Origin of the sequence: Enterobacter sp. TMH.L2 (assembly GCF_050847315.1) — a bacterium.
In the GTDB taxonomy this organism is placed as follows: domain Bacteria; phylum Pseudomonadota; class Gammaproteobacteria; order Enterobacterales; family Enterobacteriaceae; genus Cedecea.
Map to the genome: position 1 here is coordinate 2,964,477 of NZ_CP193791.1, position 56,530 is coordinate 3,021,006.

Annotated in this window: 63 protein-coding genes (2 of these 63 only partly in view); 23 read left to right on the top strand and 40 right to left on the bottom strand. The window is 55.2% G+C overall.

The window, feature by feature from the left end:
- From iucC to ACREYP_RS14310, 4 genes are all read left to right on the top strand, one after another.
- Positions 1-696 carry the 3' portion of an aerobactin synthase IucC gene (iucC, locus tag ACREYP_RS14295; protein ID WP_008453432.1) on the top strand. Its footprint begins 1,038 nt before the window's first position, so 696 of the gene's 1,734 nt are visible here — the last part of the coding sequence; the start codon falls outside the window, past its left edge; its stop codon occupies positions 694-696.
- A 3-nt stretch (positions 697-699) separates the two neighbouring features.
- A complete protein-coding gene (gene iucD, locus ACREYP_RS14300; RefSeq protein ID WP_336817757.1) occupies positions 700-2,055 on the top strand; it encodes an NADPH-dependent L-lysine N(6)-monooxygenase in 1,356 nt (451 codons plus the stop codon).
- Between the two features lie 122 nt (positions 2,056-2,177).
- Positions 2,178-4,379, top strand: a complete 2,202-nt coding sequence (gene iutA / locus ACREYP_RS14305; protein WP_008453436.1) for a ferric aerobactin receptor IutA — start codon at positions 2,178-2,180, stop codon at positions 4,377-4,379.
- Between the two features lie 130 nt (positions 4,380-4,509).
- Entirely contained in the window at positions 4,510-5,529 is a 1,020-nt protein-coding gene (locus tag ACREYP_RS14310; protein WP_336817758.1) for a Gfo/Idh/MocA family oxidoreductase, read from the top strand.
- Between the two features lie 47 nt (positions 5,530-5,576).
- Here the strand turns inward: ACREYP_RS14310 and ACREYP_RS14315 are convergent, their stop codons facing one another.
- The 22 genes from ACREYP_RS14315 to yceD form a co-directional block, all read right to left on the bottom strand.
- Positions 5,577-6,113, bottom strand: coding sequence for a glycine zipper 2TM domain-containing protein (locus ACREYP_RS14315; RefSeq protein ID WP_008453441.1), 537 nt, complete (start codon positions 6,111-6,113; stop codon positions 5,577-5,579).
- A 212-nt stretch (positions 6,114-6,325) separates the two neighbouring features.
- Complete coding sequence (locus ACREYP_RS14320) at positions 6,326-7,630, bottom strand: NAD(P)/FAD-dependent oxidoreductase (RefSeq protein WP_008453443.1); 1,305 nt, start codon at positions 7,628-7,630, stop codon at positions 6,326-6,328.
- 328 nt (positions 7,631-7,958) lie between these two features.
- On the bottom strand, positions 7,959-8,501 hold the full coding sequence (ycfP, locus tag ACREYP_RS14325) for an alpha/beta hydrolase YcfP (RefSeq protein WP_008453447.1): 543 nt from the start codon (positions 8,499-8,501) through the stop codon (positions 7,959-7,961).
- 21 nt (positions 8,502-8,522) lie between these two features.
- Positions 8,523-9,545, bottom strand: a complete 1,023-nt coding sequence (gene nagZ, locus ACREYP_RS14330) for a beta-N-acetylhexosaminidase (protein WP_008453449.1) — start codon at positions 9,543-9,545, stop codon at positions 8,523-8,525.
- Positions 9,533-10,393 carry a protein kinase family protein gene (gene thiK, locus ACREYP_RS14335; protein WP_498880951.1) on the bottom strand — a complete coding sequence of 287 codons (861 nt, stop codon included), beginning with the start codon at positions 10,391-10,393 and terminating at the stop codon, positions 9,533-9,535. Before thiK ends, nagZ begins: the two co-directional genes overlap by 13 nt.
- Entirely contained in the window at positions 10,371-11,012 is a 642-nt protein-coding gene (lpoB, locus tag ACREYP_RS14340; protein WP_008453453.1) for a penicillin-binding protein activator LpoB, read from the bottom strand. The genes thiK and lpoB overlap by 23 nt, the downstream gene beginning before the upstream one ends.
- A complete protein-coding gene (locus ACREYP_RS14345) occupies positions 11,009-11,392 on the bottom strand; it encodes a YcfL family putative periplasmic lipoprotein (protein WP_336817760.1) in 384 nt (127 codons plus the stop codon). Before ACREYP_RS14345 ends, lpoB begins: the two co-directional genes overlap by 4 nt.
- A gap of 4 nt (positions 11,393-11,396) precedes the next feature.
- The gene (gene hinT / locus ACREYP_RS14350; protein ID WP_008453457.1) at positions 11,397-11,753 is read right to left on the bottom strand and encodes a purine nucleoside phosphoramidase; all 357 of its coding nucleotides are present in this window, start codon (positions 11,751-11,753) and stop codon (positions 11,397-11,399) included.
- A 332-nt stretch (positions 11,754-12,085) separates the two neighbouring features.
- On the bottom strand, positions 12,086-13,519 hold the full coding sequence (ptsG, locus tag ACREYP_RS14355) for a PTS glucose transporter subunit IIBC (RefSeq protein ID WP_008453459.1): 1,434 nt from the start codon (positions 13,517-13,519) through the stop codon (positions 12,086-12,088).
- A gap of 301 nt (positions 13,520-13,820) precedes the next feature.
- Entirely contained in the window at positions 13,821-14,615 is a 795-nt protein-coding gene (locus ACREYP_RS14360) for a metal-dependent hydrolase (RefSeq protein WP_008453460.1), read from the bottom strand.
- 10 nt (positions 14,616-14,625) lie between these two features.
- Positions 14,626-15,633: a DNA polymerase III subunit delta' gene (holB, locus tag ACREYP_RS14365; RefSeq protein WP_336817761.1), complete on the bottom strand. Its 1,008-nt coding sequence runs from the start codon at positions 15,631-15,633 to the stop codon at positions 14,626-14,628.
- Positions 15,633-16,271 carry a dTMP kinase gene (gene tmk, locus ACREYP_RS14370; protein WP_008453462.1) on the bottom strand — a complete coding sequence of 213 codons (639 nt, stop codon included), beginning with the start codon at positions 16,269-16,271 and terminating at the stop codon, positions 15,633-15,635. Before tmk ends, holB begins: the two co-directional genes overlap by 1 nt.
- Positions 16,261-17,283, bottom strand: coding sequence for a cell division protein YceG (yceG, locus tag ACREYP_RS14375; RefSeq protein ID WP_166993764.1), 1,023 nt, complete (start codon positions 17,281-17,283; stop codon positions 16,261-16,263). The genes tmk and yceG overlap by 11 nt, the downstream gene beginning before the upstream one ends.
- Positions 17,284-17,293: 10 nt before the next feature.
- Positions 17,294-18,094 carry an aminodeoxychorismate lyase gene (gene pabC, locus ACREYP_RS14380; RefSeq protein ID WP_336817762.1) on the bottom strand — a complete coding sequence of 267 codons (801 nt, stop codon included), beginning with the start codon at positions 18,092-18,094 and terminating at the stop codon, positions 17,294-17,296.
- A gap of 109 nt (positions 18,095-18,203) precedes the next feature.
- A complete protein-coding gene (fabF, locus tag ACREYP_RS14385) occupies positions 18,204-19,445 on the bottom strand; it encodes a beta-ketoacyl-ACP synthase II (protein WP_008453465.1) in 1,242 nt (413 codons plus the stop codon).
- An 85-nt stretch (positions 19,446-19,530) separates the two neighbouring features.
- A complete protein-coding gene (gene acpP / locus ACREYP_RS14390; RefSeq protein ID WP_004157115.1) occupies positions 19,531-19,767 on the bottom strand; it encodes an acyl carrier protein in 237 nt (78 codons plus the stop codon).
- Positions 19,768-19,921: 154 nt separating this feature from the next.
- Positions 19,922-20,656: a 3-oxoacyl-ACP reductase FabG gene (gene fabG, locus ACREYP_RS14395; RefSeq protein ID WP_008453466.1), complete on the bottom strand. Its 735-nt coding sequence runs from the start codon at positions 20,654-20,656 to the stop codon at positions 19,922-19,924.
- Between the two features lie 13 nt (positions 20,657-20,669).
- Positions 20,670-21,599 (bottom strand): ACP S-malonyltransferase, encoded by a 930-nt coding sequence (gene fabD / locus ACREYP_RS14400; RefSeq protein ID WP_166993758.1) that lies wholly within the window; start codon positions 21,597-21,599, stop codon positions 20,670-20,672.
- Positions 21,600-21,616: 17 nt separating this feature from the next.
- Entirely contained in the window at positions 21,617-22,570 is a 954-nt protein-coding gene (locus ACREYP_RS14405) for a beta-ketoacyl-ACP synthase III (RefSeq protein WP_039291889.1), read from the bottom strand.
- 6 nt (positions 22,571-22,576) lie between these two features.
- The gene (plsX, locus tag ACREYP_RS14410; RefSeq protein ID WP_008453469.1) at positions 22,577-23,611 is read right to left on the bottom strand and encodes a phosphate acyltransferase PlsX; all 1,035 of its coding nucleotides are present in this window, start codon (positions 23,609-23,611) and stop codon (positions 22,577-22,579) included.
- A 12-nt stretch (positions 23,612-23,623) separates the two neighbouring features.
- On the bottom strand, positions 23,624-23,794 hold the full coding sequence (gene rpmF, locus ACREYP_RS14415; protein WP_008453470.1) for a 50S ribosomal protein L32: 171 nt from the start codon (positions 23,792-23,794) through the stop codon (positions 23,624-23,626).
- A gap of 16 nt (positions 23,795-23,810) precedes the next feature.
- Positions 23,811-24,332: a 23S rRNA accumulation protein YceD gene (yceD, locus tag ACREYP_RS14420; protein WP_008453471.1), complete on the bottom strand. Its 522-nt coding sequence runs from the start codon at positions 24,330-24,332 to the stop codon at positions 23,811-23,813.
- A 232-nt stretch (positions 24,333-24,564) separates the two neighbouring features.
- On the opposite strand from yceD, the gene ACREYP_RS14425 reads away from it, so the two are divergent.
- Positions 24,565-25,149, top strand: a complete 585-nt coding sequence (locus tag ACREYP_RS14425; RefSeq protein WP_336817764.1) for a Maf family protein — start codon at positions 24,565-24,567, stop codon at positions 25,147-25,149.
- A 34-nt stretch (positions 25,150-25,183) separates the two neighbouring features.
- On the opposite strand, the gene rluC is transcribed toward ACREYP_RS14425, so the two are convergent.
- On the bottom strand, positions 25,184-26,137 hold the full coding sequence (rluC, locus tag ACREYP_RS14430) for a 23S rRNA pseudouridine(955/2504/2580) synthase RluC (protein ID WP_008453474.1): 954 nt from the start codon (positions 26,135-26,137) through the stop codon (positions 25,184-25,186).
- 569 nt (positions 26,138-26,706) lie between these two features.
- Here rluC and rne point away from each other — a divergent pair.
- The 4 genes from rne to ACREYP_RS14450 all read left to right on the top strand — a co-directional run bounded on the left by rne (position 26,707) and on the right by ACREYP_RS14450 (position 31,033).
- Positions 26,707-29,973 (top strand): ribonuclease E, encoded by a 3,267-nt coding sequence (gene rne / locus ACREYP_RS14435; RefSeq protein WP_336817765.1) that lies wholly within the window; start codon positions 26,707-26,709, stop codon positions 29,971-29,973.
- Positions 29,974-30,148: 175 nt separating this feature from the next.
- A complete protein-coding gene (locus ACREYP_RS14440) occupies positions 30,149-30,478 on the top strand; it encodes a TehB family protein (protein WP_008453477.1) in 330 nt (109 codons plus the stop codon).
- A gap of 16 nt (positions 30,479-30,494) precedes the next feature.
- The gene (locus ACREYP_RS14445; RefSeq protein WP_008453478.1) at positions 30,495-30,845 is read left to right on the top strand and encodes a TehB family protein; all 351 of its coding nucleotides are present in this window, start codon (positions 30,495-30,497) and stop codon (positions 30,843-30,845) included.
- Positions 30,846-30,850: 5 nt separating this feature from the next.
- Positions 30,851-31,033 carry a DUF1869 domain-containing protein gene (locus ACREYP_RS14450; protein WP_008453480.1) on the top strand — a complete coding sequence of 61 codons (183 nt, stop codon included), beginning with the start codon at positions 30,851-30,853 and terminating at the stop codon, positions 31,031-31,033.
- Between the two features lie 86 nt (positions 31,034-31,119).
- On the opposite strand, the gene flgL is transcribed toward ACREYP_RS14450, so the two are convergent.
- From flgL to flgB, 11 genes are all read right to left on the bottom strand, one after another.
- Positions 31,120-32,088, bottom strand: a complete 969-nt coding sequence (gene flgL, locus ACREYP_RS14455) for a flagellar hook-associated protein FlgL (RefSeq protein ID WP_166993750.1) — start codon at positions 32,086-32,088, stop codon at positions 31,120-31,122.
- A gap of 14 nt (positions 32,089-32,102) precedes the next feature.
- A complete protein-coding gene (flgK, locus tag ACREYP_RS14460) occupies positions 32,103-33,758 on the bottom strand; it encodes a flagellar hook-associated protein FlgK (protein ID WP_008453485.1) in 1,656 nt (551 codons plus the stop codon).
- A gap of 75 nt (positions 33,759-33,833) precedes the next feature.
- A complete protein-coding gene (gene flgJ, locus ACREYP_RS14465) occupies positions 33,834-34,778 on the bottom strand; it encodes a flagellar assembly peptidoglycan hydrolase FlgJ (RefSeq protein WP_008453487.1) in 945 nt (314 codons plus the stop codon).
- Positions 34,778-35,875 (bottom strand): flagellar basal body P-ring protein FlgI, encoded by a 1,098-nt coding sequence (locus tag ACREYP_RS14470; protein ID WP_008453489.1) that lies wholly within the window; start codon positions 35,873-35,875, stop codon positions 34,778-34,780. The genes flgJ and ACREYP_RS14470 overlap by 1 nt, the downstream gene beginning before the upstream one ends.
- Before the next feature lie 11 nt (positions 35,876-35,886).
- Positions 35,887-36,582, bottom strand: coding sequence for a flagellar basal body L-ring protein FlgH (locus ACREYP_RS14475; protein WP_085938871.1), 696 nt, complete (start codon positions 36,580-36,582; stop codon positions 35,887-35,889).
- Between the two features lie 55 nt (positions 36,583-36,637).
- On the bottom strand, positions 36,638-37,420 hold the full coding sequence (flgG, locus tag ACREYP_RS14480; protein WP_039291854.1) for a flagellar basal-body rod protein FlgG: 783 nt from the start codon (positions 37,418-37,420) through the stop codon (positions 36,638-36,640).
- Between the two features lie 30 nt (positions 37,421-37,450).
- Complete coding sequence (locus ACREYP_RS14485; protein ID WP_008453495.1) at positions 37,451-38,206, bottom strand: flagellar basal body rod protein FlgF; 756 nt, start codon at positions 38,204-38,206, stop codon at positions 37,451-37,453.
- A 20-nt stretch (positions 38,207-38,226) separates the two neighbouring features.
- A complete protein-coding gene (gene flgE, locus ACREYP_RS14490) occupies positions 38,227-39,477 on the bottom strand; it encodes a flagellar hook protein FlgE (protein WP_008453497.1) in 1,251 nt (416 codons plus the stop codon).
- Between the two features lie 26 nt (positions 39,478-39,503).
- Entirely contained in the window at positions 39,504-40,202 is a 699-nt protein-coding gene (gene flgD / locus ACREYP_RS14495; protein WP_008453498.1) for a flagellar hook assembly protein FlgD, read from the bottom strand.
- 11 nt (positions 40,203-40,213) lie between these two features.
- Positions 40,214-40,618: a flagellar basal body rod protein FlgC gene (flgC, locus tag ACREYP_RS14500; protein WP_008453499.1), complete on the bottom strand. Its 405-nt coding sequence runs from the start codon at positions 40,616-40,618 to the stop codon at positions 40,214-40,216.
- Between the two features lie 3 nt (positions 40,619-40,621).
- Positions 40,622-41,032, bottom strand: a complete 411-nt coding sequence (gene flgB, locus ACREYP_RS14505) for a flagellar basal body rod protein FlgB (protein ID WP_008453500.1) — start codon at positions 41,030-41,032, stop codon at positions 40,622-40,624.
- Positions 41,033-41,191: 159 nt separating this feature from the next.
- Here flgB and flgA point away from each other — a divergent pair, with 159 nt between their 5' ends.
- From flgA to flgN, 3 genes are all read left to right on the top strand, one after another.
- Positions 41,192-41,851 carry a flagellar basal body P-ring formation chaperone FlgA gene (flgA, locus tag ACREYP_RS14510; protein ID WP_008453501.1) on the top strand — a complete coding sequence of 220 codons (660 nt, stop codon included), beginning with the start codon at positions 41,192-41,194 and terminating at the stop codon, positions 41,849-41,851.
- 95 nt (positions 41,852-41,946) lie between these two features.
- Positions 41,947-42,240, top strand: a complete 294-nt coding sequence (flgM, locus tag ACREYP_RS14515; protein WP_045782042.1) for a flagellar biosynthesis anti-sigma factor FlgM — start codon at positions 41,947-41,949, stop codon at positions 42,238-42,240.
- Positions 42,241-42,242: 2 nt separating this feature from the next.
- The gene (gene flgN / locus ACREYP_RS14520; protein WP_336817766.1) at positions 42,243-42,668 is read left to right on the top strand and encodes a flagella biosynthesis chaperone FlgN; all 426 of its coding nucleotides are present in this window, start codon (positions 42,243-42,245) and stop codon (positions 42,666-42,668) included.
- 54 nt (positions 42,669-42,722) lie between these two features.
- Here flgN and ACREYP_RS14525 read toward each other — a convergent pair whose 3' ends face one another.
- From ACREYP_RS14525 to rimJ, 5 genes are all read right to left on the bottom strand, one after another.
- Positions 42,723-43,205: a cold shock domain-containing protein gene (locus ACREYP_RS14525; RefSeq protein WP_008453505.1), complete on the bottom strand. Its 483-nt coding sequence runs from the start codon at positions 43,203-43,205 to the stop codon at positions 42,723-42,725.
- A gap of 77 nt (positions 43,206-43,282) precedes the next feature.
- Positions 43,283-44,818: a murein biosynthesis integral membrane protein MurJ gene (murJ, locus tag ACREYP_RS14530; RefSeq protein WP_166875183.1), complete on the bottom strand. Its 1,536-nt coding sequence runs from the start codon at positions 44,816-44,818 to the stop codon at positions 43,283-43,285.
- A gap of 113 nt (positions 44,819-44,931) precedes the next feature.
- Positions 44,932-45,855, bottom strand: coding sequence for a Gfo/Idh/MocA family protein (locus ACREYP_RS14535; protein ID WP_336817767.1), 924 nt, complete (start codon positions 45,853-45,855; stop codon positions 44,932-44,934).
- Positions 45,856-45,857: 2 nt separating this feature from the next.
- Complete coding sequence (locus ACREYP_RS14540) at positions 45,858-46,505, bottom strand: YceH family protein (RefSeq protein WP_008453511.1); 648 nt, start codon at positions 46,503-46,505, stop codon at positions 45,858-45,860.
- Between the two features lie 3 nt (positions 46,506-46,508).
- Entirely contained in the window at positions 46,509-47,099 is a 591-nt protein-coding gene (rimJ, locus tag ACREYP_RS14545; RefSeq protein WP_008453513.1) for a ribosomal protein S5-alanine N-acetyltransferase, read from the bottom strand.
- Positions 47,100-47,328: 229 nt separating this feature from the next.
- Between rimJ and mdtH the strand changes: the two genes are divergently transcribed.
- From mdtH to ACREYP_RS14590, 9 genes are all read left to right on the top strand, one after another.
- Entirely contained in the window at positions 47,329-48,543 is a 1,215-nt protein-coding gene (gene mdtH, locus ACREYP_RS14550) for a multidrug efflux MFS transporter MdtH (RefSeq protein ID WP_166865567.1), read from the top strand.
- Between the two features lie 98 nt (positions 48,544-48,641).
- Positions 48,642-49,202 carry a lipoprotein gene (locus tag ACREYP_RS14555; protein ID WP_008453518.1) on the top strand — a complete coding sequence of 187 codons (561 nt, stop codon included), beginning with the start codon at positions 48,642-48,644 and terminating at the stop codon, positions 49,200-49,202.
- A 153-nt stretch (positions 49,203-49,355) separates the two neighbouring features.
- The gene (gene pyrC / locus ACREYP_RS14560; protein ID WP_166993742.1) at positions 49,356-50,402 is read left to right on the top strand and encodes a dihydroorotase; all 1,047 of its coding nucleotides are present in this window, start codon (positions 49,356-49,358) and stop codon (positions 50,400-50,402) included.
- A 75-nt stretch (positions 50,403-50,477) separates the two neighbouring features.
- Positions 50,478-50,723, top strand: coding sequence for a DNA damage-inducible protein I (gene dinI, locus ACREYP_RS14565; protein ID WP_008453524.1), 246 nt, complete (start codon positions 50,478-50,480; stop codon positions 50,721-50,723).
- Between the two features lie 299 nt (positions 50,724-51,022).
- Entirely contained in the window at positions 51,023-51,277 is a 255-nt protein-coding gene (bssS, locus tag ACREYP_RS14570) for a biofilm formation regulator BssS (RefSeq protein WP_008453527.1), read from the top strand.
- A 129-nt stretch (positions 51,278-51,406) separates the two neighbouring features.
- Positions 51,407-52,528 carry an N-methyl-L-tryptophan oxidase gene (gene solA, locus ACREYP_RS14575; RefSeq protein ID WP_008453528.1) on the top strand — a complete coding sequence of 374 codons (1,122 nt, stop codon included), beginning with the start codon at positions 51,407-51,409 and terminating at the stop codon, positions 52,526-52,528.
- A 46-nt stretch (positions 52,529-52,574) separates the two neighbouring features.
- Entirely contained in the window at positions 52,575-52,688 is a 114-nt protein-coding gene (locus tag ACREYP_RS14580) for a DUF2770 family protein (protein WP_071530454.1), read from the top strand.
- 264 nt (positions 52,689-52,952) lie between these two features.
- Positions 52,953-53,507: a cytochrome b gene (locus ACREYP_RS14585; protein ID WP_008453530.1), complete on the top strand. Its 555-nt coding sequence runs from the start codon at positions 52,953-52,955 to the stop codon at positions 53,505-53,507.
- 17 nt (positions 53,508-53,524) lie between these two features.
- Positions 53,525-54,097, top strand: coding sequence for a YceI family protein (locus tag ACREYP_RS14590; RefSeq protein ID WP_008453531.1), 573 nt, complete (start codon positions 53,525-53,527; stop codon positions 54,095-54,097).
- 32 nt (positions 54,098-54,129) lie between these two features.
- Here ACREYP_RS14590 and trhO read toward each other — a convergent pair whose 3' ends face one another.
- Positions 54,130-55,182, bottom strand: a complete 1,053-nt coding sequence (trhO, locus tag ACREYP_RS14595; protein ID WP_008453532.1) for an oxygen-dependent tRNA uridine(34) hydroxylase TrhO — start codon at positions 55,180-55,182, stop codon at positions 54,130-54,132.
- 224 nt (positions 55,183-55,406) lie between these two features.
- Here trhO and ACREYP_RS14600 point away from each other — a divergent pair, with 224 nt between their 5' ends.
- Positions 55,407-56,330, top strand: a complete 924-nt coding sequence (locus ACREYP_RS14600) for a Kdo(2)-lipid IV(A) acyltransferase (RefSeq protein WP_008453533.1) — start codon at positions 55,407-55,409, stop codon at positions 56,328-56,330.
- 148 nt (positions 56,331-56,478) lie between these two features.
- Positions 56,479-56,530: the start of a multidrug efflux MFS transporter MdtG gene (gene mdtG / locus ACREYP_RS14605; RefSeq protein ID WP_166993734.1), read on the top strand. It continues 1,175 nt past the right edge of the window; 52 of the gene's 1,227 nt are visible here — the first part of the coding sequence; it begins with the start codon at positions 56,479-56,481; its stop codon lies beyond the right edge, outside the window.

Sequence of the window (56,530 nt, forward strand, 5' to 3'; positions counted from 1 at the left end):
CTGGGCGTTATCTGGCGCGAGAACCCGACCCGCTGGCTGAAGCCTGACGAGACGCCGATTCTGATGGCGACCCTGATGGAGTGCGACGAAAACAATCAGCCGCTGATCGGGGCCTATATTGCCCGCTCCGGCATGGATGCAGAAGCCTGGCTGACGCAGATGTTCCGCGTGGTGGTGGTGCCGCTGTATCACCTGCTCTGCCGCTATGGCGTGGCGCTGATCGCCCATGGACAAAATATTACGCTCGCCATGAAAGACGGCGTGCCGCAGCGCGTGCTGCTGAAAGATTTTCAGGGCGATATGCGTCTGGTGAAGGATGAGTTCCCGGAGATGGACTCCCTGCCTCAGGAAGTGCGGGATGTGACCGCCCGTCTGAGCGCCGACTATTTAATTCATGATTTGCAGACCGGCCATTTTGTGACGGTGCTGCGTTTTGTTTCGCCGCTCATGGCCCGCCTTGGCGTGCCGGAGAGACGCTTTTATCAGCTGCTGGCCGCAGTGTTGAGTGATTACATGCAGGAACACCCGCAAATGTCGGCGCGTTTTGCGCTTTTCTCACTCTTTAAGCCACAAATCATCCGCGTTGTGCTGAACCCGGTAAAACTGACCTGGCCTGACCAGGACGGCGGCAGCCGCATGCTGCCGAATTACCTCGAGGATCTGCAAAACCCGCTGTGGCTGGTAACCAGGGATTGAATTATGACAAACACTGTTGATTTTATTGGCGTAGGTATCGGCCCGTTTAACCTGAGCATTGCGGCGCTGTCTCACGAAGCAGAGGGATTTAGCAGCCAGTTCTATGACAGCCGCCCTGACTTTGCGTGGCACCCGGGCATGTTAGTGCCGGACTGCCATATGCAGACCATGTTCCTGAAAGACCTGGTCAGCGCCGTGGCCCCCACCAGCCCGTTCAGCTTTGTGAACTACCTGGTGAAACGTAAAAAATTCTACCGTTTTCTGACCACCGAGCTGCGCACCGTCTCGCGCGATGAGTTTTCGGACTACCTGCGCTGGGCCGCAGAGGGCATGAACAACCTGCAGTTTAACCAGACGGTTGAGCGCGTTGATTTCGACGAGCAGCGCAGGCTGTTTGTGGTGCAGACCGGCCAGGGGGAAACGCTGGCGCGCAACATTTGCCTCGGCATTGGCAAGCAGCCTCACCTGCCGCCGTGCGTAAAAGCCGCCACGCCAACCTGCTTCCACGCCAGCGAAATGAGCTTGCGTCTGCCGAATCTGGCCGGGAAACGCGTCACGGTGGTTGGCGGCGGGCAAAGCGGTGCCGACCTGTTCCTGAATGCGTTCCGTGGCGCCTGGGGCGAAGTTGCCGAAGTGAACTGGGTTTCACGCCGCAATAACTTTAACGCGCTGGATGAAGCCGCGTTTGCCAACGAATACTTCACGCCGGAATACGTCACCGGCTTTGTGGGCCTGAATGAAGGCGCGCGGCAGAAAATGCTCGATGAGCAGAAGATGACCTCCGATGGCATTACCGCCGATTCGCTGCTGACCATCTACCGCGAGCTGTATCACCGCTTTGAAGTGCTCGGGCTGCCGCGCAATGCTCGCCTGCTGCCAAGCCGCTCTGTAACAGGCCTTGAAAGCCGTGGCCAGGGCTGGCAGCTGCTGCTGGAACACCATCTGGACAAGGGCTATGACACGCTGGACAGCGACGTGGTGATTTTCGCCACCGGCTACCGCCCTACGCTGCCGCAAATGCTTTCGCCGTTAATGTCACGCATGACGATGCTGGATGAGTGCAACTTCAAAGTGCGCGACGACTTTACGCTGGAGTGGAATGGCCCGGCCGGAAATAACATCTTCGCGGTCAACGCCAGCATGCAAACCCACGGCATTGCCGAGCCGCAGCTGAGCCTGATGGCGTGGCGCTCCGCCAAAATTCTGAATCGCGCGCTGGGGCGTGATTTGTTCGATCTCAGTACGCCGCCCGCGCTGATCCAATGGCGCAGCGGCAGCCGGGAAAAACCGCAGCACAGCGCTGCGTCCTTAACTCACTACTCCTCAAAATCATTCGAAATGCAGCCCGGCGCTAACTGAGTTTATCCCCCGGAACGCAGGCCACTGCGGGACGGGGGTAACCGTTAACCCCGCGTCAAATTGAAGAATGACGAGGACACAGCATATTTGGGCCGATGTTTGTCAGCCCGTATGAAGGAACAATGATGATAACCAAAAAGCAAACGCTTTGGGCGCTCAATCCGTTACTGCTCGCCATGATGGCGCCGGCAGTGGCACAGCAAACCAGTGACGAGACGATGGTGGTTTCCGCCAACCGCAGCAACCGCACCGTCGCCGAGATGGCCCAAACCACCTGGGTGATCGAGAAAGCCGAACTGGAGCAGCAGATCCAGGGCGGCAAAGAGTTTAAAGATGCGCTGGCCCAGCTGATCCCCGGCCTCGACGTCAGCAGCCAGAGCCGTACCAACTACGGCATGAACGTCCGTGGTCGCCCGCTGGTCGTGCTGGTTGACGGCGTGCGTCTCAACTCTTCCCGTACCGACAGTCGCCAGCTGGACTCTATCGATCCGTTCAACATCGATCATATTGAAGTCATTTCCGGCGCGACCGCCCTGTACGGCGGCGGCAGTACCGGCGGTCTGATTAATATCGTGACCAAAAAAGGCCAGAAGGATACACAGGTAGAGTTTGAGACCGGGATCAAGAGCGGCTTTAACAGCAGTAAAGATCACGATGAGCGCGTCGCCAGTGCCATTTCCGGCGGGAACGACCATATTTCTGGCCGTGCGTCAGTGGCCTATCAGAAATTCGGCGGCTGGTTTGACGGCAACGGTGATGCCACCCTGCTCGACAACACCCAGACCGGGTTACAGTATTCCGACCGCCTGGACGTGATGGGTACCGGCACGCTGAATATCGATGAAAACCAGCAGCTGCAGCTCGTTACCCAGTATTACAAAAGTAAGGGCGACGACGACTACGGCCTGAACCTCGGGAAAAACTTCTCTGCCATCAGCGGGACAAGCAGCCCGTACGTGAGCAAAGGACTGAACTCTGACCGTGTTCCGGGCACAGAGCGCCACCTGATCAGCATGCAGTATTCCAACAGCGACTTCCTCGGTCAGGAGCTGGTGGGCCAGGTTTACTACCGCGATGAATCGCTGCTGTTCTATCCGTTCCCGACGGTAAACGCCAACAAAAAAGCCACGGCGTTCTCCTCTTCCCAGCAGGATACTAATCAGTACGGCGCGAAGCTGACGCTGAACAGCAAGCCGCTCGACGGCTGGCAGCTGACCTACGGCCTGGACGCGGACCACGAACGCTTCACCTCCAACCAGATGTTCTTCGATTTGGCACAGGCCAGCGCCTCCGGTGGCCTGAACAACCAGAAAATCTATACAACCGGACGTTACCCGGCGTATGACATCAGCAACATGGCGGCGTTCCTGCAGTCCAGCTATGACATCAACGAGATCTTTACCCTGAGCGGCGGCGTGCGTTACCAGTACACCGAGAACAAGATTGATGATTTCATCGGCTACGCGCAGCAGCAGCAAATCGCGGCCGGCACGGCAAAATCTGCTGACGCCATTCCTGGCGGCTCCACCGACTACGACAACTTCCTGTTCAACGCCGGCCTGCTGATGCACATCACCGAGCGCCAACAGGCCTGGCTGAATTTCTCCCAGGGCGTAGAGTTGCCGGATCCGGGTAAATACTACGGCCGTGGCACCTATGGCGCGGCGGTTAACGGCCACCTGCCGCTGACCAACAGCGTCAACGTCGGCGCGAGCAAGCTGCAGGGCGTGAAGGTTGATTCCTACGAACTGGGCTGGCGCTACACCGGCGACAGCCTGCGCACGCAGATTGCCGCCTACTACTCGCTGTCCGATAAGAGCGTGCTGGCGAATAAAGACCTGACCATCAGCGTTGTTGACGACAAGCGCCGTATTTACGGCGTGGAAGGCGCGGTGGACTACTTTATTCCGGACACCAACTGGAGCACTGGCGCTAACTTCAACGTCTTAAAAACCGAGTCAAAAGTTAACGGCAGCTGGCAGAAATATGACGTGAAAGTCGCCAGCCCGTCGAAAGCGACCGCCTATATTGGCTGGGCACCAGATCCGTGGAGCCTTCGCGTGCAGAGCACAACGTCGTTTAACGTAAGCGACGCGGCAGGCTACAGCATCGACGGTTACACCACTGTTGATTTACTGGGCAGCTACGAGCTTCCGGTGGGTAAACTCAGCTTTAGCGTCGAAAACGTCTTTGACCGTGATTACACCACCGTTTGGGGCCAGCGTGCGCCACTGTACTACAGCCCGGGCTACGGCCCTGCTTCGCTGTATGACTACAAAGGCCGTGGTCGCACCTTCGGCATGAACTACTCTGTGCTGTTCTAAGCCTCTTCCTTGCCCGGCAGTTGCCGGGCAAGTTCACACGCTTACCCTTCCTAACAGTTTATCCCTCGACCCGCGTAAAATAGTCTTTTAAAAATAAGGGATATTTTCCTCTCTTATGACCGGAGACGATATGCAAGTTGGGTTTATTGGCGTGGGCAGCGTAATAGAAACGGCTTACCTGCCAGCTATTCAGCGACTCGCCCGGCGCGATGTGGTTTGCTATGGGTTTGATCCCGCCCCACGCTACCGCTCTGATGCCATCACGCTTCTCCCCTCCCTAACCCAGCTTCTGGCGCTGCCGCTTGACCTGGTGTTTATCACCACGTCATCGCTCCAGCATTGGCCGATCCTGAAGCTGGTGCTACAGCAAAGTTCGCTCCCCGTCGTAGTGGAAAAACCCGTCGCGGCAACGCTACAGCAGTTGGACGAACTGACATCATTCCTGAGCGATCCGGCCATTGCCGCGCGGGTGCTCGCCCTGGATCACTGGATGGTGAGAACCGATGCGGCACGTTTTATCGACCGCCTCGAAGATATCGACCGTATCGAGGGATTCCTGCTGGAGCCCAGCGGGTTTAATGCCGCCGGAGAGCCGATTGCGCTGAATTTTGCCACCGGCGAGCCTGATACTCGTGCGCTGCACCACCCGGACGGCGTTATCGTGGACATCGGCACGCATGTGCTGGCGATGATGCGCGAAACGCTGATGCAGGCGGGCGCTGACGAAGCGCTGGAGCTGGAGTTGCTGCTTGCCAAAGACCGGCTCGGCAACGGCATTGTGCCCGGCGATGTCACCACGGCAGAGGGCCAGGCGCTGCTGCGCGGGGAAATGGGCGGCATCCCCTGCGTGCTGCAGCTGAACAAATATGCCGGGCCCGCCGGGGGGCAAAAAGGTATTAATATCGTGCTGAAAGATGGCAGAGTGATTGCCGTCGACAGACGCGGGGTAAATGAAACCCTGAGCGTTGACGACGAGGTAAAACTGGATATCAGCGGGCCGCTGTACGACCGCTGCCTCGGAGAGGTCATTTTTGCCGGTAAAACACTGTTTGAGCAGGCTCCTGAGACGATTCCCGCCTTAACCCGCCGCAGAATTCAGGAAGTCAGGGTCTTATTGACGCTGCAGCAAACGCTGCGCGGCGAGCACTAGAAACACAAAACCCGCCGAAAGGCGGGTTTATATTTTAAGACTCGGCATCAGGCTTTGTTCAGCACCAGCTGGCCTTTGCTGTCCAGCGGGATCTGAGTGCCAGGGTCTTTATCCATGCGGATTTTGCCCTGCTGATCGCCGATTTTGTAGGTCACATCATAACCGAGCATTTTTTCTGATTTGTCATACACAGTCTTGCAGCGCTGCTGGGTGGTGGTGTAGGTATCCCCCTCCTGCATCGCGCCCTGCACCTGGTTCCCGGCGTAGCCGCCGCCCAGCGCGCCCACGACCGTGGCAACATCCTTCCCGCGTCCACCGCCAAACTGATGACCAAGGACGCCCCCGGCCACCGCGCCCAGAGCAGAACCTAAAATACGGTTCTCATCCTGAACAGGTTTGCGGTGCGTCACGGCCACATTGCGGCACTCCTGACGCGGTGTTTTAACCGTTTCCTTGATTGGCGTCGCTGACACCACCTGTGCATACTGGGGACCACGGTCAAACACGTTCAAACTGGCTACCGCAGCCACGCCCAGCGCAGCGGCCACGCCAATACCTATACCCGCTAACATTGATTTATTCACAGGACATCCTCCTGACCTTGTTGTTAACCTAATTTTGCACTGCAGTGACAATATTGAGAAATCAGACAACGGATCAAAAGTGCGGGATCGTGCGGTGAAAACGTGTGTTTAAGACAACTCCGAGCAATCCGCCAGGAATATGCCGAATGTTATGCTGCTTCCCGGCAATAAAAAACCCGGCACGGGGGCCGGGTTTCGGAAGGAAATAAAACTTAGTGCAGCTTCAGGCGTGGACGAATCACGCGGTTGATGCTGCCCACCAGCATCATCAGGCCAGTTTTGAAATAACCGTGCAGCGCAATCTGGTGCATACGGTACAGGGAGATGTACACGAAGCGGGCGATGCGGCCTTCCACCATCATCGAGCCGCGCATCAGGTTACCCATCAGGCTGCCCACGGTGGAGAATTTGGACAATGAAACCAGCGAGCCGTGATCTTTATAGCTGTAAGCTTTGAGCGGCTGGCCTTTCATCTGCGCAAGGATGTTCGTCAGCGCGCGGGAAGCCATCTGGTGCGCGGCCTGAGCGCGAGGAGGCACGAAACCACCTTCCGGGCGAGCGCAGGATGCACAGTCGCCGATAGCATAGATATCCGGGTCGCGCGTGGTCTGCAGCGTTGGCTCAACCACCAGCTGGTTAATGCGGTTAGTTTCAAGGCCGCCGATATCTTTCATGAAGTCTGGCGCTTTAATGCCCGCCGCCCAGACCATCAGATCCGCTTCGATGAACTCGCCGTCTTTGGTGTTCAGGCCATGCGCTTCGGCACTGGTCACCATGGTTTGCGTCAGCACGCGAACGCCAAGCTTGGTCAGTTCGCTGTGCGCGGCGGCAGAAATGCGCGGCGGCAGCGCAGGCAGAATGCGCTCCCCGGCTTCCACCAGCGTGACGTTCAGCGCTTCGTTGGTCAGCCCTTTGTAGCCGTAGCTGTGCAGCTGCTTAACGGCGTTATGCAGCTCAGCTGACAGCTCAACGCCCGTCGCGCCACCACCAACGATAGCGATGTTAACCTTGCCGCTTGCGCCGAGGTTGGCGGAGTATTTCAGGAACAGGTTTAGCATCTCGGAATGGAAACGACGCGCCTGATGCGGGTTGTCGAGGAAGATGCAGTTCTCTTTCACGCCAGGGGTGTTGAAGTCGTTGGAGGTGCTCCCCAGCGCCATCACCAGCGTGTCGTATGGCAGCTTGCGCTCAGGCACCAGCAGCTCGCCCTTTTCATCGCGCAGTTCGGCGATGGTCAGCGTTTTGCTTTCGCGGTTGATATCCACCACGGAACCCAGCTGGAACTGGAAATGATGATTGCGCGCGTGGGCCAGGTAGCTCAGCGCATCCACGCCTTCATCCAGCGAACCGGTAGCCACTTCATGCAGCAGCGGTTTCCACAGGTGGCTGTGGTTACGGTCGACGAGCGTAATTTTGGCTTTTTTGCCACGCCCCAGTTTTTTACCCAACTGAGTCGCCAGCTCCAGACCACCAGCGCCGCCGCCAACAATCACTATTTTTTTCAATGGTGTAGTCAACTTGACCCCCTAAAATATTAACCAATTGTTAATTAAAAGTTATCTAAATAACCTTTAATTAACAAAGGGTTACTGCACGTTTAACGCCAAACTTTATCGAGAATAACATGAAGGGTGCATTGGTCATACCAAAATTGATGTACATCAATTTTTATGCCGAAAAGATAAACAAAAAGGCCAGCGCGAGGCTGGCCATGACATTTTCCCTAAATAATTCGAGTTGCAGGACGGCGGCAAAGCTGAGAAACCCCAGGAGCATAGCTAACTATGTGACTGGGGTGAGCAGGTGCAGCCAACACACCTGCGGCTTAAAGTATGACGGGAAAATTTAGCCCAGGGTTTTAAAGGCTTTAATGCGTTGCAAATGCCGGGAGATATTTTTGAATTTGTGGGTTTGCTGCTCGTCCCAGACGATTTCATAGTAGTGATGCAGCGCTTCAGCCGTGCGCCGGTTGTCCAGCGCTTCGTCGTTGCGCGAGAGAATAGCCAGGCAGCGATCGCGGTTCTTCTCACGGAAGTTTGGCACGCACTTGGTGGTGATATCCGCGTACTCTTCCGGCCTGTCGATCTTCCCTTCCATGTTTTCATGGGGGTAAAGGTTCGGGTTAAAAATAACCTGCCGCATATCGCAGAGAAAACCAATGCGCTCCGCCCAGAATCCGCCGAGACCCACGCCGCAAATTAAGGGACGTTCGTCGTCGGTAAGCTGCTGCATCTTGTCGACTTCCTTCAGCAGATGCTGCATGTCGTGCTTCGGATGCAGCGTGCTGTAGCTGATCAGCCGCACGTCGGGATCGATAAACTGAAGCTGCAGCACTTTTTCATGGTTTCCGGGACTGTTTGAGTCAAAACCGTGCAAATAGATTATCATGGCATCCTCATTACCTGAATATTAGCCCGCCTTATGCGCCTGCCACTGCTCGTGCAGCGCTTCCAGCTGCTGGTTCACCTGCTTCCAGCGATCGGATGAACGCAGCTCATCGCGGGTAAATGACCCTTTATGATACAAACCTGTAACACGCTCTGCTTTGACCGGCGACAGGTTATCAAGCACGCTCACCGCCCCTTTACGATTATTGCAGACGAGGATCATATCGCAACCGGCGTCCAGCGATGCCTGACCGCGTTCGGCATAACTGCCCATGATAGCCGCGCCTTCCATCGACAAATCATCGGAGAAAATCACACCATTAAAGCCCAGTTCGCCGCGCAGGACCGTTTTTAGCCAATACTCAGAGCCGCTAGCCGGACGCGGATCGACTTCATCATAGATAACGTGGGCAGGCATGATGGCATCCAGCTTATTCTCGCGAATCAGTGAGGCAAAAATGCGCATGTCATGCTCGCGGATTTCCGCCTTCGGGCGCGGGTCGTGCGGGGTTTCTTTGTGCGAGTCGGCGGTGACCGCCCCGTGGCCAGGGAAGTGTTTACCGGTGGTTTTCATGCCCGCAGCATGCATCCCGTCGATAAAACGCGTGGCCATTGCCAGCGCTTTGGCCGGATCTTCATGGTAAGAACGTTCCCCAATGGCCGCGCTGATGTGCCCGATATCCAGCACCGGCGCAAAGCTGATGTCGATATCCATGGCGATCATTTCGCTCGCCATCAGCCAGCCAGCTTCAGCCGCCAGCTTGCCGCCCTCTTCCAGGCCGCGGAGTGCCGCAAAAGATTGTGCCGCAGGCAGACGGGTAAACCCTTCGCGGAAGCGCTGCACGCGGCCGCCTTCCTGATCGACGGCAACAACCAGACGATGGTGCGAAGCTTCACGGATCTGGCGCACCAGTTCACGTAGCTGCTCCGGGTCGTGGTAGTTGCGGGTAAAAAGAATCAAACCGCCCACCAGCGGGTGCTGCAAAATTTCACGCTCTTCCGCATCCAGCTCAAAGCCGGCCACATCCAACATTACTGGGCCCACAATACTCTCTCCTGATGTTTGCTCGCCCGCAGCGCGCGCCACGCGTCGTCTGCCAGCGTAATAAAATGTTGCTCCCCGGTTTGCCGCCAGCGGCATTCATACCAGGACGCCATAAGTAACGCTATCCACGGCCGCCAGCACGCAACCTGGCGATTGAGGACGTCGAGGCTGAGTGAAGCCTGGGCAGCATACAACTCCAGCAGCGCTTTACTGTCGACGGTGTTTGCCGCCAGCACGGCGGCCAGCTCCAGCGCAATATCGCCATCCCCGGCGTATTCCCAGTCAATAAGCCCCAGGCGATTGCCCGGTTGCCGCACCAGATTTCCCGCGTGAACATCCATATGCAGAGGGGCCAGCCGCAGAGGCCTGGGCTCCCTACGCCGCTTCAGGCGCTTTAATTCACGCAGCCAGGTCAGGGTTCGCCTGTTTGGGTCGCTTTCCTGCCAGTAAAACTCAAGCAGCGGAACCAGGCTTATGCGCCAGCCGAACGGTTTCTGCCGATGAAGATAATACAATAAGCCCGTTAATTCAGTGAGCGGGGCCAGGTTCGGCAAAACCTCGCCGTCAAGCCAGCGGGTGAACAGCCAGCCTTCCGCCAGACACCAGGGCTCGGGCGCGATGCCGACGGGCAACTGCCTGAGCGCGCGATGATGCCGCCGAAGGGAAATCCCCGGCAAGCGCTGTTCGGGCAGCTTTCTTGCCGTAAAGCTGCCGGCTTCTGTCTCTACGCGGTAGCTTGTGCCGCTCAGTCCCTCGAGCGCAGAAACACAACCGGCGGCCTGAGCCGCCGGAAGGTATCGAGTCACTGCCGCATCGAGCGATGCTTTAGTTGGTTTGCTGAACAGCACCGCTACCCGACCAGATGATTTCGCCAGTTTGCACCAGCATCAGCTGCATTTTCAGCGTGGGCGTGTTCACGTTGCCGCTGGCGTTGGTGTAAAGCACGTACTGGGCGCCGGTGTTACGCGCAATGCCAATCGCTTTGCTTCGCGTACCTAAGCTGTCCTGCGGGGAAAGCCCAAGCTGCTGCTTAGCCATCGAGAGCTGCTGCGCAGAAACCAGCGTGAACTTGTTGTTGTTGGCCAGCGCGCCGCGCAAGGCTTCAGTCGCGCTGCTGGTTTGCAGGCTGCCATTGGTGCGGTTGTTGACGCTGTCCACCAGCAACACGCTACCCGGCGTCACGCCATCCGCCTGCAGCATTTTGCTGACCATCGGCTGCATGGCACTGTTCCAGTCATAGGTGCGAACCTTAGGCTGAGGCGGAATAGTAGGCTCTGGTTGTTCCACAGGGCCAGGCTGCGTCGGCACGGTCGGTACCGTTGGCACGGTAGGCTCCGGCTGAGCAGGCTGCTCTGTGCCAGGTTTAACTTCTTCTACCGGGGCAGGCTGTTCGCCGCGATTAATACACCCGGTCAGGATCAGCGCCACCGCAGTGACGGCCAGATAACGATGAAGTCCCCTAATCAAAATTCGCTCCTTACAGAGAGAGAAAGACGTACTTTTTTGGCTCCCGGCCAGGCTGCAGTCGAGTCAATACGCTGCGAAGACTGCCCCGGGAGGGTAACGGTACGCACTTGCTCAAGCGGGTGGATTTCCAGCCCTTTTTTGTCGTACCAGTAGAAACGGTAGTACAGCGTGACCGGCTTATGCTGCTCATTATACAGCGATGATTCGGCCACCGTGGCACCATTCTGTTGAGAGATATCCGGTTTTTCCGCGCTAATCCCGGCCGCCAGCACCGCAGATTCCATGACCAGGGTTTGATCGTTGTTCACCGGAATGGCGGGGCTAGAGCTACAGCCCGCCACCATCAGCAGCGCTAACAGACTCAGGGAAAAGCGCGACATAGGATCAGTCCTTATGCGCCAGCATTGGGCCAAGCGGACGGCCACCCAGCAGGTGCATGTGAATATGGTACACCTCTTGCCCACCGTGTCGGTTGCAGTTCATGATCAGGCGGTAGCCGTCAGCGGCAATCCCTTCCTGTTCTGCAATTTTAGCTGCAACGGTCATCATCCGCCCCAGCGCAAGCTCGTGTTCAGCTTTAACGTCATTGGCCGTTGGGATAAGCACGTTTGGAATGATGAGGATGTGGGTGGGTGCCTGAGGGGAAATATCACGAAACGCGGTGACCAGTTCGTCCTGGTAAACCACATCCGCCGGAATTTCACGACGAATAATTTTACTGAAAATAGTTTCTTCGGCCATGAGCTGTTCCTTGAAGGAGAAAACGGTGTTGGGAGTATGAGCGAGGCGCTCATTTGACTCAACCTTCTGCACGCTTTTCTTTCGTTAAGTGCTGGCCTTTAAAACAAATTCGTCTTTTTTCAGTAACAAAAAAGAGAGGCTTTCGCCTCCCTTTAGACTTCTGATAAACCGCCGTCGAGAGAAGAAATACCAGACGACGCGTCAAAAAACGGGAAAATCAATGCGTTGATTTTCGGCTGATAACCACAAAGCGGGAAAAACCACGCTTTTTCCCTCTTTGTCTGCAACAAAAAAGGGAGGCTTTCGCCTCCCTTATCGCTCCCCGAACAAACTTAGTTGTTACGGATCCACTCATCCATTTCGGTTTTCAGGTTATCGGACTTGGTGCCGAAAATAGCCTGAACGCCGGAACCTGCGACAACCACACCTGCTGCACCCAGTTTTTTCAGGCCAGCCTGGTCAACTTTTGCCACGTCGGCCACGCTAACGCGCAGACGGGTGATACAAGCGTCGAGGTTAGTGATGTTTTCTTTACCGCCGAAAGCGCTAACCAGAGCAGGTGCCATTTCGCTGGTTACGCCAGCGGTGGTTTCTGCGGTGGCGTCTTCACGACCCGGGGTTTTCAGATCCAGTGCCTTAATCAGTACGCGGAAGATGGTGTAGTACACGATCGCGTAGCAGATACCGACAATCGGGAACAGCCACAGTTTGCTGCTGTTACCGCTCAGCACGATGAAGTCAATCAGACCGTGAGAGAAGGACGTCCCGTCACGCATGCCCAGCAGGATACAGATAGGGAATGCCAGACCCGCCAGAATCGCGTGAATGATGTACAGGATCGGGGCCACGAACATGAAGGAGAATTCGATTGGCTCGGTGATACCGGTCAGGAACGAAGTCAGCGCCGCGGAGATCATGATCCCGCCCACTTTTGCACGGTTCTCTGGTTTAGCAGAGTGCCAGATAGCAATGGCCGCAGCCGGCAGGCCGTACATTTTGAACAGGAAGCCGCCGGACAGTTTGCCCGCAGTCGGGTCACCTGCCATGTAGCGAGGGATGTCGCCGTGGAACACCTGGCCCGCAGCGTTGGTGTATTCACCGATCTGCATCTGGAATGGAACGTTCCAGATATGGTGCAGACCAAACGGTACCAGGCAGCGCTCGATGAAGCCATAGATACCGAAGGCAACAACCGGGTTCTGGTATGCAGCCCACTGAGAGAAGGTCTGGATAGCCGTACCGATTGGTGGCCAGATGAAGGACAGCACTACGCCAGTGAAGATAGCCGCCAGACCGGAGATAATCGGTACAAAGCGTTTACCGGCGAAGAAGCCCAGATACTCAGGCAGCTTGATGCGGTAGAAACGGTTGAACATGTATGCCGCAATTGCACCGGAGATAATACCGCCAAGCACGCCGGTATCCGCCAGGTGTTTAGCTGCAATTTCTTCCGCAGGCAGGTGCAGGACCAGAGGCGCGACCACGGCCATGGTTTTCACCATGATGCCATAGGCAACAACCGACGCCAGGGCAGATACGCCATCGTTGTTAGTGAAGCCCAGTGCCACACCGATAGCGAAGATAAGCGGCATGTTGGCGAAGACTGAACCGCCCGCTTCCGCCATAACGTGAGAGACAACGACCGGCAGCCAGCTGAAGTTTGCAGACCCGACGCCCAGCAGGATACCTGCGATAGGCAGTACGGAGACTGGCAGCATCAGCGATTTACCCACCTTTTGCAGGTTAGCAAATGCATTCTTAAACATAATAGAGAGTGCTCCTGAGTATTTGTGCTTTTTTTGTACGCATTTACGCATCGAACCGGGGGGAGAACCGGTTCATAAACAGGACATCTAAGTGTCCTTTTATTTATTACGCAGAGTAAAATAAATAACGAAAACTTTGTTTGACGGCTATCACGTTTCTCAGCCGATCGCGCGAAAAACTTTCATTAATTTACATAACACGCTTACAAATGGTTCAAAACGAGCGTGCACCGCTCATTTTATGGCGGTGCACTTTACTCGCTTAGGCTATTAATTACGAGCTTTAAAATAACTATGAATTTCAGAGAGATTGCAGGCGGGATAAGGGGACGTGGAACAAATCAGCAAAGTTCTGCGTGGTGGCAATAGCCAGTTCTTCCAGCGAAACGCCCTTCAGTACGGCCATATATTCGGCAACATCACGCGTCATAGCAGGCTGGTTTTCTTTCCCGCGATGTGGCACTGGTGCAAGATACGGGGAGTCCGTTTCCACCAGCATTCTGTCCAGCGGGACATAACGCGCGGCGTCACGCAGCTGCTCGGCATTCCGGAAGGTCACTATCCCGGAAAAAGAGATGTAAAACCCCATATCAAGCAGTTTACCCGCCGTTTCTCTGTCTTCCGTGAAACAGTGTAGTACCCCGCCGCACTCTGTCACTTTTTCTTCCTGCAGAATGCTCAGCGTATCGGCGCGGGCATCACGGGTGTGGACGATCACTGGCTTGTTCAGCTCGCGGCCAATACGGATATGGTTCCGGAAAGATTCCTGCTGACGCGGTTTTGTTTCCGGCGTATAGAAGTAATCCAGCCCGGTTTCCCCCATTGCGATAACGCCAGGTTCGGCGGCCAGGCGGCGCAGCTCTTCAACGTCGTACTCTTCATCCTGGTTCAGCGGATGTACGCCACATGAGAAGGCCACGTTGTTACGCTCCCCGACCAGCTCACGCATTCCCCGATAACCGTCAAGGGTAGTCGCCACAGCCAGGCAAAACTTCACGTCCCTGGCGGCCGCTTTTTCCAGAACGTCATCAACGTTTTTGTGCAGGGATTGATAATCCAGGCCATCGAGATGGCAGTGTGAGTCGACCAGAAACATAGTAATACTCTTAGAGATGATGTGAGTGAAGCAGTGCGCCGGGCTGAGCCAGACGCTCCCACGTAAGAAGACTTTCCGTGAGCAGGAGCTCACGGTTAACACCTACCACGTTAAGCAAGGCATCGCGGCAGGTAAACCAGTGGTGAAGCAGGCTTTGCAGCACGGCCGGGGAATAACGCCCGCCGAGGCTTGCCACCAGCGGCTGCATATCCGCGTTGGTGAGCCACGCCCCTGCCCCCTGCTGCCACTTGAGGGCATCAACCAGCAGCGCGCAAAGCCAGTGGACGCGGCGGGCAGCGTCCTCATGGTTTAATGCCGGCAAAAGCGCCAGCAGGTTGTTCGCTTCCCCAGCCTGAGTGAGCTTCTCGCAAAGCTGCTGCCGGGCCTTCCACTGTTCGGGCTGCAAAAGCGCCAGCGCGGCGGCAGGAGCCCCGGAGCTAAGCCGCAGCGAGGCCTGAAGCTCTTCCGCAGAGGCCGTTGTCTCGCGGCCCAGCCATGCCAGAGCAAAACGCTCATCCGGGGGCGCAAGGTGCCAATAAAGGCAACGGCTGCGCAGCGTTGCGGGCAAGTGCGCGGGTTCGCGGCTGCTCAGAAAGAACCAGGTATTTCTTGGCGGCTCTTCCAGCGTTTTCAGCAACGCGTTCGCCGCGGCCTCGGTCAGCAGATCGGCATCTTTCAGCCAGACGACTTTCGCCCCGCCCTGCTGGGCGTGGCCATAAAGCTTCTCGGTGATGTCACGCACGGCATCAATTCCGAGGCTGGATTTGCCTTTTTCTACTTCAAGGGAGTAGCTGTCAGGGTGCGTACCCGCCTGCATCAGCTGGCAGCTATGGCAATGGCCGCAGCTTTTATTGCCTTCCGGGCTTTGGCACATCAGCCAGCGGCACAGGGCGTAGATTAACGCGTCGTCCCCCAGGCCCGGCAGCGCGTGAACCAGCAGCGCATGATGCCCACGCCCGGCCTGATACTGGACGATAAGCTGCTCAAACGCGCCGCGAAGCCACGGATACCATTTCACTATTGCTGCTCCCGGAACCAGCTCAGCACGGCTTCACGCACGGCCAGCGAGACGTCATCCAGCGGCTGCGTTGCGTCGATGGTTTTAATACGGCTGTCGCGGCCTGCCAGTTCCAGATAACGCGCACGTGTGCGGTTAAAGAAGTCGATAGATTCCTGCTCAATGCGGTCAAGTTCACCCCGGGCGCGGGCGCGGGTTAACCCCACTTCAGGCGTCACGTCGAGATAAATCGTCAGGTCAGGATAAAAATCGCCCAGCACGGTGTTGCGCAGCGCCATCAATAACTGCTGGTCAATCTGACGCCCGCCGCCCTGATAGGCCTGGGTAGAGAGATCGTGGCGATCGCCGATGACCCAGCTACCACGCGCCAGGGCCGGTTTGATCACCGTTTCTACCAGTTGAATGCGCGCCGCGTAGAACATCAGCACTTCGGCTTTATCGGTCACCTTCTCATCACCGATCCCGGCATTGTTGAGCGTTAACTCACGCAGGCGCTCGGCTAGCGGAGTGCCACCGGGTTCACGCGTGAAGGTCAGCTCGCTGATACCCAGCTCTTTTAAGGTCGCCACGACCACGTTATGGGCGTTGGTTTTCCCGGCGCCTTCCAGGCCTTCGATGACGATAAATTTACTGTCCATTTTTATCCTTAAGAGCTTTGATATAGACCTGCACCGCCTTGTTATGGCTGGCGAGGTTGGTGCTAAAGGTATGACCACCCTTACCGTCAGCAACAAAATAGAGATACGGCGTTTTTGCCGGGTGCGCCGCCGCTTGCAGAGACGCTTCGCTCGGCACCGCAATCGGGCCCGGCGGCAGGCCGCTAATCACATAGGTGTTATACGGCGTGGGAGTCTCGAGATCTTTGCGCGTTAGCTTACCATTATAGCTGTCGCCCATCCCGTAGATAACGGTGGGGTCGGTTTGCAGGCGCATGCCAATACGCAGGCGGTTAATAAACACCGAGGCGACCTGGTCACGCTCGGCCGCGACCGCTGTTTCTTTTTCGATGATCGAGGCCATGGTCACCAGGTCGTTTTCGGTTTTATAGGGCAAGCCATCAACTTTGCTTTCCCAGGCCTGCGCCACGGCTTTAACCATTTTTTGATGCACGCGCTTAAGCAAAGCAACATCCGTGGTGTGGGCGGTGTACATCCAGGTGTCCGGGTAGAACCAGCCCTCGACCCATTCAGGATGCTCAAATTTCAGCGTCTCCGCCACGGTCGCATAGCTGTCGTCTTTTAGCGTGTGCTGGATGTATGGGGCATCTCGCAGCTGCTCGAGTAAATCGCTCAGGCGCATACCTTCCACAAAACGCAGCGGGAACTGCGCCTCTTTCCCACTGGCCAGCAGTCGGAGCATATCGGTGACCGTCATCCCTGGCGTGAGGCGGTATGTGCCAGCCTTAAATTTGGCCAGATCCGGCTCGACGCGCAGCAGCCACTGGAAAACACGCGGGCGTGTAATCAGTTTCTCTTCATAAAGCTGAGTGCCCAGAGCTAAACGTCCGGTGCCCTGCTTCAGGGTGAAAATGGTTTCCTGTTTGATCGGCAACGGCGCTTTTGCCAGCTGGCGCACCTTCCACATGCCTGCACCGGCGGCGATGCCAAGCACAATCAGCAAAACCAGAAAGAAACGAAACATTTTTTTCATCGGTAATCGGTTACTCACAAAGTGGGGCTAAAAAACAGTAAAGTTCACGCGATGTGTAGTCCCAGTCCTGGGCCTGGTTCACCGGTACAACCGGCATTAGCGCATTGCAAACGATCGCTTCATCCGCATCGGCCAGGGTTTCCAGACCTTCGCTGACCTCATGCAGCCGCCAGGAGGAATCCGTCAGGCACGCAATGATGCGCTGGCGCATCGTGCCATTCACGCCCGCACCGTTAATACAAGGCGTATAAACGTCGTAGCCTTTGCGCCAGAATAAATTAGCCGCACAGCATTCCACCAGGCTCCCCTGACTGTCAAGAACCAGCGCCTCCTGGGCCGCCGTCTGTTCAAGATGCGTACGAATAAGAACCTGTTCAAGCCGGTTAAGATGCTTAAGACCCGCCAGGGAAGGATTAATGCCTATTTTCACAGGACTGAGCGCCAGCCTAATCCCCTGCTCGCGCCAGGCAGGATAAAAGTCAGGGTAAGGCGACAGAGAGAGCATTCGCGTAGGCTGTGTGCAGTTCGATGCGCTGTAACCGCGCCCGCCCGCCCCGCGAGAAATAATCACCTTGAGCACGGCTTTGGTTTCAGAGGTCGCCAGCATGTCCATCTCATCACTGAGCATGGCCCAGTCAACCGGCCCTATCATCAGCGCTTCGCAGGCCTGCTGCAGGCGGCGAAGATGATCTGCCTGAAAGCGAACCCCACCATCAATAACACGGGCGGTAGTAAAGCAGCCGTCGCCAAACTGAATCGCCCGGTCGTTTGCCGGCAGCGTTTTCTGCCACTGACCATTAATAAGATACATAGGGGTTCCTCAGGATACGGAGACACAAGGTTGCCAGAGGGATTTACGGGCGACAAGAGGGGAATTCTGAACAGCAAAAGGGCCCGCAAGCGGGCCCTTTCAGAAACGGTTAGATCTTCTTGAAGATCAACGAACCGTTGGTACCACCGAAACCGAAGGAGTTACACAAAGTATACTCCAGGCCACTTACCTGACGAGCTTCGTGTGGCACGAAGTCCAGGTCACAGCCAACATCCGGGTTATCGAGGTTGATGGTTGGTGGCACGGCCTGATCGCGCAGCGCAAGGATGGAATAGATAGACTCTACCGCACCCGCCGCCCCTAACAGGTGGCCCGTCATCGATTTAGTTGAGCTCACCATCACACGGCTTGCATCGGCACCAAAGATAGACTTAACCGCCTGCGTTTCAGCTTTATCACCTGCCGGTGTAGAGGTACCGTGGGCGTTGACGTAGCCAACCTGCCCTGCAGAAATCCCTGCATCGCGCAGTGCGTTTTCCATCGCCAGCGCAGCACCTGCACCGTTTTCTGGTGGAGAAGTCATGTGGTACGCATCGCTGCTCATACCAAAGCCAACAACTTCTGCATAAATTTTCGCGCCGCGTTTTTTCGCGTGTTCGTACTCTTCCAGTACGATGACCCCTGCGCCGTCGCCCAGTACGAAGCCGTCACGATCTTTATCCCACGGACGGCTTGCCGCTTGCGGATTGTCGTTACGGGTAGACAGTGCGCGCGCCGCGCCAAAACCACCAACGCCCAGCGGGCTACTGGCTTTTTCTGCACCACCTGCCAGCATTGCGTCTGCATCACCATAGGCAATGATACGTGCCGCATGGCCGATGTTGTGTACGCCAGAGGTACAAGCCGTGGCAATGGAAATGCTCGGACCACGCAGACCCAGCATGATGGTCAGGTGACCTGCCACCATATTGACGATGGTTGAAGGCACGAAGAACGGGCTGATTTTACGAGGGCCACCGTTAACTAAAGAAGAGTGGTTCTCTTCAATAAGCGTCAGGCCACCGATACCAGAGCCGATTGCAGCGCCGATGCGGGCCGCGTTTTTTTCCGTTACTTCGAGGCCAGAATCCTGCATGGCCTGAATGCCAGCAACAATTCCATATTGAATGAATTCATCCATCTTGCGCTGATCTTTGCGCGAGATGATGTCTTCACAGTTAAAATCCTTTACTAAGCCAGCAAATTTCGTTGCGTAGGCGCTAGTATCGAAATGGTCGATCAGGCTGATGCCACTCTGACCGGCAAGGAGAGCTTTCCAGGTAGACTCTACGGTATTGCCGACAGGAGACAACATGCCCAGTCCGGTCACAACTACACGACGCTTAGACACGTTTGTCCTCCAGGGAGGGAAAAAATACTAGTGGGACAATTCAGATAAAACTCAGGCGGTCGAATGACCGCCTGGAGATGTTCACTTACGCCTGGTGGCCGTTGATGTAATCAATGGCAGCCTGAACGGTGGTGATTTTCTCAGCTTCTTCGTCCGGAATCTCAGTATCAAACTCTTCTTCCAGAGCCATTACCAGCTCAACGGTGTCAAGAGAATCAGCGCCCAGGTCCTCAACGAAGGAAGCGGTGTTCACTACTTCTTCTTGCTTAACGCCCAGTTGTTCGCCAATGATTTTCTTAACGCGTTCTTCGATAGTGCTCATACTCTTAAATTTCCTATCAAAACTCGCTTTCGCGATGGTTTTCGTAGTGTATAAAATGTTGAAAAAGATGCAACCAAATCCCGGCTGGTCAAACCACGATTTTACGCTATTTTGCGGGCATTCGCCCAAATAACGCAAATATTTTTCACCGTGATTAAACCATATACATTCCGCCGTTGACGTGCAGGGTCTCACCAGAGATGTACCCAGCTTCGTCAGAGGCTAAAAATGCTACTGCACTGGCGATTTCATTTGCGTCGCCTAAGCGACCCGCAGGAACCTGCGCCAGTATACCCGCACGCTGTTCATCAGAGAGCGCACGCGTCATGTCCGTTTCAATAAAGCCCGGAGCAACAACGTTCACAGTAATACCGCGAGACGCGACTTCGCGCGCCAGCGATTTACTGAAGCCAATCAAACCAGCCTTCGCCGCAGCGTAGTTAGCCTGACCAGCATTTCCCATGGTACCAACCACAGAACCGATAGTGATAATACGCCCATGACGCTTTTTCATCATAGCTCGCATTACCGCTTTTGACAGACGGAAAACAGATGACAGGTTAGTTTCGACAATGTCGTTCCACTCGTCTTCTTTCATGCGCATCAGCAGGTTATCGCGAGTGATACCGGCGTTGTTCACCAGAATGTCTACTTCACCAAACTCTTTACGGATGCTGTCCAGCACGGCTTCAATGGAAGCCGGGTCGGTCACGTTCAGCATGAAGCCTTTGCCGTTTTCGCCCAGATAATCGCTGATGGCCTGCGCGCCGCTTTCGCTGGTCGCAGTCCCGATAACTTTTGCCCCGCGAGCCACTAAGGTCTCTGCGATGGCGCGGCCGATACCGCGGCTAGCGCCGGTAACCAGCGCAATTTTTCCTTCAAAACTCATGGTTTTCCTCGTTTTATTGTTCAAGCGCCGCTGACAGCGTTGCAGGCTCATTAATGGCCGTTGCCGTCATGGTGTCAACAATACGTTTGGTCAGCCCGGTCAATACTTTACCCGGACCCACTTCCAGCAGTTGGGAAACGCCCTGTGCCGCCATAAACTCTACGGATTTAGTCCACTGGACCGGGCTATAGAGCTGACGTACCAGCGCGCTACGGATAGCGTCTGCCGCGGTTTCACACTTCACGTCAACGTTGTTCACAACCGGAATTACCGGTGCGTTAAAGGTGATATTTTCCAGCGCTACCGCCAGCTTATCCGCCGCAGGTTTCATTAGTGCGCAGTGGGACGGCACGCTAACCGGCAATGGCAGAGCACGTTTTGCGCCCGCGGCTTTACACGCAGCGCCTGCACGCTCAACGGCTTCTTTGTTACCCGCGATCACAACCTGGCCCGGAGAGTTAAAGTTCACCGGAGAAACAACCTGCCCCTGCGCTGACTCTTCACAGGCTTTGGCAATAGAAGCATCGTCCAGACCGATAATGGCAGACATCGCGCCAGTCCCTTCCGGAACGGCGTCCTGCATCAGCTTGCCGCGCAGCTCAACCAGGCGAACAGCATCGGCGAAATCAATTACGCCAGCACACACCAGCGCGGAATACTCGCCCAGGCTGTGGCCTGCTAACAGCGCAGGTGCTTTACCGCCCTGCTGCTGCCAAACGCGCCACAAAGCGACAGAAGCCGTCAACAGGGCCGGCTGAGTCTGCCAGGTTTTGTTCAGCTCTTCCGCTGGCCCTTGCTGCGTCAGCGTCCACAGGTCATAGCCCAGCGCGTCAGAGGCTTCGCGGAACGTGGCTTCAATCACCGGATAGCTTGCCGCGAGATCGGCCAGCATGCCAACGGACTGGGAACCCTGTCCCGGAAACACCATAGCAAATTGCGTCATGTCGAAAATTCCTTTAATCAAAAACGAACCAGTGCAGAGCCCCAGGTGAAACCGCCCCCGAACGCTTCCAGCAGCACCAGCTGACCGCGTTTAATACGGCCATCGCGTACCGCTTCATCCAGCGCAGCCGGGACGGATGCAGCAGAGGTATTGCCATGGCGATCCAGGGTCACGACGACATTATCCATCGGCATACCGAGCTTCTTCGCGGTCGCGCTGATGATGCGCAGGTTAGCCTGATGCGGTACCAGCCAGTCGAGCGCGGTGCGATCAAGGTTATTCGCAGCCAGGGTTTCGTCGACGATATGAGCCAGTTCGGTCACCGCGACTTTAAACACTTCGTTCCCGGCCATCGTCAGGTGAACTGAATTCTCAGGATTCACGCGATCGACGTTCGGCAGCGTCAGCAGATCGCCATAGCTACCGTCTGCGTGCAGATGGGTAGAAATGATACCAGGCTCTTCAGACGCCCCTAGCACAACGGCGCCCGCGCCGTCGCCAAAAATAATAATGGTACTGCGATCTTCAGGATCGCAGGTACGTGCCAGAACATCGGCCCCGATAACCAGCGCATTCTTCACTGCGCCAGATTTCACGTACTGATCGGCAATGCTTAACGCGTAGGTAAAGCCTGCGCATGCCGCCGCCACATCAAACGCCGGACAGCCTTTAATTCCCAGCATCGCCTGAATCTGACAGGCGGCGCTTGGGAAAGCGTGCGTGGAAGAGGTTGTTGCTACAACAATCAGGCCGATGTCATTTTTATCAATGCCGGCCATGTCCAGTGCATGAAGCGCGGCTTCATAACCCATGGTCGAAACGGTTTCATTCGGGCCCGCAATACGACGCTCGCGAATACCAGTCCGGGTGACAATCCACTCGTCGGTCGTATCAACCATTTTTTCCAGGTCAGCGTTAGTACGCACTTGTTCAGGCAGGAAGCTGCCGGTACCAATAATCTTCGTATGCATTTACGCTCAGTCACTCTTGGGTAATACAGATTCCAGGCGGGCAGCAATTCTGGTGGGAACTTGCCGCCGCACCGCCTGCACTGCCTGTTCAATCGCGACAGCAAACGCTCGCTGATTGGCCGCACCGTGGCTCTTAATCACCGTGCCGCGCAATCCTAACAGACAGGCGCCATTATACTGGTCGGGGTTGAGGTGACCGAATCGCCTTATCAGACGATTTTGTAGCCACTTCTTCAATATTATCAGCCACCACGACCTTTTTTTTCCTTCCCCCTGCGATTTGAGCAGTGAAAGGAACATCCTGACAACACCTTCCATCGTCTTGAGTGTGACGTTGCCGACAAAACCGTCACAGACCAGAACGTCCGTCTTGCCGGTGAGCAATTCGTTGGCCTCAAGGTATCCAATATAGTGCAATGAAGGCATTGTTTTTAATAATGCAGAGGCGTCGCGGATACTGTCCAGCCCCTTCGTCTCTTCTTCGCCGATATTCAGCAGCGCAACGCGCGGGCGAGAAATACCCAATACTTCTTCGGCCATCACGGAACCCATAATGGCAAACTGCACCAGCATCGTGCTGTCGCAGTCAACATTGGCGCCGAGATCAAGCACCACCGTTTTACCTTTTTGCTGATGAGGTAATACCGTCATCAGCGCAGGGCGCTCTATTCCGTCTATCGGCTTGAGCAGTAGCTTCGCAAGCCCCATCAGCGCACCGGTATTCCCGGCACTGACGCAAGCCTCTGCCCGCCCTTCTTTAACCAACTCCAGCGCAACGCGCATTGACGATCCCCGGCTGGCACGGATCGCCTGAGAAGGTCTGGCATCACTGGCAATAACCGACTCCGCAGGAATAATCTGCAGACGTGAGCGTTGCTCGAAATCAGCTTTGGCAAGTAATGGCGTGATTGCGTCGGGATTGCCGACTAAAAGAAGATTAAGCGAAGAGTTAGAGTCCAGTGCCTGCAAAGCTGCAGGCACTGTCACGGAAGGACCGAAGTCCCCACCCATGGCATCTAACGCTAGGGTTAGACGTCTCAAGGTTGCGCCAGATTACTTAGCGATAACCTTGCGGCCGCGGTAGAAACCGTCGGCAGTGATGTGGTGACGCAGATGAGTTTCGCCAGAAACTTTGTCCACGGACAGGGTGGCGGTGGTCAGCGCGTCATGGGAACGACGCATGCCACGTTTGGAACGGGTTGGTTTATTCTGTTGTACGGCCATGGACCTTACTCCTCAATTACTTACGCTTTAAACTGGCTAATACGGCAAATGGGTTTGGTTTTTCCGCCTCTGGAGGCAGTTCGCCAAAGACCATGTCCGCCTCGGACACTTCACAGTGTTCAGAATCATGCACCGGAACTACAGGCAGGGAGAGGATAACTTCATCTTCCACCAGCGCCCGCAGATCGATTTCACCGAATTCGTTAACCTCAATCGGCTCATACGCTTCCGGGAGTGCTTCAGCCTGTTCGTCAGAGCGGACCGGACTGAAACAATACGTTGTGTGAACATGATGCACAAACGGTTTCCCGCAACGCTGGCATTCGAGCGTTACCGTCACCTTTGCATCGCCGGTCAAGACCGCAAGGCGCTGGTTATCGATAGCGAATCTCATGGAGCATTCTACATCAGTATCCACACTGACTACAGACTCGGCGATACGCTCAACCTGATCGGAAGCATACACTCCTTCGTAATCAAGGCGTTTTTGAGCCGTACGAACCGGATCAAGAGTCAGGGGTAATTTTACCTTTTGCATAGGGCGCGCATATTAACTTTGTAACGTCATAGAGTCAAAGAAAAAGGCCTGGAAACAGCGCCTTTTGCCATTTCTACCCTAAATAGTTTAAGTTGCAGGCAGACGCCCAGCTCAGCTAAGTGAGTACAGGTAACGCCCGTGCGGCTTAAAATATGACGGGTATATTCGCACACATTGCGGTGGCACAGTTTAAAATGCCTTCATCCAATTCGCTATCTTTAATGAAAAAAATATGAAACCGATTGTTCTGGCTTCCACCTCCCCGTTTCGCCGCAGCCTGCTTGAAAAGCTCGGCATGTCTTTCATCACTGCGTCACCAGAGGTCGATGAGACGCCATACCCGGGAGAAGATGCACGCCATTTAGTGACCCGTCTCGCCCAGGCCAAAGCGCAGGCATTAAAAGAACGCTTCCCGCACCACCTTATTATCGGTTCCGATCAGGTTTGTGTTCTGAATAACCACATCACGGGAAAACCACACACGGTAGAGAATGCCGTACAGCAGCTGATGCTGGCCCGGGGCACTATCGTGACCTTTTATACCGGGCTGGCTCTGTATAATTCTGCCAACGGGCAGCTACAAACGCTGTGCGAGCCTTTTGATGTTCATTTTCGTCATTTGACGGAGGATGAAATTCGCCGCTACGTGCAAAAAGAGCAGCCACTCAACTGTGCCGGGAGTTTTAAAAGCGAAGGATTGGGCATCACGCTGTTTGAAAGGCTTGAGGGGAAAGATCCCAATACGTTAATCGGGCTGCCGCTCATCAGCCTGTGCGAAATGCTGCGCAACGAAGAGTGTAACCCGCTGCTGGCGTAATAAAAAATGCTCCGTCAAAGCGGAGCATTTTTCTTTATTTAGCGTTGCGTAAAACCTGCAGGCAGCGCTTTAACTGATTGTCCAGCGGCGCTTCAATGCGAATCACCTCCCCGGTATTCGGGTGGGTAAACTTGAGCGCGGCAGCGTGGAGGAACAGACGGTTGAGCCCGGTGCCCGCAAGCTGCTTATCAAACTCGCGGTCACCGTAACGATCGTCAAAGGCGATCGGATGGCCCGCGTGGAGAGTATGCACACGAATTTGGTGCGTGCGCCCGGTAACCGGACTGCAGCGAACCAGCGTCGCAAATTCGTAGCGCTCTTCCACCTTGAAGCGAGTCTCAGAAGGCTTGCCTTCACTATTCACTCTCACGATGCGCTCCCCGCTTTGCAGGATATTTTTCAACAGCGGCGCCTGTACGACTTTTACGTGCGACTGCCATTGCCCGCGCACCAGCGCAAGGTAATCCTTCTGCATGCCTTTATCGCGCAGTTGTTCATGAAGCGAGCGCAGCGCAGAGCGTTTTTTAGCGACCAGCAGAACGCCGGACGTATCGCGGTCAAGGCGATGCACAAGCTCAAGGAAGCGCGCTTCCGGGCGCAGGGCGCGCAGCCCTTCAATCACCCCGAAGCTCAGGCCGCTACCGCCATGTACCGCAGTACCGGAAGGCTTGTTTAGCACCAGAATGTGGTCGTCTTCATAAAGAATGACATCGGTCAGCGCAGCGACTTTTTGCAAATGCGGAGAAACGGCTTCTTCCTCACGCTCGGCAACGCGCACCGGCGGAATGCGCACTTCATCACCTGCTTCAAGTTTGTACTCTGGCTTAATGCGTTTTTTATTCACCCGCACTTCACCTTTGCGCACGATGCGATAAATCATGCTTTTTGGCACGCCTTTCAGGCGGGCGAGCAAAAAGTTGTCGATACGCTGCCCGGCCTCATCGGCGGAAATTGCAACGATTTTTACTGATGGAGTCTCTGTTTTCATGGTCGGCGATTCTAAATAGCCCTGGCGCATAGCGCCACTCATTTTTATGTGCTTAACTGACAATCTGTTCTGTTTTAAACCGTCCAGACCGCCTTTTTTCATCCCCTTTGTGGCGAGGTTAAAATAGCGGTTAAAAAACTGTAAGAAACAGGACGCTAATAGCAAAAGTCATCTTGCTATAACAAGGTTAGCAGTGGAATAATGTTGCGGTTTTCCGTGTTGAATCTTGTTAGAACAAGAAAGTTTGCGGAATACCCATTTTGCCTGAACGTCCATCCACGCAGCAATGGCGTAAGACGTATTGTACTTTCAGGCAGTTAGCGGGCTGCGGGTTGCAGCCTGACCGGTAATATGGAATCAACTCTTAAGAAATATTCTAAGGTTATTCCCACGATAATTGCGCTGTATTTCCGTATGAAATACAGGCAACCGACACTTTGCGCCTCTCAGCAAACGACAACCGTGAGGTTGGCGACACGCGTTTAGTCACGAGGCCATCGGTTCACTCCCGGTTAGCGTCACCATGCCCGCAGCTCTGTCGCCAATGTAAGAATAATGAGTAAGTTACGATGAAAAGAATGTTAATTAACGCAACTCAGCAAGAAGAGTTGCGTGTCGCCCTTGTAGATGGGCAACGTCTGTACGATCTGGATATTGAAAGCCCAGGGCACGAACAGAAAAAAGCAAACATCTATAAAGGCAAAATCACCCGTATTGAACCAAGTCTGGAAGCGGCGTTTGTTGATTATGGCGCAGAAAGACACGGTTTCCTCCCTCTGAAAGAGATCGCTCGCGAATACTTCCCTTCGAACTACGCTTCCCACGGTCGCCCAAACATTAAAGATGTTCTGCGCGAAGGCCAGGAAGTGATCGTCCAGATTGATAAAGAAGAACGCGGTAACAAAGGCGCAGCCTTAACCACCTTTATCAGCCTTGCAGGCAGCTATCTGGTTCTGATGCCAAACAACCCTCGCGCCGGCGGCATTTCTCGTCGTATCGAAGGTGATGACCGTACCGAATTAAAAGAAGCGCTTTCTTCCCTTGAACTGCCGGACGGTATGGGTCTTATCGTACGTACCGCGGGTGTGGGCAAATCTGCAGAAGCGCTGCAGTGGGATCTGAGCTTCCGCCTGAAGCACTGGGAAGCCATTCAGAAAGCCGCTGAAAACCGCCCTGCTCCTTTCCTGATTCACCAGGAGAGCAACGTTATTGTTCGCGCCTTCCGCGACTACCTGCGCCAGGACATCGGCGAAATCCTGATAGACAACCCGAAAGTGCTTGAGCTGGCTCGCCAGCACATCGCTGCTCTGGGTCGCCCGGATTTTAGCAGCAAAATTAAGCTCTACACCGGTGAAATTCCGCTGTTCAGCCACTACCAGATTGAGTCGCAGATTGAGTCCGCCTTCCAGCGCGAAGTCCGTCTGCCGTCCGGCGGCTCTATCGTTATTGATACTACCGAGGCCTTGACCGCCATCGACATCAACTCCGCGCGTGCAACCCGCGGCGGCGATATCGAAGAAACCGCTTTCAACACTAACCTTGAAGCGGCCGATGAAATTGCCCGTCAGCTGCGCCTGCGTGATCTCGGCGGCCTGATCGTTATCGACTTCATCGACATGACGCCGGTTCGCCACCAGCGCGCGGTTGAAAACCGCCTGCGTGAAGCCGTGCGTCAAGACAGAGCCCGCATCCAGATCAGCCATATCTCACGCTTCGGCCTGCTGGAAATGTCGCGTCAGCGTCTGAGCCCTTCTCTTGGCGAGTCCAGCCACCACGTCTGCCCTCGCTGTAGCGGTACCGGCACCATTCGCGATAACGAATCCCTGTCGCTCTCCATTCTGCGTCTGATTGAAGAAGAAGCGCTGAAGGAGAACACCAAAGAAGTTCACGCCATTGTTCCTGTGCCAATCGCCTCTTACCTGCTGAACGAAAAACGTGATGCAGTAAGCGCCATTGAGAAACGCCAGGGCGGCGTGCGCGCGATTATCGTGCCAAACGATCAGATGGAAACCCCGCACTACTCCGTACTCCGCGTGCGTAAAGGCGAAGAAACCCAGACGCTGAGCTACATGCTGCCTAAGCTGCATGAAGAAGAGATGGCGGTGCCGTCTGACGAAGAGTACACCGAGCGTAAGCGCCCTGAGCAGCCTGCACTGGCCACCTTTGTCATGCCAGAAGTGCCACCTGCGCCACAGGAAACCACGGCGGAGAAACCTGCTGTTGTCGCCGCGAAACCAGCCGCTCAGCCAAAAGCTGATGCCGCTGCACAGCCGGGCCTGGTTAGCCGCTTCTTCTCTGCACTGAAAAAACTCTTCGCCGGCGACACCTCTGCCGCTGAAGTGAAAGAAGTGAAGGAAGAGAAAGCGACCGACGCTGAAAATCCGCGTCAGGATCGTCGTAACAATAACCGCCGTCAGAACAACCGCCGCGATCGTGGCGATCGCAATGACCGTGGGGACCGTAACAACCGCGATCGCGACAACCGTGATAATCGCAACAACCGCGATGACCGCAACAATGAAGCCCGTGAAGCTCGCGAACCGCGTGAAGGTCGTGACGACAATCGTCGCAACCGTCGTAACGGTCAACAGCAAAATGCGGAAGTTCGTGAATCACGCCAGAACGTTGTTGCTGCCGTTGACGATGCTGAAAAACAGCAGAAGTCCCGTGACGAGCAACAGCCACGTCGCGAGCGTAACCGCCGTCGCTCTGATGAAAAACGTCAGGCACAGCAGGAAGTCAAAGCACTGCAGCAGGACAATGTTGTCGAGCAGGATGCCGAGCAGGAAGAACGCACTCAGGTTATGCAGCGCCGTAAACCGCGCCAGCTGAGCCAGAAAGTTCGCTTTGAATCTGCCGATGCTCCTGCAGTAGAAGAAACTCAGGTTGTGCAGGCCAGCACCGAGCAGGCACCGATTGCACTGCCTGCGGTTGTAGAAGCGCCGGTAAATGCAGAACAGCAGGATGAAAACGGTGAAAACCGCGATTCTGCCGGTATGCCGCGTCGTTCACGTCGCTCTCCTCGTCACCTGCGTGTCAGCGGCCAGCGCCGTCGTCGCTATCGTGATGAGCGTTACCCGGCGGTATCCCCGATGCCACTGGCAGCAGCATGCGCCTCTCCAGAGCTGGCATCCGGGAAAGTGTTCATCACCTACCCTGTTGCCCGTCCACACGATCAGCTTGCTCAGGAAGAGGCGTTCCAGGCTCACGAAGACGTTCAGCACGTCAACGTCGCTGAGGCTGCAGCAGTAGAAGCCCCTGTTGAAGACGGCCAGGTCATCGAGCCGGTGAAAGCGGTGGAAACCGTTATTGAACCTGCCCTGGTGGAAACAGCTCATCCAGAAGTGATTGAAGCACCGGTGGCTGAACAGTCGGAGCCGGTTGCCGAAGTGGATGAAGCGCCTGTCGCAGAGATCGTGGCACAGGTTTCGCCTGCAGAGGAAGAAACTGCTCAGGCGATCGCAGAAGTCAGCGAACCAGCGCCGGTAGCGGCAGAAGCTCCAGCGATTGAAGAAGCTCCAGCGATTGAAGAGGCTCCAGCGGTTGAAGAAGCGCCGGTTGCAGTAGTTGAAGAGGTAAAACCTGTTGTTGAAGCAGCGCCTGTGGTTGAAGCAACACCTGTGACGCCGGAGGTTAACACCGAATCTTCTGTTGCCGCTAAGCACGCCACGGCGCCAATGACCCGCGCTCCGGCACCGGAATACACGCCTGAGGCGCCTCGCCAAAGCGACTGGGTTCGCCCGGACTTCGGCTTCAGCGGGAAAGGCTCTGCCGGCGGGCACAGCGCCAGCCACCAGGCTACAGCGCCAGCCACTCGCCCACAAAGCGTGGAGTAATCTTCAGCGCTAAGTCAAAAGCCGGTCACCTGACCGGCTTTTTTATTTCCCCAGTCTGATCGATAAGCGAAACAATCGCCAACCATTAAGATGCATTTAAAATGCACTTTATGGTAAACACTGTGGCTAATTGTATGATGTAATGCTTGCAGAACTTATTGAGGAGAAACGCACCATGCTCCCTGTACCGCAGAACTGCATTCACACCCGCTCTTCTCCCTTCTGGGATAAAAACTCCGCCCCCGCGGGCCTGTTTCAGCGACATCTCGATAAAGGCACGCGCCCCGGCGTGTACCCTCGCCTGAGCGTCATGCAAGGAAAGGTTCGCTACCTGGGCTATGCCGATGCCACCTCGCCAGAGCCAGAAACAGAACTGATTGTTGAAGCGGGTCACTTCGGCGTATTCCCGCCAGAGAAATGGCATCACCTCGAGCTGCTCACCGACGATGCCGTCTTTAACATCGACTTTTTTGTCGCCCCGGAAGTGCTCCGCTCCATGTCATGACAGAAGGAATCTAATTATGCTGACTATTCCCAAAAACTATCTACATACCCGCGCCACGCCGTTCTGGACTAAAGAGACCGCCCCTGCCGCTTTATTTACCCACCACAACACCAAAGCGGGCGTCTTTGGCCGCCTCTCAGTGATGCAGGGCGCAGTGAAATATTTTGGTTTTCCCGACGCCGATTCAACAACACCTGACGTGGAAATCGTTATTGAGGCAGGCGCCTTTGCCATTTCTCCGCCGCAGAAGTGGCACCGCATTGAGTTGCTGACCGACGACACTTATTTCAATATCGACTTCTTCGCCTCTCCTGAAGCAAAACTGGAAGGCAACGGCCTGGGTAAAGTGGTCAACAGCCAGAGGTAATCATGATGGGCAAAGCAACTTATACCGTCAGCGTCACCAACAACAGTAACGGCGTCTCGGTCGATTATGAGACCGAAACGCCAATGACGCTGCTGATCCCGGACGTCGCTGCCGAAGTGGTCAAAGAGCTGGTCAACACCGTCCGCGCTTATGACACGGAAGATGAACACGAAGTTTGCGGCTGGTGAAATGCACAAAAAAAAGCCCGCTCCGGGGTGCGGGAGCGGGCATATAAAGCGCGTTCAGTTTCATCACGCGCCCAAAACGTTGAAGGCTATCGGCTGTTAAGCTGGAACAGTGACATGCCTTGCAAATCGGTGAAGACTTTATAAGAAGCCTGTAGCGCAGCCTGCTGCTGAACATAGTTAGAGACGGTTGCCGTCCAGTCGGCGCCGACCAGCTGACTCATCTGGTCAGTTTGCGCCAGCGCTCTTTCATTACCGAGGTCATCCAGCTTGCTCAGCTCATTAAGCTGGGTACCCAACTCAGCGCGCACGGTAGAGACATTGCTCAGGGCATTGCTCAGCCCACGGTTTGTTTTCGCGACGGCGGCATCAAGGGCTTTCTTACCTGCGTCGTCCAACCCGGTCGTTGGCGTTTTCAAGGCCGCGATAGCAGAGTCCAGCATATTAAAGATGTTGGTCTCGCTCGGCGAGCCATCGGGTTCCGGCGTGGCGTTACTGGAGATGCGATTGAAAACATCATTGCCGGTATGCCCAATTGTCATGGTTCGGGAGGTATCAACCTGTTGGGTAATCGGGAGCGTTCCTCCCTGATAGGTGATGCTACCTGCCCCACCGGTGAACGGTGCTGCTTCAGTTTTATAACCGGCAAAAATATAACGACCGTTCCCGTCGGTACTGTTCGCCAGGTTCAGTATTTGGTTGCGAATACCTTCGAGATCGGTTGCCAGCGAGGCACGGTCGTCATCACTCAACGTTCCGCTGCTGGCAGCATAAACAACTTTCTCCTGAGCACTTTGAATTGAAGAGACCGTTTGCTGCAAAACGCTCTCTTCCAGCGAAACCTTCTGCGTCGCAAAGGTACGCGCCAGTTTGTACTGGTCGTTCATCGACTGAGCCTGGGAAAGCACCACCGCCTGAGACGCTGCAACAGGATCGTCTGATGGCCGGTTAACGCGGTTACCGGTGCTCATCTGCTCGCCATAACTCAGCCATAAACTCTGCGCGTCGCTAATGCCGCGCATGTTCTGGTCATATAACATTTGGGTACTGATACGCATGACGCTGGCTCCCGTTAGCGAATGTTCAGCAACGCATCAAACAACGATGATGCAGTCTGAAGGACCTGGGCGTTAGCCATATAGTACTGCTGGTAACGCTGCAGGTTGCCATACTCTTCATCGAGGCTAACCCCCGAGATAGATTGCTGCTGCTTGGTGAGCTGCGTCACCACATTCCCCTGAGTCGTACTAGTCACTTTCAGGCTTGCAGTTTTGTTACCCACGTCGCTGACCAGAGTGGCATACGCATCGTTGAACGACTTGTTGCCTTCGACCTGCTTAGAGTTCTGCAGATCCAACATGGCCTGAGCGTTACGGTTATCGCTCTTGCCGGCGGTAGGATCGCTTGCCAGCGCCAGTTTCGACTCATCTTTCACGGCCAGGCTCATGTTCACTACCGCGTCGGATACCGGTTTAACGGTGAAGCTCTCGTTGTTGGCAGGCGTGCCGCTCACGCCAACTTTCAGCCCGTCAAAGTTAAGGCTGACGTTGCCGCTTGCGTCCGTTGTCGCGCCGGGGTTAATGTTGGCGTTGTCCGACAGACGGGTCACTTTCCAGTTTCCGCCCACAAACTCAACCTTATAATCACTGGCCTGAATCTGCTTGCTGTCGGTGGTGGTCGCGGTGAGCTGCGTGCCGCTGGTATTGCGGCTGTTGCTCAGGACTGTTGGGCCACCGACGGTAAACAGGTTGGTGCCTTTGTCGCCGTTGGCATCATAGCCCTGGGTGTGCTGGCTGTTCATGGCCGTCGCAAAGGCCTGAGCCATCTGGCCCAGACGGTTACGAGCGCTGTCCAAATCCTGAGTACGGAAGGTAAACAGCCCACCCAGAGAACCTGTATTCAGCTGGCTTTCTGGAATTTCCACTTTACCGGCAATCGGATCGACAAAAGCGACTGTCGTACGGGAAGGATCGGCGCTGGAGTTAACCGCCGCCAGTTGGTTAGCCGTGTCGCCCTGCACCAGGCTAATACCATTGCCGATAGATACGTTGTACGTACCACCATCCTGCACGCTGACGTCTACGCCAACAATTTGGTTTAGCTGGCTAACAAGCTGATCGCGCTGATCCAGCAGGTCATTTGGCGCTGAACCCGCGCCCACACCTTTCAGGCGTGAGATCTGGTCGTTCAGATTCGCAATTTGCTTAGCGTAGGTGTTGATTTGGTCCACGCTGCTGCTGATCGACAGGTTAACCTGCTTGTCCTGATCGCGCAGGTACTGGTCGGTGACCTTAAACTGGTTTACCAGACCATCCGCTTTGCCCAGCAGCGCCTGACGAGCCGCAGGATCCTGAGCATTACTGGTCAGCGTCTGCAGGCCGGAGAAGAAATCCTGCATGGTTTTTGACAGCGAGTTGGTCGTCCCGGACAGAATGTTGTCGATTTTTGACATCTGCTGATACTGGGTTGTCAGCCCGCTGCTTTGCGTCTGGGCCGCACGCAGCTGGTTAGTGATAAACGAGTCGTACTCACGCTGCACGCCGTTGACATACACGCCATTGCCAATATAGCCGCCGCCGGTCAGGGTGCTTTTTGACTGGGACAGAATCGTCGTCTGGCGGGTATAACCGCTTACGTTATAGTTCGAAATGTTATTGCCGACGGTGCTTAATGCCGCTTGGGCAGCACTCAGGCCACTCATGGCGCTGTTAATCAGGCTATTGGACATGAAGGTTCCTTGATAGCGTGTGGTCAAAGGTTCTGCTACCTATTATCGGCAGCAGGCCACGGGACTTGAGTCTCTTCAGAACAAATTCGACAAATCAGTGCTGTAGGCTTTGGAAACCTTGTCGCTCATGGCTTTCAGCTGCTGGATCATGCCGGTCAACTTACGTGCGTAGTTTGGATCCGTGGCATAACCGGCGTTTTGCAGCGCCTGAGCACCCTGCTCTGCTGAAGACGCATTCGTCACGGCAGCATAGCGCGGGTTTTTCGTCAGCAAGCCAACGTAGTCAGAAAGCGCTTCCAGGTAAGAGCTGTAAACGCGGAACTTCGCTTTCACCTTCTTCGCCTCACCGTTTTCAAATTCGGTGGTGGTGATTTCCGTCGTCGCTCCTTTCCAGCCCGGCGTTGCCTTAACGCCGAACAGGTTGAAGCTCGGTTCCCCTTTTTCGGTGCGAATCTGACGCTGGCCCCAGCCGGACTCCAGCGCGGCCTGCGCCAGAATCAGGTGGTGCGGAATGCCGCTGGCCTCACTGGCCAGACGCGCCGGCAGCGAAAGCTGCGCCAGGAAGTCTTTGCTGTCTCCGCTCATCGGCTCTTCATTAGAAGGTGCGCGAGGCACGGCCTGACGCACCATTTGCGTTAGCGTCTGGTTCTGGTAGCTGGTGACCGTTTGCGGGTCGAGTTTCATCGGTACCTGACCTGCCGTTTCCGATGGCTCGACCTGCTCGTTACTCATTTGCTTAACCATCGCATCCGCCAGCCCCAGCCCTTTCGCACTCAGCTGTTGAGCTATCTGCTGGTCATACATGCTGGTGTACATCCGCGTGGACTCGCTGCTGAACAGACCGTCTTTCGGCAGCGCCTCACGCATGCTTTTCAGCATCATCTGCACGAACATCCCTTCCACCTGATGAGCCACCTCTTTCAGGTTGCCCTTAGGATCTTGTCCGGCCTTCGCCTTTAAATCGTTTAGCGAGTTGGCGTCAAACGCGGCATTGGCAAGTGAACGGGCGTCAGTCAGCATTAGATGATTTCCAGTTTTGCACGCAGGCAGCCTGCGCTTTGCATGGATTGCAGGATAGACATCAGATCGATAGGCGTGGCCCCCAGCGCATTTAACGCACGGACGACATTATTCAGGTTGGCGCTGGAATTAACGCGCTGTACCGAGCCACCGCTCTGACGTAGGTCGATCTGCGTTTGCGGCGTCACCACGGTCTGGCCGCCGCCAAATGGCGTATTCGGCTGGCTGACCTGATTCTGACGATTTACGGTCACCGACAGGTTCCCCTGCGCAACGGCGCAGTTATCCAGCGTCACTTCGCGGTTCATCACCACGGAACCCGTGCGAGAGTTGATCACCACGCGCGCATCCTGCACCGGCATACTCACTTCAAGGTTTTGGATATCCGCCAGCAGACGAACCTGAGAGCTACCGCCGCTTGGCACGCGGATCTGGATCGTACGGCCATCCAGCGCAGTTGCGCTGCCGAAGCCGCGGGAGCGGTTAATGGTGTCGGTGATCCGCTGGGCCAGGCTGAAGTCATCATCGTTAAGCTGCAGGTTGAGGGTGTTGCCGTTGCCGAAAGTCCCGGCCAGCTCACGCTCTACGACCGCGCCGCCGGTGATACGCCCGCCGTTAAGCTGGTTCACCTGCACGCTGCTCCCACCGGCAGCAGCGCCCGCGCCACCCACCAGCACGTTACCCTGCGCCAGGGCATAAACCTGATTATCCACGCCTTTGAGCGGCGTCATTAAAAGAGTCCCGCCGCGCAGGCTCTTCGCATTACCCATGGACGAAACAACAACATCAATGTTTTGCCCTGCTCGCGCGAACGCCGGGTATTTTGCCGTCACCATCACCGCCGCCACGTTTTTCAGCTGCATATTGGTGCCGGTCGGTACGGTAATACCCAGCTGGGAAAGCATGTTGTTCAGGCTTTGGGTGGTAAACGGCGTTTGCGTCGTCTGGTCACCGGTGCCGTCCAGCCCAACCACCAGGCCATAGCCAATCAGGGAGTTTTCACGCACGCCCTGCACGGTGGTCAGATCGCGAATGCGGTCAGCTGATGCATAAGCCGCTGTCAGCAGCACAACCAACCCGAATAAATATTTCACCATGGTACCCTCGCTTACATCGGCGATACGTTAAGGAAGAAGCGCTGCAGCCAGCCCATATTCTGCGCTTCATTAATGTAGCCGTTACCGACATACTCAATTCGGGCATCCGCCACCTGGGTCGACGCAACGGTGTTGCTGCCGCTGATGGTGCGCGGGTTCACTACGCCAGAGAAGCGGATAAACTCCGTCCCCTGGTTGATGGCAATCTGTTTCTCACCTACGACGTGCAGGTTTCCGTTGGCCAGCACCTGATCGACCGTCACCGTCAGCGTGCCGCTGAAGGTGTTGCTGGCGTTGGCGCCGCCTTTACCGTTAAAGCCATTGCTGCCAGAAGCGCTCAGGTCAGCTTTTCCTCCTCCCAATAGCCCCGAAGCAAAAGTCGGGACCGTGTCGAAGCCGAGGGCCGATTTTCCATCGCGGCTGGCGTTCGCCGAGGAGCTCTTACTGGCGCTGACGTTTTCCTGAAGCTGGATGGTCAGAGTATCGCCGATATTACGTGGACGACGGTCTTCAAACAGCGGCTGATAGCCGTAGTTCATCGGCTGTGCGGTCTGGAATATTGATCCGTTAATCGTTGGCGAAGGACCAGGCACCGGCTGCGCGGTCGTGGCCCCTTCAACCAGCGGTTTACTAGGCACTAAGGCGCAGCCGCTTACGGCAAACACCAGACTCAGGAGAACAGGACGGAGCACCATTGGGTTTTGCATTGCTTTCATCTTCAGGTCACGGCAGCCGACGCGCTTTCACGCGTCGGCAAACGCCTTACATTTGCGTCAGTTTTTGCAGCATCTGGTCGGTGGTGCTGACCGCTTTGCTGTTGATTTCGTAAGCGCGCTGAACCTGGATCATGTTTACCAGCTCTTCAGCAACGTTTACGTTTGAGGTCTCAACATAGCCCTGGTAGAGCAGACCTGCGCCGTTCAATCCCGGTGTGGAATCGTTTGGCGCACCGGATGCCTGCGTTTCGGTGTAAAGGTTTTCACCAATACTTTCCAGGCCGGTATCGTTCATAAAGGTCGTCAGGTTCAGCTGCCCTACCTGCACCGGCGCGGTCTGCCCTTGCAGAGTTGCGCTCACCACACCGTCACGGCCGATAGTCAGGCTCAGCGCGTTTGCCGGCACGGTAATCGCAGGCTGTACCTGGAAACCGCCCGCCGTCACCAGCTGTCCATTTTGGTCAACCTGGAAAGAACCGTCGCGCGTATAGGCGGCGGTACCGTCCGGCAGCAGAACCTGGAAGAAACCTTCGCCTTTGATGGCCACATCTTTGCTGTTGTCCGTTTTAGACAGGTTGCCCTGGCTGTGCAGACGCTCGGTGGCCACCGGACGAACGCCGGTCCCGATCTGTAAACCGGACGGCAGCGTCGTCTGCTCAGAAGACTGAGCCCCCGGCTGGCGAATGGTTTGATAAAGCAAATCTTCAAACACGGCGCGTTGACGCTTGAAACCATTGGTGGAGACGTTTGCCAGGTTGTTGGCAATCACATCCATATTGGTTTGCTGTGCATCAAGGCCCGTTTTGGCGATCCATAAAGAATTGATCATGTTTGAATCCTGTAATAAGTAAGCCGGGCGTTAGGTCATTTGCAGCAGCGTGTTAGCGCGCTGTTCGTTTTCATCAACGTTGGCGATAACTTTCATCTGCATCTCAAAACGACGGGCGTTGGCGATCATATCCGCCATCGCCTCTGCCGGTTTGACGTTGCTGCCTTCCAGTACGCCGGACATCACCTTAATCGTTGGGTCGGCCTGCGCGATGGCACCGCGTGTCGCCTGGGCGGCGGGGTTCAAACGAAACAGCCCGTCATCCCCGCGCACCACCTCCTGCTGCGTGGCTTTCACCAGCTTCAGTCGGCCAATCGGCGCCACGGTATTTGGCGGGTCGCCCGGGTTCAGCGCGGAGATAGTTCCGTCCGCGGCGATGGTAAGCTGCGAACCTTCCGGCACCGCAATCGGGCCACCTTCACCGATAACGGGCCGGCCGCCAATGGTCAACTGACCGGCAGGGCTGACCTGAATGTTACCGTTGCGGGTATAGCCTTCTCCGCCGTCCTGCGTCTGCACCGCCAGCCAGCCATCCTGCTGCAAAGCAACGTCCATCGGGCGCGAGGTGTAGTCCAGCTGACCAGGCGTCATATCAGCCCCTGGCGTTGAGGCAATCACCAGGGTACGAGTTGGCAGAGAAAGCCCTTCCACCGGGACAGCACGCAAAGCATTAAGCTGCGCGCGGAAGCCCGGTGTGGAAGCGTTCGCCATGTTGCTCGCCGTGACTGACTGTTGATTCAGCGTCTGGCTGGCAGCGCCCATGGCGGTGTAGATTGCATGATCCATTAAGCCGTCCCTTCAGGCGCTTAGCGCAGGTTAACCAGGGTGTTGAGGATCTGGTCCTGGGTTTTGATGGTCTGCGCGTTCGACTGATAGTTACGCTGCGCGACGATCATGTTGACCAGTTCTTTACTCAGATCCACGTTCGAAGACTCCAGCGCGCCGCTGGTCAGGGTTCCGAAGTTACCGGTGCCCGCCAGGCCCAGCAACGCAACACCGGAAGAGTTGCTTGCGGTCCAGACGTTATCGCCCTGGGACTGCAAACCTTCAGGGTTCGCAAAGTTGGACAGCACGATTTGCCCCAGAAGCTGGGTCTGCTCGTTGGAGTAGTTCCCGACCACGGTGCCATCGTCGTTAATCTGATAAGACGTCAGGTCACCCGGCTTGTAGCCGTTCTGGTTGGTCGCCACGATGTTGTTAGACCCGGTGTTCTGCTGCATGGAGTTCTGGAAGCTCAGCGCGAAGGTCGCAGGTGTCGCGCCGTTGGTGACGCCGGTGGTCACGTTGATGCTGGTTGGCAGCGTGTTCGGGTTTGGAATCGGATCGGCGGCATTGGCAGTAATCCCCTGCAGGTTGCCGTTGTTGTCGAAACGCATAAACCCGGCGGACGTTGCCGTAGAACCCGCTACGGAAGAGTCTTTGGTGTAAACCTGCCAGGCGTTATCCGCGCTCTTAACGTAGTAAACATCCATACCATGGGCGTTACCCTGGCTGTCATAAACGGTGACCGTGCCCTTCTTGTTGTAGCTGTTCGCATTGGTAGGATCGAACGGCGTTACGGTCGGGATCTTATCGGTAGAGTTCAGGTTGATCTGCTGGGACGCAGTGGTGGTGGTCTTCGCCGGCATCAGCGTGTTCGGGATCGACAAGCCTACCGGGTTGGCGCCCTGTTGAATGGTTGGCGGCGTGCCGGTTGCCGGGTAACCGGTCAGCTGCAGGCCCTGCATGTTCACCAAATTACGGTTTTCATCCAGCTTGAACTGGCCGTTACGGCTATAGAACACCGAGCCGGAGCTGTCTACCAGGCGGAAGAAGCCGTTCTGGCTGATAGCGACGTCCAGGCCACGACCGGTCCCGGTGGTAGTCCCGTCGCCAAAGTTCTGGGTCACGCCCGCGACTTTAACGCCCAGGCCCACTTTAGAGCCTGCGAACATATCGGCAAAAGAGACCGAACCTGATTTAAAACCGTAGGTGGCGGAGTTGGCAATGTTGTTACCAATCACGTCCAGGTTGGTGGCCGCAGCATTTAAGCCGCTGACCGCTTGAGAAAACGCCATGTCTTACTCCTGCTTAGGTTATAGGCTTAAATAATTTGCCTGATTGCATCGAGGGTCGTAGAACCGTAGGTCCCGAGATCCAGTTTGAGGCCATCTTTGCCGTTGATAACACCGCTCACCATAGCGAAGCCCAGCGGCTGAGCCACCAGCTGTGTCCCGCCATTCGTGGCATTGATCGCCACGGTATAAGAGCCGTCCGGCACGTTGGTGCCGTCGTTGGCGCTGCCGTCCCAGGTAAAGGTATGCACCCCGGCACTCAGTCCACCAATCTCGATAGTACGCACCACTTTGCCGTCTTTATCGGAGATGGTGGCCGTGACTTTGTCCGCCGCCTGCTGCAGCTCGACGCCAAACGGCGTGGTGCTGATGGTGTTGGTTTTTGAATCGGTCCCCGCCAGGATTTTATTGCCCGGGATCATAACGCCATGGCCAATCAGGGCGCTGGCCTGCAGAGACTGGTTCTGGTTGATCTGGCCGGAAACGGAACCCAGCGTGGTGTTAAGTTTTTCGATGCCGCTAACGGTACTGATCTGCGCCAGCTGCGTGGTCAGTTCGTTGTTCTGCATCGGGTTGGTCGGATCCTGGTTTTTTAACTGCGCCACCAGCAGGGTCAGAAAACTCCCCTGCAGGTCTGCGGCGCTGTTGCCGGTCAGGCTGTTTTTCGATGCACCAGCCGTAGGATCAACATTGTTAGTCGGATCGTTCACTTTGACTGCAATGGACATATAGGCTCCTGTTACTGACCGAGAGTGAGCGTTTTCATCATCATGCCCTTCACGGTGTTGAGCACTTCGACGTTGGCCTGATAGCTACGGGAAGCGGACATGCTGTTGACCATCTCCCCGACCACATCAACGTTTGGCATACGCACGTAGCCGCGCGCGTCCGCAAGCGGGTTACCCGGCTGGAAAACCAGCTTGTCCGGCGCATCGCTCTCAATCACTTTGGTCACTTTAACGCCACCGGTCGCCGCGCCAGGGGCGGCATCCACCTGGAAAACGACCTGTTTTGCGCGGTAAGGCTGACCGTCTGGTCCGGTGACGCTGTCGGCGTTGGCGAGGTTACTTGCCGCCACGTTCATGCGTTTGGACTGGGCCGTCATAGCCGAACCGGCGATGTCGAAAATATTGAGTAAGGCCATCGATTATCCCTGTAGCACCGACATCATGCTTTTGATTTGCCCGCCAAGCACCGTGAGGTTTGTTTGGTAATTCAGGCTGTTATCGGCAAACTGCGTACGTTCACGGTCCATATCGACGGTGTTACCGTCCATGGCGGGCTGGTCAGGTACGCGGTAAAGGAGATCGAGCGACGGAGTGGAGTGGGTTTCTGCCGGGATATGGCGTGCCGAAGTGAGCGCCAGAGACATGCCGCCTCCTTCAACGCGTCCGCGCTCCATCACTTTTTTCATTTCACTGGCAAAGTCGATATCGCGCGCCTGAAAGCCCGGCGTGTCGGCATTGGCGATATTCGCGGCCAGAATCTCTTGGCGCTGAGCACGCAAATTAAGCGCTTCTTGCTGAAATCGCAGTGCGGCGTCCAGTTTATCGAGCATGCTTCCTCCATGGTCCATAGAATTAGGAATCGTCCGAAAGCTTAAATCCCCTTACGCGTACGCGATGGGTGGAATAAACGCAAAATACGTCGCTATTTATCGCCTTGATCAAAACGACTCGCGGTTAAAATCACCGCAATCTGAATACGGAGAAGCGCGATGAGAAGTCTGAAAATCTTGAGCGGTATAGCCAGTTTGCTGTTCGGCCAGTTGGCTATGGCGAGCGCACTCGATCAGCCGCTGACTGAGTATTTTCAACAGCGACTGGCGGGGATCAGCGATGACGTCAGCGTCAAGGTGAAAACGCCAGAGGCTCAGCTTCCAGCCTGCCCTCAGCCAGAATTCTCAACGCCCGGCAATGCCAAACTATGGGGCAACGTTAGCGTCATGGCCCGCTGCGGCAGCGACAAACGGTTTATCCAGGTTCAGGTGATTGCCACGGGCCAGTATGTGGTTGCCAGCCGCCCTATCTCCCGTGGTGCAAGGATCGATGCCAGTAGCGTGCAGTTAACCCAGGGGCGCCTTGACCAACTGCCGCCACGGACTATGCTGGATCTCGGCCAGGCGACGGACGCCGTTTCACTTCGGGATATTGCCCCCGGGCAGCCGGTGATTCAGACGATGGTACGCCAGGCCTGGCGAGTAAAAGCCGGTCAGCAGGTTCAGGTGATTGCCTCCGGCGAAGGCTTTAGCGTCAACGGAGAAGGCAAAGCGCTTAATAACGCCGCCGTCGCGCAAAATGCCCGCGTTCGCATGTCCTCAGGGCAGGTGGTGAGCGGGACGGTGGATGCTGATGGGAATATTCTGATTAATCTATAATCTTTTTAAAGATTCCGCGGCGACTGCCGATAGTACTATCAACAAATGATACTGACTGGCTCTTACGCCGCGAGCCCCTCGATGAGGAGAGAACAATGAGCATTGATCGCACGTCGCCACTGAAACCGGTAAGCACTGTTCAACCACGTGAAACCAGCGATCCACAGACGCTGAAAAGCCGTCTTGAAAAATCCACTACCGCCAACAGCACCAGCGTAAAGCTGAGTGATGCGCAGGCCAAACTGATGCAGCCCGGCACCGGCGATATCAACATGGAACGCGTTGAAGCGCTGAAGACGGCCATTCGTAACGGCGACCTGAAGATGGATACCGGCAAGATCGCCGACGCGCTGCTCCAGGAAGCCCAAAGCTATTTGTCGAGTAAATAACGGTGAGTCGTCTGTTAGAAGTGCTGGACCAAATGACCGCAGTGCTGAATTCACTTAAAGAGGTGATGGACGCTGAACAGCTGCAGCTTTCCGCAGGCCAGATAAACAGCAATGCGCTGCAACGTATAACTGAAGATAAAAGCTCGCTGCTGGCTACGCTGGATTACCTGGAGCAACAGCGTCGCGCGGAACAAAACGCCGGGGCGGTCACCAGCCTGGACGTTAGCCAGCGCTGGCAGACGATCACGCAAAAAACCCTGCACCTGCGGGACATTAATCAGCATAACGGTTGGTTGCTGGAAGACCAGATGGGCCGCAATGAGCAGGCTATTGCCGTGTTAAAACCGCATCAGGCACCGGACTTCTATGGTGCCGATGGGCAGGCAACGGCGCAGGGCAGCCGCGGCGGCAAAAAAATCACGATCTGATTCTCCTCGCCAATGAAAACAGCTGGTCAACGCTCTCCTTGACCAGCTGCTTGCTTATTTCAGCGATTTCAAGACTTTTACCGTCGCCTCAATATCAATCTCATCCTCTGAGAACAGATGTGTTTCGCCCTGGAAGGTGGTCACGGCCAGTTTTTTCACCGTGCGCATTTCCCCTTCTTTTTTCTCTGCCTTCGGGCGAATGCTGTTCATCAGCAACCCAACCGACAGCACCGCATTTTCTTTATCAATCTTCCCGTCCGCGGGCTCTTCTTCGCTGTACACCACGAAAGATTTGATCGAGGTGATTTTAAGCCGCTCGCCCGCAATAAACAGATGCTTGCTCTCAGGCTCCACTTTCACAGCAAACGCCGACAGCCCTTTATTATTGGTTCCCGGCTCGAAGGTCACCGACGCGTCCTTTTTGATAAGTTCCGGGTTGGCGACTTTAATCACGTGGAAATAACGGTTTTCACCGTTTTCATCTTTGATAAATCCGAAGCCCTTCTCTTCGAACCAGGTTGTGATTATTCCTCTCATCGCTCTGTCACCTAATTAACCTTTCAACATATAAAGAATAGGGCGGCGTGACGAAACCGTCATCCACCCAGAAAAAATCAAATTGTGCGGCGGGCGAAATCTTTCAACCTGAAGCCCAACAGCAACAATGTCGCAAAATAAGCGACGATGCCGGCCACCACCACCGCCATCAGCCGCAGCAGGCGATAAGGCATGTTGCCCAGATCCCACGCAGGCATAACATACATTATCCCAATCAGTACCGCAGACATCACCAACACGGCGGCGACCAGACGCAGCAGAAATGCCGTCCAGCCGGGCTGTGGCTGGAAGATATCCTGCTTACGCAGCTGCCAGTAAAGCAGCGAGGCGTTAATACAGGCCCCCAAACCAATCGACAGGGAAAGTCCGGCGTGTTTTAGCGGGCCGATAAACGCGAGGTTCATTAGCTGCGTCAAAATCAGCGTCACGATAGCGATTTTAACCGGGGTTTTAATGTCCTGCCGGGAATAGAAGCCTGGCGCCAGAACCTTAACCACGATAAGCCCCATCAGGCCGACCGAATACGCCACCAGCGCCCGCTGGGTCATCAGGGCATCGAAAGCTGAGAACTTACCGTACTGGAACAAAGAGACGGTCAGCGGTTTTGCCAGAATTCCCAGCGCCACCGCGCTTGGGAGCGCCAGCAGGAAGCAAAGGCGCAGCCCCCAGTCCATCAGGCGGGAGTATTCATCGTGGTTGCCGGTGGCAAAACTCTTCGCCAGCGACGGCAGCAGAATAGTGCCTAACGCCACGCCTAAAACCCCAGACGGAAACTCCATCAGGCGGTCGGCATAATACATCCAGGAAACCGATCCGGACACCAGGAACGAAGCAAAGATGGTGTTGATGATCAGTGAAATCTGGCTGACGGAAACGCCGAGAATAGCCGGCCCCATCTGTTTGATAACCCGCATTGCGCCCGCATCCTTAAAGCTGATACGCGGCAGCACCAGCATGCCAATTTTCTTCAGGTGCGGCAGCTGATAGGCCAGCTGTAATACGCCCCCTACCGTTACCGCCCAGGCCAGCGCCAGAATCGGTGGATTAAAGTGCGGGGCGGCAAACAGCGCGAAGCCAATCATGCTGAGATTAAGGAACGTCGGGGCAAAGGCTGGCACAGAGAAACGGTTCCAGGTATTGAGAATTGCCCCCACCAGCGACGCCAGCGAAATCAGTAAAATGTACGGGAAGGTAATGCGCAGCAGGCTCGACGTTAGCGCAAATTTATCCGCCGTGTCGGCAAAACCCGGCGCAGTGACCAGAATAACCCAGGGCGCCGCAAGCATCCCGAGGACGGTGACCAGCGCCAGCGCAAGCGTCAGCAGCCCGGAAACGTATGAGACAAAGACGCGCGTGGCATCTTCGCCCTGCTTACTTTTGTATTCGGCCAGAATGGGCACAAACGCCTGGGAGAACGCGCCTTCGGCAAAGATTCGGCGCAGCAGGTTCGGCAGCTTAAAGGCAACAAAGAAAGCATCCGTCGCCATCCCTGCCCCAAATACCCTTGCCACAATGGCGTCGCGCGCGAAACCAAGCACGCGTGAAAACATGGTCATCGAGCTGACGGCTGCCAGCGATTTTAAAAGGTTCATTTATTCTGTTATTCCACAAACATGAACGCCTGCAATGCAGGCGTACATGGATGATGACAAGTCGGCATAGTCTACCGATACGGCGCTGAATTGCTACCGCGATATGTTACAGCTTATTCGCTAATTGCCTCGCGCCAGAGCTTCTCGACGACACGCTGCGCCAGCAGCGCCTGCTCGCCGGAGGTTTCCGGGACAGTTTGGTTCGCCACGCAGTCGATAAAGTGACGCGCACAGCCCGCAAAGCCGCGCTGTTCCAGCGTGGTTTGCCAGCCGGGAATGGGCTGTTCCACCACACCGACGCCGCATTCTTCGCGCCACTGACGCATGTCCGTTACCTCATACAGCCCGCCGTCAGTCACCGCCTGCACCCACTCTCGCTGGCTTCCGGCGCGGCGATGCATACTGGTGGTCACGCTCAGGTTGCCCTGGCTGAAATGGTGTTCGGCGTACAGCATTTGCCCTGATTCATTGGTTTGCAACGTCCCGCTTTGCAGCTGGGCACTGCCGCCGCCAAGCCAGAGTGCGGTATCCACGACGTGAAGATAGTCATCAAGCAGCGTGAAGCGCAGATCCCCCGGGCCGACGCTGTCGCTGCGGTGTTTGTCCATCCGCAAGGATGCCCCGGCAGACAGCTTTGCCTTTAACTGCTGGTAACGCGGGGCAAAACGGCGGTTAAAGCCCACCATCAGGGTGCGTTTTTTGCGCTCTGCAAGCTCCACCAGCTTTTCGGCGTCAGCCAGATTTTCCGCCAGCGGCTTATCCACGCAGACGCTGACGCCCGCATTGAGCAGATCATTCACCACCGCGTAGTGGGAACTGGTGGCGCTATGCACAAAAACAGCATCGCACTGCGCCGCCAGATTGCTGAGCGAATCGATATACGGCATACGCCAGGTTTCACACACCGGCAGCGCTTTCGCTTTGGTCGGTGAAAATGCGCCCACCAGCGACCAGTCGTCGGATGCCCCCAGAACCGGAAGCCAGGCTTTCTGCGCGATCCCGCCCAGCCCCACGACGCCAATACGTAATTTCGTCATCCTTAATCTCCCAAATGCGCCAATAAGGAATCCAGACGCTGTTTAAGTTCGGCGACTTCAGTTTCCAGCGCGGCCACTCGCGCGCTGAGATCGTCTGCAACCGGGCTGATACTTTGTTCCGGGGACACTGACGCCTCAACCTCACCGCTGAAAAGATGCATATAGCGGCTTTCTCGTTTACCCGGCTCACGCGGCAGACGCACGACAAACGGCCCATCTTCACGGCCAGCCAGCCCTTCCAGCGTCGCTTCTACCTGCGCCATATCGGTGAACTCAAACATTCTCCCGGCACGGCTGCGCAGCTCACCCGGCGTTTGCGCGCCGCGCAGCAGCAAAGTCGTAACCACAGCCACTTCCGCTGGCGCTAGCTTTAAATGACCAAACTCGGAGTTGCAAAAACGCTGCTCGTATTTCGTCACGCGGTTGCCAAACCCGCTGACGGTTCGCAAATAATGGCCTTTGACCAGCCCGTCCAGCGAGTCCTGGACTTCATGCTCTTTCAGCTCCATCACCGGTTCACGGTTTGTTTTCTGATTACAGGCGGTCACCACGCCGTTGACGGACATCGGATATTGCTCTGGCGTAGTGAGCTGTTTTTCCAGCAGGCTGCCGATAACGCGGGCTTCAATCGCCGTTAACTGATACTTCATCTTTTAAACTCCACGACCTGGGGTCCAGTCTTGATTAACCAGCGCGGTGAGAACGTGATCCCGCCATACGCCGTCAATCAGCAAATAATCCTTTGCATAGCCTTCTTTTTCAAAGCCCAGGCGCGCCAGAAGGTCGCCGCTGCGCTGATTATGCGGCATATAGTTGGCCATAATGCGATGCACATTTTGGCTACGTTGCATATAGCGAATGGCGCTGGCCAAGGCCTCGTACATTAGTCCCTGCCCCTGCCACTTTTCACCGATGGAGTACCCGAGAAAGCAGGCATGGAAGGAGCCACGCACCACGTTGGAGAAGTTGGCGACGCCGATAACCTCTTTTTCTTCCGGGTCGAGCAGCGCGAAGTAGTACGCGCTACCCTGCTTGTGCATTTCACTTATCATGCCCAGCCTTGCCTGCCAGCCCGAAGGATAGCAGTAGCTCTCATCCCGAACGGGTTCCCAGGGTTTCAGAAACAGGCGATTTTCCGTGTAGTAATCCGCCAGGCGCCAGGCATCTCGCTCATGAACCAGACGCACCACCAGACGGTCAGTCACCAGGCGAATTTTTGGTGCGTTACTGCGGTAGCCAAACATGTTTATCCCACTCCTTCATCCCGGTTAACGGGGCTCATCTTGTTACTATACCTGCGCCTGACCGCCGTGTGAAAACAACAACATGAAGCGACATCACTTTTTTCGATTAAAGCCTTGAATCAAACTCGTTGCACGATAAAAAAATATTGTCCTGCATCAGGTATTAAAAGCCCGAATGCCAAGCGAGAATAAAGACTTGTCGCGTTTAATTAAGTTCCCTGGAGGGGAGATGTCGCGGGTGGCGCAGGCAAGGAGCCTGGGTAAATATTTCCTGCTGCTTGATAACATGTTAGTGGTATTAGGCTTTTTCGTTGTCTTCCCTTTGATTTCCATTCGCTTCGTTGACCAGTTGGGCTGGGCCGCTTTAATGGTCGGGATTGCCCTGGGTCTGCGTCAGTTTATCCAGCAGGGGCTCGGTGTCTTCGGCGGCGCGATTGCCGACAGGCTGGGCGCTAAACCGATGATTGTCACCGGCATGCTGCTGCGGGCCGCAGGTTTTGCCACCATGGGCATCGCCACGGAACCCTGGATGCTATGGCTTTCCTGCCTGCTCTCCGCCATTGGCGGAACGCTGTTTGATCCGCCCCGCTCGGCGCTGGTCGTCAAACTGGTTCGCCCTCAGCACCGCGGCCGCTTCTTCTCCATCCTGATGATGCAGGACAGCGCGGGCGCGGTGATCGGCGCTCTGCTGGGTAGCTGGCTGTTGCAGTACGACTTCCGTCTGGTATGCGCCGTCGGTGCCGTAATGTTTGTCCTGTGCGCCGCGCTTAATGCCTGGCTGCTGCCCGCTTATAAGCTTTCAACGATCCGCACCCCAATGCGCGAAGGCATGGGGCGCGTGTTTCGAGATAAACGCTTTATCACCTATGTTCTGACGCTCACCGGCTATTACATGCTGGCGGTGCAGGTCATGCTGATGCTGCCGCTGATGGTCAACGACATTGCCGGTACCGCGTCGGCGGTAAAATGGATGTACGCCATTGAAGCCGCGCTTTCGCTGACGCTGCTCTACCCTATCGCCCGCTGGAGTGAAAGGCGCTTCCGCCTGGAGCAACGCTTAATGGCAGGCCTGGTGCTGATGACGGTGAGCCTGATGCCTATTGGCCTGGCCTCCAACCTGCAGCAACTTTTCGCCCTGATCTGTACCTTCTACATCGGCTCAATCATCGCTGAGCCTGCCCGGGAAACGCTCAGCGCCTCGCTGGCGGATGCCCGCGCTCGCGGCAGCTACATGGGGTTCAGCCGTTTGGGCCTGTCGCTGGGCGGCGCACTAGGTTACACCGGCGGTGGCTGGCTGTTTGACGCAGGTAAAGCCCTGCAGCAGCCGGAATTACCCTGGGCCATGCTCGGCATTATCGGCTGTATCACCCTTGCCGCCCTGTGGTGGCAATTTAGCCTTAGACCCGTTGAGCCAACGATGCTGGAACCTGGCGGGCAGGGATAATTTTCGCGTATCATCTTTTTCCGGTAGCCGCTCCCGCCGTGCCGCATTATGCTGATAAAGCAAGGCACGGCATTGGAGCCGCTATTTTGAGGAAGCCTATGAAGAAGATTGTTTTTGCCGCAGCATTGATGCTTAGCGGCCTGCTCTCAGGATGCAACCAGTTAACGCAGTACAGCGTGAGCGAACAGGAAATCAACCAGTCGCTGGAAAAACACAATAACTTCTCGAAGGATATTGGCCTGCCCGGCGTGGCTGAAGCCCATGTGGTGCTAACCCATTTAGTCAGTCAGATAGGACGGGAAGAGCCGAATAAAATTACCCTGACCGGCGATGCCAATCTCGACATGACATCCCTGTTTGGTAACCAAAAAGCCATCCTGAAGCTCAAGCTGAAAGCACTGCCGGTGTTCAATAAAGAGCAAGGCGCCATCTACCTGCAGGAAATGGAGGTGGTTGACGCTCAGGTCGAGCCGCAAAAAATGCAGACCGTACTGCAGACCATGATCCCTTACCTTAACCAGTCCCTGCGCAGCTACTTCAATCAGCAGCCTGCTTATATCCTGAGCGAAGACCGCAGCACCGGCGAGTCGCTGGCGAAGAAATATGCCAAAGGCATTGAAGTAAAACCCGGTGAGATAATCATTCCGTTAACGGAATAGCCTCTGCCCCTCAGAGCCGTTCATGCGCTCTGAGGGTTTTGTACAACATGAGCAACATAAGGGGTGCAAACGATAACGTTTCCCCTTATCCTTAGTGCCCGGCATAAAACCAGCCCTTGATGACTGATTTCCCTCTCACGCCGGAGCACATTGATGACCGCATTACCTCAGGTATTAAAAATCCGCCGCCCAGATGACTGGCATATTCACCTTCGTGACGGTGAGATGCTGAAAACCGTGGTGCCTTACACCAGCCAGACCTATGGCCGCGCGATTGTCATGCCCAATCTTGTGCCCCCTATTACCAGCGTGGAAGCCGCTATCGCTTATCGCCAGCGTATCCTTGATGCGGTTCCGGCCGGGCAAAAGTTTGAGCCGCTGATGACCTGCTACCTGACCGACACGCTGGATCCCAACGAAATCGAACGCGGGTTCAATGCAGGCGTGTTTACCGCCGCCAAGCTTTACCCGGCGAACGCCACAACCAACTCCGCTCACGGCGTAACCAGCACCGCAGCCATTCTGCCGGTGCTTGAGCGTATGCAGAAAATTGGCATGCCGCTGCTGGTGCACGGCGAAGTCACCCATGCTGATATCGATATTTTCGATCGCGAAGCACGCTTTATTGAAACCGTCATGGAGCCGCTGCGTCGCCAGTTGCCTGAGCTGAAAGTGGTGTTTGAACATATCACCACCAAAGATGCCGCCCAGTATGTGAAAGAAGGCAACTCGCTGATTGGCGCGACTATCACGCCTCAGCACCTGATGTTTAACCGTAACCACATGCTGGTGGGCGGAATTCGTCCTCACCTTTATTGCCTGCCGATTCTGAAACGCAGCATCCACCAGGAAGCACTGCGCGAGCTGGTCGCCAGCGGCTGCGATCGCGTGTTCCTCGGCACCGACTCTGCGCCACATGCGCGTCATCGCAAAGAAGCCAGCTGCGGCTGTGCCGGCTGCTTCAACGCGCCTTCCGCGCTCGGTGCCTATGCGACGGTATTTGAAGAAATGAACGCGCTGCAGCATTTTGAAGCTTTCGCTTCGCTGAACGGCCCGCGCTTCTACGGCCTGCCGGTCAATGAAGAGCACATCGAGCTGGTTCGCGTCGCTGAGAAAATGCCAGAACTGATTGAAGCCGGCGACGACAGCATCGTGCCGTTCCTGGCGGGTGAAGAGGTCGTCTGGTCCGTTAAAGGCTAAATTTTTCAACGCCCCCTGTTGCTTACTGGAAATTAAGCCTGTATAAATATCCAGTATATTGTACAGGGGGTCGTTATGCGTATTGAAGTCACTATAGCCAAAACCACACCATTACCAGCCGGGGCTATCGATGCCCTTGCCAGTGAGCTTTCCCGCCGTATCAATCAACATTTCCCCGACACCAGCAGCGAAGTGCAGGTACGTTATGCCTCCGGCAATAACCTCTCCGTGCTGGGCGGTGCCAAAGAAGACAAAACGCGAATCAGCGAGATCCTCCAGGAAACCTGGGAAAGCGCTGACGATTGGTTCTCTGCCGACTAATACCCTCAAGTATGTTGGTACTTTTTGCCGGGTGTCGCCATCCGGTTTTTTTTATTTCCCTCGCCGATTTGATTATTTTTTAAACGCCGCTAAAGTCTTTCCTGCCTTTCTTTCCGATTACATCGGAATAGCCTGTCGATTTATTGTTCGCTTTTCTCGGATAATGTGGAAAAAGTGTTACCAGGTAATTATTTCATCCCCATGACCGCAAGAGTGTTGATATACTTAAGTCGCTTCACCATAAATCACGCATGAACCTCACTAGTCGTTGTCTTTAAACACGTATAAAAGGGGTTATGATGGAAAAAAATAGTGATGTTATTCAGACTCATCCCCTCGTCGGATGGGATATCAGCACCGTCGACAGCTACGACGCCATGATGCTGCGCCTGCATTACCTGACATCCAATAATCAGAAGCACGATGAAACCGAAATCGGTCAGACCCTCTGGCTGACCACCGATGTCGCCCGGCAATTTATTTCCATCCTTGAGGCCGGGATAGCCAAAATTGAATCCAGTGATTACCAGGAAAGCGATTATCGCAAGCATTGACGACACATGCTTAACAATGGCCACAGGCACCCAACGGGGTGCCTTTTTTATTTTAAGCGTCACCGTCAATTGCATCGTTCCGGTGAATTAATTACCCTGCTACAGATAATTTTCCACAGAGAAAAGCTTATGAACTACGACCTCATCATTGTCGGCAGCGGCTCCGTCGGTGCCGCCGCAGGCTGCTATGCCACACACTCGGGCCTGAAGGTACTGATGATCGACAGCGGCCACCCGCCGCATGACCAGGGCAGCCACCACGGCGACACTCGCCTGATGCGCCATGCTTATGGCGAAGGTGAAAAATATGTCCCGTTGGTCCTGCGAGCACAAAAACTGTGGGATGCCCTGGCGGAAGCCAGCGGTGAGAAGCTCTTCCACCGCACCGGGGTCATTAACCTGGGGCCATCTGATTCGCCCTTTATTCGCAATGTCGCCTCCAGCGCAGAGAAATTTTCCCTGCCGGTTGAAACCCTGGACGCCGCCGCCATTGCCGCCCGCTGGCCGGAGATTGCTGTGCCTGAAAACTACGTCGGCCTGTTTGAGACGGACTCAGGCGTGCTGAAAAGCGAGCTGGCCATCGAAACCTACATCAACCTTGCTAAGCAAGGCGGCAGCGCTCAGCTTTTTAACTGTAGGGTGACGGCGATCCGCCACGGCGACGAAGGTGTCACCGTCGTGACTGAAGAAGGTGAATATCACGGGAGCAAACTGCTGGTCAGCGCGGGGACCTGGGTTACCAAACTGCTGCCTGACCTGCCGATCGCGTCGGTTCGCAAAATCTTTGCCTGGCACCAGGCCGATGGGCGCTACAGCGAGAACAACAAATTCCCGGCGTTTACCGCAGAAACACCCAACGGCGATCAGTATTACGGCTTCCCGGCGGAAGACAACGAACTGAAGCTGGGCAAGCACAACGGCGGACAGCTGATTGACTCCCCCGAGCAGCGTAAACCCTTTGGCGCCGTCGCCAGCGATGGGTCTGAAGTCTTTCCGTTCTTGCGCGAATTTTTACCCGGCATCGGCTGCTGCCTGCACGGTAAAGCCTGCACCTATGACAATTCGCCGGATGAAGATTTCATCATTGATACTCTCCCCGGCCATGACAACACCCTGATCATTACCGGGCTGAGCGGACACGGGTTCAAATTCGCCTCTGTTTTAGGCGAAATTGCCTGCCAGTTTGCTTTGGGTCAAAAACCTGCCTTTGATTTATCCCCGTTTGTACTTTCTCGCTTCAAAACGGCGTAGAATCCCCGAGTGGCGGGCATTTCCGCCACTTTTCCTTGGGGCCATCATGATTCGCTTTTTTCAATTTTTAACCAACAATATTCGCGAACACTTTATTCTGTATCTTTTTCTCTGGGCAATACTTGCACTTCTCGATCTGGCTTATATCTATTTCTTTTGATTATTCAGACTCCTGTTATATTGACAATTATTGACGTAAAATTAATTAAATATAGTTTTAGCGCAAATAATTAACCGTCAATAAATACTCTTCTCAATCAAAAACGATCATATTCATTCGACTCTACTGAACGCCTGCCGCGAGTGTTATTCAAAAAAACAGACATACAATAAATATATATCGAAATACGGATATTTATGTTGATCTGCTGTTAACAGAACGCCTATGTTTTAGCTTCTTTAGAAAATACATGGACGCATAAATATGCAATGGCGAAACTCATCCGAACGCTATGGACATTTTTCGGTTCTCCTTCACTGGCTGGTTGCCGCCACGGTTTACGGTATGTTTGCACTCGGACTCTGGATGGTGACGCTGGGCTATTACGACGTCTGGTACCATAAAGCACCAGAAATACATAAGAGCATCGGCATCTTGTTAATGTCAGCTCTGGCTATTCGTATTCTCTGGCGCTTTATATCGCCTCCGCCGCCACCGTTAAAAAGTTATTCACGTCTGACGCGCATCGGCGCGCTTACCGCACATATTTTGCTGTATGCATTATTGTTCGCCATTTTGCTGAGCGGGTATCTGATTTCAACGGCTGACGGTAAACCCATTAGCGTGTTTGGCTGGTTTGATGTGCCCGCCACGCTAACCGACTTCGGGGCGCAGGCCGACCTTGCCGGGACAGTTCATCTCTGGCTGGCGTGGACCGTGGTGATTGTTTCCGTTCTACACGCTCTTGCGGCCTTAAAGCACCATTTTCTAGATAAAGATGCCACCCTCAAGCGCATGCTGGGGAAAGCATCCCGTTAACTATGGAGAGTAAGACAATGAAGAAAATCCTGCTGGGAGCCACCTTAGGCGCTCTGTTATTCACCACCGGCTCCGCCGTGGCCGCTGACTATAAAATTGATAAACAAGGTCAGCATGCGTTTGTGAATTTCCGTATTCAGCATCTCGGCTATAGCTGGCTGTACGGTACCTTCCGTGATTTTGACGGAACCTTTACCTTCGACGAGAAAAACCCTTCGGCAGATAAAGTCAACGTCACCATCAACACCACCAGCGTGGATACCAACCATGCCGAACGCGACAAACACCTGCGTAGCGCAGAGTTCCTCAACGTGACTAAGTTCCCGCAGGCTACCTTCGCCTCAACGGAAGTAAAAAAAGACGGTGAAGCTTTAGATATTATCGGCAACCTGACGCTGAACGGCGTGACAAAGCCGGTTACGCTGAAGGCTAAGCTGATTGGTCAGGGTAACGATCCGTGGGGCGGCGTGCGCGCGGGTTTTGAGGCCGAAGGTAAAATTAAGCTGAAGGACTTCAATATTACTCAGGATCTGGGGCCAGCTTCTCAGGACGTTGATCTGATTATTTCTGTCGAAGGCGTGCGTCAGTAAAAAGACTCCCCCGGCGAACCGGGGGAATGTTATTACTTCTCGGGGTCAGGAATACCCAGCGTGGTATTCAGCATCCCACGAGATTTATTAAAGATCTTATTCCCGTTTTCGCGGCCTGCCCGGCGGCGGCGCTGTTCTTCTGGAGATAGCGCCAGCTCATCACGGCATACTTCACTGCAGCAGCCAGAGAATTTCTCAGCACAGGCCGGACACTGAATAAACAGCAGATGGCAGCCGTCATTTTTGCAGTTGGTGTGGCTGTCGCACGGCGTTCCGCACTGATGGCAATGGGCGATCACATCGTCAGATATACGCTCTCCCATACGCTCATCGAAAACAAAGTTTTTACCGACAAAGCGCACCGGCAATCCTTGCTCACGCGCGCGGCGCGCATATTCAATGATCCCGCCTTCAATGTGATACACATTTTTGAAGCCGTTATGGCGCATCCAGGCGCTGGCTTTTTCACAGCGAATGCCGCCGGTGCAATACATGACAATTTTCTTCTCTTTGTCATCCTGCATCATATCCACGGCTTTCGGCAGCTGCTCACGGAAGGTGTCGGCCGGAATTTCGACGGCGTCCTCGAAATGCCCCACTTCGTATTCATAGTGGTTACGCATATCGATAAATACCGCGCTCGGATCGTCGAGCATGGCGTTCACTTCCGCAGCCTTCAAATATTCCCCCACGTCACTTGCGTCAAACGTAGGGTCATCAATACCGTCAGCAACAATACGGTCGCGTACCTTCATGCGCAGCACCCAGAAGGATTTACCGTCATCTTCCAGAGCAATATTCAGGCGCAAATTATTTAAGGCCGGGTGGAAGGCATAAATCGCTTCGCGCAGGGCATCAACGCGGCTTTCCGGGACGCTAATCTGAGCGTTGATCCCTTCATGCGCCAGATAGACGCGGCCAAACACGTTCAGGCTCAGGAATAGCTGATACAGCGCATCACGGGTCGCCTGCGGCGTTTCGATAGTGAAATATTTGTAGAATGAGATGGTCGTGCGCGGCTCGGTTTCGGCAAGCATGCGCTCGCGCAGCTCCTCATTCGATACGCGGTTGTGTAACACTGGCATGGTGTTCGCTCGCAATCGTTGAAAAAAAGTGGGCTGCATCATAAAGCAAATAACGCTTATTTACATCCCCACGTTTTACGCTACATTTTGCTCACTCAGAGGCATCTGCGGCAACAATCGATGAAATATCAGGCACTCCGACGCCGCGTATTTTGGCTCTGCGCTAAAAAATGCCACAATGGAATGATTAGAAGATCCGGCAATTGCCGTCACAAAGGTTTTACATGACGAACTTACCGCAATTCTCCCGTGCATTACTGCACCCGCGCTATTGGCTCACCTGGCTGGGCATCGGCTTTTTATACCTGCTGGTGCAGCTCCCCTACCCGGTGCTTTATCGCATCGGCTGCGGGCTGGGCCGGCTGGCAAAACGCCTGATGAAACGTCGCGCGAAAATAGCCTACCGCAATCTTGAACTCTGCTTCCCGGACATGAGCGAGGAAAAACGCGAGCAGATGGTGATCGCCAACTTCGAGTCAGTCGGTATGGGGCTGATTGAGACCGGCATGGCCTGGTTCTGGTCTACGGAGCGCATCAATAAATGGTGCCACTACGAAGGCGTGGATATTGTTAAAGGCATCGAGAAAACGGGCCAGGGCATTTTGCTGATTGGCATTCACTTCCTGACGCTGGAGCTGGGCGCCCGTATTTTCGGCATTAAAACGCCGGGCATCGGCGTTTACCGCCCAAACGACAACCCACTGCTGGACTGGCTGCAGACCTGGGGGCGCATGCGCTCCAATAAGAGCATGATTGACCGCAAAGATCTGAAAGGCATGATCCGCGCGCTGAAAAATGGCGACATCATCTGGTATGCCCCGGACCACGATTACGGCCCGAGAGGCAGCGAGTTTGTACCGTTCTTTGCCGTTGAACAAGCCGCGACCACCACGGGAACCTACACGCTCGCCAAACTCTCCGGCGCCTGCGCCGTGCCGTTTGTTCCGCGTCGCCTGCCGGGCGGCAAAGGCTACGAGCTGACGATTATTCAGCCAGAGCTGAACCCACCTCTTGACAGCCCGGAAGCAACGGCACGCTGGATGAACAAAATTGTAGAGAAGTGCATCCTGATGGCACCGGAGCAGTATATGTGGCTGCATCGCCGCTTTAAGACGCGCCCGGAAGGTATGCCCGACCGTTACCAATAATGCTTAACAGCCGCCTTTTAAGGCGGTTTTTTTTGCCTTAGTTTGATCGAAAAAGCCCTTTGATTTGCCAGCCCAATGCCAACAGGCGCATAATTAGCAGAGTAATAATTCCCTCTCTTCTCTTTGGCACTGGCAACTTCGGAGCGGTATGACTCCCCCTGACAGCACTATCAACTGGAAGCGTAATCTGGCCGTCGTCT

Coding starts and splice junctions, on each gene's coding strand:
- iucD (WP_336817757.1), top strand. CDS start 700: ATGACAAACACTGTTGATTTTATTGGCGTAGGTATCGGCCCGTTTAAC.
- iutA (WP_008453436.1), top strand. CDS start 2,178: ATGATGATAACCAAAAAGCAAACGCTTTGGGCGCTCAATCCGTTACTG.
- ACREYP_RS14310 (WP_336817758.1), top strand. CDS start 4,510: ATGCAAGTTGGGTTTATTGGCGTGGGCAGCGTAATAGAAACGGCTTAC.
- ycfP (WP_008453447.1), bottom strand. CDS start 8,501: ATGATAATCTATTTGCACGGTTTTGACTCAAACAGTCCCGGAAACCAT.
- ACREYP_RS14345 (WP_336817760.1), bottom strand. CDS start 11,392: ATGTCGCGCTTTTCCCTGAGTCTGTTAGCGCTGCTGATGGTGGCGGGC.
- hinT (WP_008453457.1), bottom strand. CDS start 11,753: ATGGCCGAAGAAACTATTTTCAGTAAAATTATTCGTCGTGAAATTCCG.
- ptsG (WP_008453459.1), bottom strand. CDS start 13,519: ATGTTTAAGAATGCATTTGCTAACCTGCAAAAGGTGGGTAAATCGCTG.
- ACREYP_RS14360 (WP_008453460.1), bottom strand. CDS start 14,615: ATGTTTCTGGTCGACTCACACTGCCATCTCGATGGCCTGGATTATCAA.
- tmk (WP_008453462.1), bottom strand. CDS start 16,271: ATGGACAGTAAATTTATCGTCATCGAAGGCCTGGAAGGCGCCGGGAAA.
- yceG (WP_166993764.1), bottom strand. CDS start 17,283: ATGAAAAAAATGTTTCGTTTCTTTCTGGTTTTGCTGATTGTGCTTGGC.
- pabC (WP_336817762.1), bottom strand. CDS start 18,094: ATGTATCTTATTAATGGTCAGTGGCAGAAAACGCTGCCGGCAAACGAC.
- acpP (WP_004157115.1), bottom strand. CDS start 19,767: ATGAGCACTATCGAAGAACGCGTTAAGAAAATCATTGGCGAACAACTG.
- fabG (WP_008453466.1), bottom strand. CDS start 20,656: ATGAGTTTTGAAGGAAAAATTGCGCTGGTTACCGGCGCTAGCCGCGGT.
- fabD (WP_166993758.1), bottom strand. CDS start 21,599: ATGACGCAATTTGCTATGGTGTTTCCGGGACAGGGTTCCCAGTCCGTT.
- ACREYP_RS14405 (WP_039291889.1), bottom strand. CDS start 22,570: ATGCATACGAAGATTATTGGTACCGGCAGCTTCCTGCCTGAACAAGTG.
- rpmF (WP_008453470.1), bottom strand. CDS start 23,794: ATGGCCGTACAACAGAATAAACCAACCCGTTCCAAACGTGGCATGCGT.
- yceD (WP_008453471.1), bottom strand. CDS start 24,332: ATGCAAAAGGTAAAATTACCCCTGACTCTTGATCCGGTTCGTACGGCT.
- ACREYP_RS14425 (WP_336817764.1), top strand. CDS start 24,565: ATGAAACCGATTGTTCTGGCTTCCACCTCCCCGTTTCGCCGCAGCCTG.
- rluC (WP_008453474.1), bottom strand. CDS start 26,137: ATGAAAACAGAGACTCCATCAGTAAAAATCGTTGCAATTTCCGCCGAT.
- rne (WP_336817765.1), top strand. CDS start 26,707: ATGAAAAGAATGTTAATTAACGCAACTCAGCAAGAAGAGTTGCGTGTC.
- ACREYP_RS14440 (WP_008453477.1), top strand. CDS start 30,149: ATGCTCCCTGTACCGCAGAACTGCATTCACACCCGCTCTTCTCCCTTC.
- ACREYP_RS14445 (WP_008453478.1), top strand. CDS start 30,495: ATGCTGACTATTCCCAAAAACTATCTACATACCCGCGCCACGCCGTTC.
- ACREYP_RS14450 (WP_008453480.1), top strand. CDS start 30,851: ATGGGCAAAGCAACTTATACCGTCAGCGTCACCAACAACAGTAACGGC.
- flgL (WP_166993750.1), bottom strand. CDS start 32,088: ATGCGTATCAGTACCCAAATGTTATATGACCAGAACATGCGCGGCATT.
- flgK (WP_008453485.1), bottom strand. CDS start 33,758: ATGTCCAATAGCCTGATTAACAGCGCCATGAGTGGCCTGAGTGCTGCC.
- flgJ (WP_008453487.1), bottom strand. CDS start 34,778: ATGCTGACTGACGCCCGTTCACTTGCCAATGCCGCGTTTGACGCCAAC.
- ACREYP_RS14470 (WP_008453489.1), bottom strand. CDS start 35,875: ATGGTGAAATATTTATTCGGGTTGGTTGTGCTGCTGACAGCGGCTTAT.
- ACREYP_RS14475 (WP_085938871.1), bottom strand. CDS start 36,582: ATGCAAAACCCAATGGTGCTCCGTCCTGTTCTCCTGAGTCTGGTGTTT.
- flgG (WP_039291854.1), bottom strand. CDS start 37,420: ATGATCAATTCTTTATGGATCGCCAAAACGGGCCTTGATGCACAGCAA.
- ACREYP_RS14485 (WP_008453495.1), bottom strand. CDS start 38,206: ATGGATCATGCAATCTACACCGCCATGGGCGCTGCCAGCCAGACGCTG.
- flgE (WP_008453497.1), bottom strand. CDS start 39,477: ATGGCGTTTTCTCAAGCGGTCAGCGGCTTAAATGCTGCGGCCACCAAC.
- flgD (WP_008453498.1), bottom strand. CDS start 40,202: ATGTCCATTGCAGTCAAAGTGAACGATCCGACTAACAATGTTGATCCT.
- flgC (WP_008453499.1), bottom strand. CDS start 40,618: ATGGCCTTACTCAATATTTTCGACATCGCCGGTTCGGCTATGACGGCC.
- flgB (WP_008453500.1), bottom strand. CDS start 41,032: ATGCTCGATAAACTGGACGCCGCACTGCGATTTCAGCAAGAAGCGCTT.
- flgA (WP_008453501.1), top strand. CDS start 41,192: ATGAGAAGTCTGAAAATCTTGAGCGGTATAGCCAGTTTGCTGTTCGGC.
- flgM (WP_045782042.1), top strand. CDS start 41,947: ATGAGCATTGATCGCACGTCGCCACTGAAACCGGTAAGCACTGTTCAA.
- ACREYP_RS14525 (WP_008453505.1), bottom strand. CDS start 43,205: ATGAGAGGAATAATCACAACCTGGTTCGAAGAGAAGGGCTTCGGATTT.
- murJ (WP_166875183.1), bottom strand. CDS start 44,818: ATGAACCTTTTAAAATCGCTGGCAGCCGTCAGCTCGATGACCATGTTT.
- ACREYP_RS14535 (WP_336817767.1), bottom strand. CDS start 45,855: ATGACGAAATTACGTATTGGCGTCGTGGGGCTGGGCGGGATCGCGCAG.
- ACREYP_RS14540 (WP_008453511.1), bottom strand. CDS start 46,505: ATGAAGTATCAGTTAACGGCGATTGAAGCCCGCGTTATCGGCAGCCTG.
- rimJ (WP_008453513.1), bottom strand. CDS start 47,099: ATGTTTGGCTACCGCAGTAACGCACCAAAAATTCGCCTGGTGACTGAC.
- mdtH (WP_166865567.1), top strand. CDS start 47,329: ATGTCGCGGGTGGCGCAGGCAAGGAGCCTGGGTAAATATTTCCTGCTG.
- ACREYP_RS14555 (WP_008453518.1), top strand. CDS start 48,642: ATGAAGAAGATTGTTTTTGCCGCAGCATTGATGCTTAGCGGCCTGCTC.
- pyrC (WP_166993742.1), top strand. CDS start 49,356: ATGACCGCATTACCTCAGGTATTAAAAATCCGCCGCCCAGATGACTGG.
- dinI (WP_008453524.1), top strand. CDS start 50,478: ATGCGTATTGAAGTCACTATAGCCAAAACCACACCATTACCAGCCGGG.
- bssS (WP_008453527.1), top strand. CDS start 51,023: ATGGAAAAAAATAGTGATGTTATTCAGACTCATCCCCTCGTCGGATGG.
- solA (WP_008453528.1), top strand. CDS start 51,407: ATGAACTACGACCTCATCATTGTCGGCAGCGGCTCCGTCGGTGCCGCC.
- ACREYP_RS14580 (WP_071530454.1), top strand. CDS start 52,575: ATGATTCGCTTTTTTCAATTTTTAACCAACAATATTCGCGAACACTTT.
- ACREYP_RS14585 (WP_008453530.1), top strand. CDS start 52,953: ATGCAATGGCGAAACTCATCCGAACGCTATGGACATTTTTCGGTTCTC.
- ACREYP_RS14590 (WP_008453531.1), top strand. CDS start 53,525: ATGAAGAAAATCCTGCTGGGAGCCACCTTAGGCGCTCTGTTATTCACC.
- trhO (WP_008453532.1), bottom strand. CDS start 55,182: ATGCCAGTGTTACACAACCGCGTATCGAATGAGGAGCTGCGCGAGCGC.
- ACREYP_RS14600 (WP_008453533.1), top strand. CDS start 55,407: ATGACGAACTTACCGCAATTCTCCCGTGCATTACTGCACCCGCGCTAT.